46 protein-coding genes and 4 tRNA genes (2 of these 50 only partly in view) are annotated in these 56,681 nt (G+C 74.0%); 23 read left to right on the forward strand and 27 right to left on the reverse strand.

Features of this window, described 5'->3' with window-relative positions; all coding sequences use genetic code 11:
- Together ACFYT9_RS00555 and ACFYT9_RS00560 are read left to right on the forward strand one after the other, a co-directional pair.
- Window positions 1–420: the 3' portion of a class F sortase gene (locus ACFYT9_RS00555; protein ID WP_387273666.1), read on the forward strand. It extends 228 nt beyond the left edge of the window; the window shows 420 of its 648 coding nt (coding positions 229–648); its start codon lies beyond the left edge, outside the window; the stop codon is at window positions 418–420.
- Window positions 421–660: 240 nt separating this feature from the next.
- Window positions 661–1,737: a glycoside hydrolase family 6 protein gene (locus tag ACFYT9_RS00560; RefSeq protein ID WP_389160021.1), complete on the forward strand. Its 1,077-nt coding sequence runs from the start codon at window positions 661–663 to the stop codon at window positions 1,735–1,737.
- Between the two features lie 56 nt (window positions 1,738–1,793).
- Here ACFYT9_RS00560 and ACFYT9_RS00565 read toward each other — a convergent pair.
- A tRNA-Lys gene (locus ACFYT9_RS00565) sits at window positions 1,794–1,867 on the reverse strand.
- Window positions 1,868–2,050: 183 nt separating this feature from the next.
- Between ACFYT9_RS00565 and ACFYT9_RS00570 the strand changes: the two genes are divergently transcribed.
- The 6 genes from ACFYT9_RS00570 (at window position 2,051) to ACFYT9_RS00595 (ending at window position 10,154) form a co-directional block, all read left to right on the forward strand.
- Complete coding sequence (locus ACFYT9_RS00570; RefSeq protein WP_389160023.1) at window positions 2,051–3,442, forward strand: peptidoglycan-binding protein; 1,392 nt, start codon at window positions 2,051–2,053, stop codon at window positions 3,440–3,442.
- A gap of 25 nt (window positions 3,443–3,467) precedes the next feature.
- Window positions 3,468–5,684: an SPFH domain-containing protein gene (locus tag ACFYT9_RS00575; protein WP_389160025.1), complete on the forward strand. Its 2,217-nt coding sequence runs from the start codon at window positions 3,468–3,470 to the stop codon at window positions 5,682–5,684.
- Window positions 5,685–5,882: 198 nt separating this feature from the next.
- Window positions 5,883–6,473, forward strand: coding sequence for a lytic polysaccharide monooxygenase (locus ACFYT9_RS00580; protein WP_387271772.1), 591 nt, complete (start codon window positions 5,883–5,885; stop codon window positions 6,471–6,473).
- 26 nt (window positions 6,474–6,499) lie between these two features.
- Complete coding sequence (locus ACFYT9_RS00585) at window positions 6,500–8,179, forward strand: AMP-binding protein (RefSeq protein WP_389160028.1); 1,680 nt, start codon at window positions 6,500–6,502, stop codon at window positions 8,177–8,179.
- Between the two features lie 86 nt (window positions 8,180–8,265).
- Window positions 8,266–9,561 (forward strand): sensor domain-containing protein, encoded by a 1,296-nt coding sequence (locus ACFYT9_RS00590; protein WP_389160030.1) that lies wholly within the window; start codon window positions 8,266–8,268, stop codon window positions 9,559–9,561.
- On the forward strand, window positions 9,501–10,154 hold the full coding sequence (locus ACFYT9_RS00595) for a response regulator (protein ID WP_387271766.1): 654 nt from the start codon (window positions 9,501–9,503) through the stop codon (window positions 10,152–10,154). The genes ACFYT9_RS00590 and ACFYT9_RS00595 overlap by 61 nt, the downstream gene beginning before the upstream one ends.
- A gap of 85 nt (window positions 10,155–10,239) precedes the next feature.
- Here the strand turns inward: ACFYT9_RS00595 and ACFYT9_RS00600 are convergent.
- Window positions 10,240–10,313 (reverse strand) — tRNA-Lys (locus ACFYT9_RS00600).
- A gap of 96 nt (window positions 10,314–10,409) precedes the next feature.
- Window positions 10,410–11,168 carry an IclR family transcriptional regulator gene (locus ACFYT9_RS00605; RefSeq protein WP_376601594.1) on the reverse strand — a complete coding sequence of 253 codons (759 nt, stop codon included), beginning with the start codon at window positions 11,166–11,168 and terminating at the stop codon, window positions 10,410–10,412.
- 375 nt (window positions 11,169–11,543) lie between these two features.
- On the opposite strand from ACFYT9_RS00605, the gene ACFYT9_RS00610 reads away from it, so the two are divergent.
- Window positions 11,544–12,659, forward strand: coding sequence for an LLM class flavin-dependent oxidoreductase (locus tag ACFYT9_RS00610; protein WP_387271764.1), 1,116 nt, complete (start codon window positions 11,544–11,546; stop codon window positions 12,657–12,659).
- A 254-nt stretch (window positions 12,660–12,913) separates the two neighbouring features.
- The gene (locus ACFYT9_RS00615; RefSeq protein ID WP_376601598.1) at window positions 12,914–14,608 is read left to right on the forward strand and encodes a glycosyl hydrolase family 18 protein; all 1,695 of its coding nucleotides are present in this window, start codon (window positions 12,914–12,916) and stop codon (window positions 14,606–14,608) included.
- Window positions 14,609–14,704: 96 nt separating this feature from the next.
- Here ACFYT9_RS00615 and ACFYT9_RS00620 read toward each other — a convergent pair whose 3' ends face one another.
- The gene (locus ACFYT9_RS00620; RefSeq protein ID WP_389160034.1) at window positions 14,705–16,600 is read right to left on the reverse strand and encodes a putative bifunctional diguanylate cyclase/phosphodiesterase; all 1,896 of its coding nucleotides are present in this window, start codon (window positions 16,598–16,600) and stop codon (window positions 14,705–14,707) included.
- A gap of 291 nt (window positions 16,601–16,891) precedes the next feature.
- On the opposite strand from ACFYT9_RS00620, the gene ACFYT9_RS00625 reads away from it, so the two are divergent.
- Window positions 16,892–18,208: a M6 family metalloprotease domain-containing protein gene (locus tag ACFYT9_RS00625; RefSeq protein WP_376601600.1), complete on the forward strand. Its 1,317-nt coding sequence runs from the start codon at window positions 16,892–16,894 to the stop codon at window positions 18,206–18,208.
- Between the two features lie 154 nt (window positions 18,209–18,362).
- Here the strand turns inward: ACFYT9_RS00625 and ACFYT9_RS00630 are convergent.
- From ACFYT9_RS00630 to ACFYT9_RS00645, 4 genes are all read right to left on the reverse strand, one after another.
- Window positions 18,363–18,436, reverse strand: a tRNA-Lys gene (locus ACFYT9_RS00630).
- A complete protein-coding gene (locus tag ACFYT9_RS00635) occupies window positions 18,427–19,071 on the reverse strand; it encodes a hypothetical protein (RefSeq protein WP_376605671.1) in 645 nt (214 codons plus the stop codon). Before ACFYT9_RS00635 ends, ACFYT9_RS00630 begins: the two co-directional genes overlap by 10 nt.
- Before the next feature lie 140 nt (window positions 19,072–19,211).
- Window positions 19,212–19,568, reverse strand: coding sequence for a hypothetical protein (locus tag ACFYT9_RS00640; protein WP_389160036.1), 357 nt, complete (start codon window positions 19,566–19,568; stop codon window positions 19,212–19,214).
- 86 nt (window positions 19,569–19,654) lie between these two features.
- Complete coding sequence (locus ACFYT9_RS00645) at window positions 19,655–20,269, reverse strand: TetR/AcrR family transcriptional regulator (protein WP_389160038.1); 615 nt, start codon at window positions 20,267–20,269, stop codon at window positions 19,655–19,657.
- An 81-nt stretch (window positions 20,270–20,350) separates the two neighbouring features.
- Here ACFYT9_RS00645 and ACFYT9_RS00650 point away from each other — a divergent pair, with 81 nt between their 5' ends.
- On the forward strand, window positions 20,351–20,980 hold the full coding sequence (locus ACFYT9_RS00650; protein WP_389160040.1) for a peroxiredoxin-like family protein: 630 nt from the start codon (window positions 20,351–20,353) through the stop codon (window positions 20,978–20,980).
- A 102-nt stretch (window positions 20,981–21,082) separates the two neighbouring features.
- Here the strand turns inward: ACFYT9_RS00650 and ACFYT9_RS00655 are convergent, their stop codons facing one another.
- The gene (locus tag ACFYT9_RS00655) at window positions 21,083–21,496 is read right to left on the reverse strand and encodes an SH3 domain-containing protein (RefSeq protein ID WP_389160042.1); all 414 of its coding nucleotides are present in this window, start codon (window positions 21,494–21,496) and stop codon (window positions 21,083–21,085) included.
- A 144-nt stretch (window positions 21,497–21,640) separates the two neighbouring features.
- Here ACFYT9_RS00655 and ACFYT9_RS00660 point away from each other — a divergent pair, with 144 nt between their 5' ends.
- On the forward strand, window positions 21,641–22,642 hold the full coding sequence (locus ACFYT9_RS00660) for an ArsR family transcriptional regulator (protein WP_387271782.1): 1,002 nt from the start codon (window positions 21,641–21,643) through the stop codon (window positions 22,640–22,642).
- A 14-nt stretch (window positions 22,643–22,656) separates the two neighbouring features.
- Here ACFYT9_RS00660 and ACFYT9_RS00665 read toward each other — a convergent pair whose 3' ends face one another.
- Genes ACFYT9_RS00665 through ACFYT9_RS00675 form a run of 3 tightly spaced genes read right to left on the reverse strand, consistent with a single transcriptional unit; the run spans window position 22,657 to window position 26,734 of the window.
- Window positions 22,657–24,003: an AAA domain-containing protein gene (locus tag ACFYT9_RS00665; RefSeq protein ID WP_389160044.1), complete on the reverse strand. Its 1,347-nt coding sequence runs from the start codon at window positions 24,001–24,003 to the stop codon at window positions 22,657–22,659.
- On the reverse strand, window positions 24,000–25,580 hold the full coding sequence (locus ACFYT9_RS00670; protein ID WP_389160046.1) for a hypothetical protein: 1,581 nt from the start codon (window positions 25,578–25,580) through the stop codon (window positions 24,000–24,002). The genes ACFYT9_RS00665 and ACFYT9_RS00670 overlap by 4 nt, the downstream gene beginning before the upstream one ends.
- Window positions 25,571–26,734, reverse strand: a complete 1,164-nt coding sequence (locus ACFYT9_RS00675) for a hypothetical protein (protein WP_387271748.1) — start codon at window positions 26,732–26,734, stop codon at window positions 25,571–25,573. Before ACFYT9_RS00675 ends, ACFYT9_RS00670 begins: the two co-directional genes overlap by 10 nt.
- Window positions 26,735–26,902: 168 nt before the next feature.
- On the opposite strand from ACFYT9_RS00675, the gene ACFYT9_RS00680 reads away from it, so the two are divergent.
- Window positions 26,903–27,499: a histidine phosphatase family protein gene (locus ACFYT9_RS00680; RefSeq protein ID WP_387271746.1), complete on the forward strand. Its 597-nt coding sequence runs from the start codon at window positions 26,903–26,905 to the stop codon at window positions 27,497–27,499.
- Between the two features lie 200 nt (window positions 27,500–27,699).
- On the opposite strand, the gene ACFYT9_RS00685 is transcribed toward ACFYT9_RS00680, so the two are convergent.
- Window positions 27,700–28,986 (reverse strand): tetratricopeptide repeat protein, encoded by a 1,287-nt coding sequence (locus ACFYT9_RS00685; RefSeq protein ID WP_376597007.1) that lies wholly within the window; start codon window positions 28,984–28,986, stop codon window positions 27,700–27,702.
- Window positions 28,987–29,211: 225 nt separating this feature from the next.
- Here ACFYT9_RS00685 and ACFYT9_RS00690 point away from each other — a divergent pair, with 225 nt between their 5' ends.
- Both ACFYT9_RS00690 and ACFYT9_RS00695 read left to right on the forward strand, forming a co-directional pair.
- Window positions 29,212–29,739 carry a hypothetical protein gene (locus ACFYT9_RS00690; protein WP_389160048.1) on the forward strand — a complete coding sequence of 176 codons (528 nt, stop codon included), beginning with the start codon at window positions 29,212–29,214 and terminating at the stop codon, window positions 29,737–29,739.
- Between the two features lie 36 nt (window positions 29,740–29,775).
- Complete coding sequence (locus ACFYT9_RS00695) at window positions 29,776–30,639, forward strand: spermidine synthase (protein ID WP_389160050.1); 864 nt, start codon at window positions 29,776–29,778, stop codon at window positions 30,637–30,639.
- Window positions 30,640–30,669: 30 nt separating this feature from the next.
- Here ACFYT9_RS00695 and ACFYT9_RS00700 read toward each other — a convergent pair whose 3' ends face one another.
- Window positions 30,670–31,284: a hypothetical protein gene (locus ACFYT9_RS00700; RefSeq protein ID WP_389160052.1), complete on the reverse strand. Its 615-nt coding sequence runs from the start codon at window positions 31,282–31,284 to the stop codon at window positions 30,670–30,672.
- 79 nt (window positions 31,285–31,363) lie between these two features.
- Between ACFYT9_RS00700 and ACFYT9_RS00705 the strand changes: the two genes are divergently transcribed.
- The 3 genes from ACFYT9_RS00705 (at window position 31,364) to ACFYT9_RS00715 (ending at window position 35,165) form a co-directional block, all read left to right on the forward strand.
- Entirely contained in the window at window positions 31,364–32,065 is a 702-nt protein-coding gene (locus ACFYT9_RS00705) for a response regulator transcription factor (protein WP_376597014.1), read from the forward strand.
- Window positions 32,066–32,081: 16 nt separating this feature from the next.
- The gene (locus ACFYT9_RS00710) at window positions 32,082–33,473 is read left to right on the forward strand and encodes a sensor histidine kinase (RefSeq protein WP_389160053.1); all 1,392 of its coding nucleotides are present in this window, start codon (window positions 32,082–32,084) and stop codon (window positions 33,471–33,473) included.
- 135 nt (window positions 33,474–33,608) lie between these two features.
- Window positions 33,609–35,165, forward strand: coding sequence for a cellulose binding domain-containing protein (locus ACFYT9_RS00715; protein WP_389160598.1), 1,557 nt, complete (start codon window positions 33,609–33,611; stop codon window positions 35,163–35,165).
- 79 nt (window positions 35,166–35,244) lie between these two features.
- Here the strand turns inward: ACFYT9_RS00715 and ACFYT9_RS00720 are convergent, their stop codons facing one another.
- The 6 genes from ACFYT9_RS00720 to ACFYT9_RS00745 all read right to left on the reverse strand — a co-directional run bounded on the left by ACFYT9_RS00720 (window position 35,245) and on the right by ACFYT9_RS00745 (window position 43,765).
- Window positions 35,245–36,897, reverse strand: a complete 1,653-nt coding sequence (locus tag ACFYT9_RS00720) for a bifunctional aspartate transaminase/aspartate 4-decarboxylase (RefSeq protein WP_389160054.1) — start codon at window positions 36,895–36,897, stop codon at window positions 35,245–35,247.
- A 22-nt stretch (window positions 36,898–36,919) separates the two neighbouring features.
- Window positions 36,920–38,623, reverse strand: coding sequence for an aspartate-alanine antiporter (gene aspT / locus ACFYT9_RS00725; RefSeq protein ID WP_389160056.1), 1,704 nt, complete (start codon window positions 38,621–38,623; stop codon window positions 36,920–36,922).
- A 17-nt stretch (window positions 38,624–38,640) separates the two neighbouring features.
- On the reverse strand, window positions 38,641–40,323 hold the full coding sequence (aspT, locus tag ACFYT9_RS00730) for an aspartate-alanine antiporter (RefSeq protein WP_389160058.1): 1,683 nt from the start codon (window positions 40,321–40,323) through the stop codon (window positions 38,641–38,643).
- A gap of 172 nt (window positions 40,324–40,495) precedes the next feature.
- Window positions 40,496–41,341: a carbohydrate ABC transporter permease gene (locus ACFYT9_RS00735; RefSeq protein WP_389160059.1), complete on the reverse strand. Its 846-nt coding sequence runs from the start codon at window positions 41,339–41,341 to the stop codon at window positions 40,496–40,498.
- Window positions 41,338–42,414 (reverse strand): carbohydrate ABC transporter permease, encoded by a 1,077-nt coding sequence (locus ACFYT9_RS00740; RefSeq protein WP_389160061.1) that lies wholly within the window; start codon window positions 42,412–42,414, stop codon window positions 41,338–41,340. Before ACFYT9_RS00740 ends, ACFYT9_RS00735 begins: the two co-directional genes overlap by 4 nt.
- 10 nt (window positions 42,415–42,424) lie before the next feature.
- Window positions 42,425–43,765, reverse strand: coding sequence for an ABC transporter substrate-binding protein (locus ACFYT9_RS00745; protein ID WP_389160062.1), 1,341 nt, complete (start codon window positions 43,763–43,765; stop codon window positions 42,425–42,427).
- Between the two features lie 205 nt (window positions 43,766–43,970).
- Between ACFYT9_RS00745 and ACFYT9_RS00750 the strand changes: the two genes are divergently transcribed.
- Window positions 43,971–46,673 carry a cellulose binding domain-containing protein gene (locus tag ACFYT9_RS00750; RefSeq protein ID WP_389160064.1) on the forward strand — a complete coding sequence of 901 codons (2,703 nt, stop codon included), beginning with the start codon at window positions 43,971–43,973 and terminating at the stop codon, window positions 46,671–46,673.
- A gap of 84 nt (window positions 46,674–46,757) precedes the next feature.
- On the opposite strand, the gene ACFYT9_RS00755 is transcribed toward ACFYT9_RS00750, so the two are convergent.
- The 4 genes from ACFYT9_RS00755 to ACFYT9_RS00770 all read right to left on the reverse strand — a co-directional run bounded on the left by ACFYT9_RS00755 (window position 46,758) and on the right by ACFYT9_RS00770 (window position 49,854).
- Window positions 46,758–46,830: transfer RNA gene (locus tag ACFYT9_RS00755), tRNA-His, on the reverse strand.
- 119 nt (window positions 46,831–46,949) lie between these two features.
- Window positions 46,950–47,552 carry an oligoribonuclease gene (gene orn, locus ACFYT9_RS00760; protein WP_376597028.1) on the reverse strand — a complete coding sequence of 201 codons (603 nt, stop codon included), beginning with the start codon at window positions 47,550–47,552 and terminating at the stop codon, window positions 46,950–46,952.
- Window positions 47,553–47,872: 320 nt separating this feature from the next.
- A complete protein-coding gene (locus tag ACFYT9_RS00765) occupies window positions 47,873–49,042 on the reverse strand; it encodes a helix-turn-helix domain-containing protein (RefSeq protein WP_387271726.1) in 1,170 nt (389 codons plus the stop codon).
- A gap of 407 nt (window positions 49,043–49,449) precedes the next feature.
- Window positions 49,450–49,854, reverse strand: a complete 405-nt coding sequence (locus ACFYT9_RS00770; RefSeq protein WP_389160066.1) for a hypothetical protein — start codon at window positions 49,852–49,854, stop codon at window positions 49,450–49,452.
- Window positions 49,855–50,220: 366 nt separating this feature from the next.
- Here ACFYT9_RS00770 and ACFYT9_RS00775 point away from each other — a divergent pair, with 366 nt between their 5' ends.
- On the forward strand, window positions 50,221–50,742 hold the full coding sequence (locus ACFYT9_RS00775) for a universal stress protein (RefSeq protein WP_030493924.1): 522 nt from the start codon (window positions 50,221–50,223) through the stop codon (window positions 50,740–50,742).
- 165 nt (window positions 50,743–50,907) lie between these two features.
- Window positions 50,908–51,471, forward strand: coding sequence for a GPR1/FUN34/YaaH family transporter (locus ACFYT9_RS00780; RefSeq protein WP_376599357.1), 564 nt, complete (start codon window positions 50,908–50,910; stop codon window positions 51,469–51,471).
- 216 nt (window positions 51,472–51,687) lie between these two features.
- Here ACFYT9_RS00780 and glmS read toward each other — a convergent pair whose 3' ends face one another.
- Both glmS and ACFYT9_RS00790 read right to left on the reverse strand, forming a co-directional pair.
- Window positions 51,688–53,505, reverse strand: a complete 1,818-nt coding sequence (glmS, locus tag ACFYT9_RS00785) for a glutamine--fructose-6-phosphate transaminase (isomerizing) (RefSeq protein ID WP_376599358.1) — start codon at window positions 53,503–53,505, stop codon at window positions 51,688–51,690.
- A 61-nt stretch (window positions 53,506–53,566) separates the two neighbouring features.
- Entirely contained in the window at window positions 53,567–53,842 is a 276-nt protein-coding gene (locus ACFYT9_RS00790) for a hypothetical protein (RefSeq protein ID WP_376599359.1), read from the reverse strand.
- A 168-nt stretch (window positions 53,843–54,010) separates the two neighbouring features.
- Here ACFYT9_RS00790 and ACFYT9_RS00795 point away from each other — a divergent pair, with 168 nt between their 5' ends.
- Window positions 54,011–55,624 carry a beta-N-acetylhexosaminidase gene (locus ACFYT9_RS00795; protein ID WP_389160069.1) on the forward strand — a complete coding sequence of 538 codons (1,614 nt, stop codon included), beginning with the start codon at window positions 54,011–54,013 and terminating at the stop codon, window positions 55,622–55,624.
- Here ACFYT9_RS00795 and ACFYT9_RS00800 read toward each other — a convergent pair whose 3' ends face one another.
- Window positions 55,625–56,681, reverse strand: partial view of a hypothetical protein gene (locus ACFYT9_RS00800; RefSeq protein ID WP_389160071.1) — the 3' portion only. 434 nt of this gene lie beyond the right edge of the window; the window shows 1,057 of its 1,491 coding nt (coding positions 435–1,491); its start codon lies off the right edge, out of view — the gene reads right to left on this strand; its stop codon occupies window positions 55,625–55,627.

Below are 56,681 nucleotides of genomic sequence, written 5' to 3' on the forward strand. Positions count from 1 at the left end.
GACGCCCCCGTCGTCCCCCGGGGCCTCGACTCCACCGGGGCGGTCGACCCGCCGCCGTACGAGCAGCCGCACACCGTCGGCTGGTACGCCCCCGGCACCGCGCCCGGCGCCCGCGGCCCCGCCCTCCTGGTCGGCCACGTCGACACCGAGACCCGCCCCGCCGTCTTCTACGCCCTCAGCGCCGCCCGCCCCGGCGAGACCGTCCGCGTCACCCGGACGGACGGATCCGTCGCCGTCTTCACGATCGACGACGTCCGCGTGGTCGAGCGCGACGCCTTCGACCCCCGGGCGGTCTACGGCCCCCGCGACCCCGGCCGCGCCGAGCTCCGCCTCATCACCTGCGGCGGCACCTTCGACCGCGCCACCGGCGCCTACACGGCGAACGTCGTCGTCTCGGCGTATCTGACGGGAGCGGAGTAGCCCCTGGTGGAGGGGCCGGGGACCGGGGAGGACCTGGCTCCGGCCGGCGGGCCGCGTCCCACGGGCCGCCGGCCGGGCCGGTCCTCGACCGCGGGCTCACGGGCCGCGGGAGGAGCCCGGAACCGCCGCGGGAGGCGGGAGTTCCGCACACTGTAGAGCGCCGTGCCTCGCACGGCCCAGAGTGCTGCCGTGTCACGATGGTCACGACTCCGACACCCCGCACGCGCCCGAGGGGCCCGCATGCCCGCACGCCCGCACGCCGCCGGAACACCGCGCCCCCCGAAGCCCGGTCCCCACCCCCGCGCGTACGGCCCCGGCGGCGCCGTCCGCACGCCTCCCCGCCCCCTCGCCGCGGTCCTCGCGCTCCTCGCCGCCACGGCCTGCGGGGCGCCCGGCCCGGCGGAACGGGGCGCGCCGGGACCCGCCCCCTCGGCACCGGCCGAGGCGCCCTACTGGGTGAATCCGGACGGCAAGGCCGCCCGTGCCGTCGCCGCCCACCGCGCGGCGGGCCGGGACGCCGAGGCCGCGCTGCTCGGCCTGATCTCCGGCCGGCCTGCCGCGGAGTGGATCGGCCCCGACCGCCCCGAGGCGGAGGCGCGGGAGCTCACCGGGGCGGCGACGCGGGCCGGCCTGCCCGCGCTCCTCGTCCTGTACGACATCCCGCACCGCGACTGCGGGCAGTACTCGGCCGGCGGCGCGCCCGACGGGACGGCGTACCGGGCCTGGGTGGACGCCGTGGCCCGGGGGATCGGCGACCGGCGGGCCACGGTGGTCCTGGAGCCGGACGCGGTGATGCAGATGGTCGACGGCTGCGTCGCCGAGCAGCTCCACGCCGAGCGGTACGCCCTGCTGGAGGAGGCCGTCCGGCGCCTGAAGCGGCAGCCGGGGGTCACCGTCTATGTGGACGCCGGCAATCCGGGATGGGCCGCGCCGGAGAAGGTGGCCGCACCGCTCCGGCAGGCCGGCATCGCCGCCGCCGACGGCTTCGCGGTGAACGTCTCGAACTTCCGCACGACCGAGGAGAGCGTCGCGTACGGGCGCCGGCTCTCCGCCCTCGTCGACGGCAAGCCCTTCGTCGTCGACACCAGCCGCAACGGGAACGGCCCGTACACGGAGGGCGATCCGGCGGAGAACTGGTGCAACCCGCCGGGCCGCGCGCTCGGCGTGCCCCCGACCACGCTCACCGGCGACCCGCTGGTGAGCGCCTACGTGTGGATCAAGCGCCCCGGCGAGTCGGACGGGGAGTGCCGGGGCGGCCCGAGGGCGGGCGAGTGGTTCGACGCGTACGCCCTGGAACTGGCCCGCAACGCACAGTAGTTGACCGGTGGCAGCAAGAAGGCCCCTCGCTCTCGCGAGGGGCCTTCTTGTGTCCGTGCGCCGCCAGGGACTCGAACCCCGGACCCGCTGATTAAGAGTCAGCTGCTCTAACCAACTGAGCTAGCGGCGCCTGCTGACAGAGATAACTCTACCCGACGCCCGGGGGTGCTTCTGACCTGCGACGCCCGCTCCCGGCCTGTCGGATGGTCTTATCAGGCCGTTGATCCGTCAAAATGCGATTTGTCCAGACAGTTGAGAAACTGGCGCCCGAAACGAGGCTCAGAAGATCTTGACGAGTGTGGAGGGGAAGCGCATGAGCGTGCCGGTCTTCGAGGAAGTCGAACCCGCGCCCGACTGCGGCTGCCCGGGCTGCGCCCGGCACCGCCGGGACCTCGCGCTGGGCCTGCCGGTCCGCGCGGGCGGCCACCCGGCGGCGCACGGCGCCCGCCGGGCCCTGGTGCTGGTGACGGCGGCGGGTGCGGTGCTCGGCGGGGGAGGGGTGAGCGGCGCCGTGACGGCGCAGGCGCCCGCGCTCCCGGCCGATCCGGGCGTCGCGGCCGATCCGGGTGTCGCGGTGGCCGGCGTGGACACCGCGGGTGCCGTCCGGGACGCCGACACCCCGCAGGGCGGCCCCGCCCCGCTGCACGGCCCGGCCGGGCGGGGTGACGGCGGGCCCACCCCGGGGGCCGTCCCGACGACCAGTCAGATCTCGGCCGGGGCGCTGCGGAGGACCACCCGCACGGAGATCGTCAACCGGGCCAGGAAGTGGGTCTCGGCGCAGGTGCCGTACTCGATGGAGAAGTACTGGTCGGACGGGTACCGCCAGGACTGCTCCGGCTTCATCTCCATGGCCTGGAACCTGAGCAGCAACGAGTGGACGGGGAGCCTCGACCGCTTCGCCGTCCGCATCGACCGGACCCGGCTCCAGCCCGGCGACATCCTGCTCTTCCACAACCCGGCCAATCCGACCCGGGGCTCGCACGTGACGATCTTCGGCGGCTGGACGGACCACACCCACAGCTCGTACCTCGCCTACGAGCAGACCAAGCCGCGCACCCGGAGGCAGGCCACGCCGCTGGCGTACTGGGAGAACTCCGACCGGTACGTGGCCTACCGCTACAAGGGGCTGGCCGGCGGCGGCACCGGCGCGGGCGGCGGCGCGACGGCGCCCGGCGGCTCGGCGTACCCGGGCGGGGCGCGGTTCGGACCCGGCGCGGACAACGCGTACGTCACCGAGCTCGGGCGGATGCTGATCGAGCGCGGCGGCAAGCGCTACTACGCGCGGGGAGCCGGTCCGAAGTGGGGCGAGGCCGACCGCAGGGCCACCCAGGCGTTCCAGCGCGCGCAGGGCTGGAAGGGCAAGGAGGCCGACGGTCTGCCGGGCCCGCACACCTGGCGGCTCCTCGTGTCGGGCGGGGGCCGGGACATCGGCGGTTCGAGTGGTTCGAGCGGTCCGAGCACAGATGCGAAGGGGTTCCCCGGGCGTGGCTCCTTCCGTCCGGGCCAATCCAACGCATATGTGGAGAAGCTGGGCAAACAACTGGTGAAGCGGGGCTTCGGCAAGCACTACCTGTCGGGACCCGGTCCGCGCTGGACGGAGGCGGACCGCCGCAACGTCGAGGCGTTCCAGCGGGCACAGGGCTGGCGCGGCGCGGCGGCCGACGGCTACCCGGGCCCGGAGACCTGGCGGCGATTGTTCCGATGACCCCGAGACAAGAGGTGGACCCCGAATGACGGCAGCGACCCCGAACGACTCCGGCGCGGCAGCCTCGCGCGACGCGGCCAGAACCGCCCGCCGCCTCACCGACGGCACCCTCCCGCGCCGCGCGGCGCCGGGCGCGGCACCCCCGCCCGCCCCGCCGCTCAGGGCCTCGGCCGTCTCCGTACGCCCCGGCACCCACCCGGTCCCGACCCCCGCCGAGCCCCAGGCCACCGCCCCCGCCGCCCCCGCCGGGGCCCCGGGCACCGCCCCTGCCCGGACCCCGGGCGAGCCTGTCGCCGGCACTCCGGCGCCCCCGGTCGGGGAGCCGCGCCCGGCAACGGCGGCGGCCGTCACCTCCCCCCTCGCCGGGACGCGGCCCGCGCCCACCCCGGCATCGCCGACCCGGACGCCGGGCGAGCCCGTCGCCGGCACCCCGGCGCCCCCGGCCGGGGAGCCGCGCCCGGCACCCGCGGGCATGACCGGCACCCCCGCCCAGGCCGGCCGTCCGGCCCCGGCCCCTGCCTCGGAGGGGTCACCGGGGGAGCACCGCCCGGCGACGTCGACGGCGGCCGCGGCGATGGCTGCGGAGGCCGGTACGGCCCCGGCGTCGTCGGTCCGGACTCCCGACCGGCCCCACCCGGCACCCACGGCGGCCGCCGCTTCGGCCCCGGCCTCCGCCGGACCGGACACGGGCACCCGGACCGTCCGTCCCGCCGTGACCCCGACTCCGACCCCGGCCGCGACCCCGGCAGGGCCGCCGGGCGGGCCCCGACCGGCGACGGCCGTGTCCGGCGCCCCCGCCTCGTCCACCGGCGGTCCGGCCCGGACCGCCGGGGAGCCGCGTCCGGCGGCGGCCGGCGCGCAGGGAGAGACGCGTACGTCCGGCGCCCCGGCCACGCCCTCCGGCGCACCGGCCGCCGCAACCGCCGCCACGGCCACGTCGGCCGCCACGGCCACCGGCAGCTCCGATCTGCCGGTCACCGCCGCCAGGACGGGGGTGTTCAAGGAGGAGCGGGACGTGCTCGACTTCGGGCGGATCACCGGGGGGCGGGTGACGTCCCTCGCGGTGCCGGTCGCGGCCGTGGGGCGGTTGCCGCGCCGGAAGAACGTGATCGGGGCGGAGACCACCGGGTCCATCCCCGTACACCTGCTCTTCCGCGACGGCGGCACGGCCGACGCGGCGACGGCGGCCGCCCTCTCCACCGACGACGACGGCGGCCCCGACACCGTCGCGATGCCGGCGCCCGCCGGGCGGGGCGGCGCGAAGGCCGTCATCCCGAGGCCCGCCACCAAGCAGACGCCGGCGCCGGCCCTGTCCGCGCGGCCCGCGCCGACGGCCGACCCCGCGCTCGTGGAGCGCCCCGCGGCGGTACTGCCGGGCTGGGTCGGCGTGGTCGGCGGGCTGCTCGCCCTCGCGGGGTGCGCGGCGGTCGTGTGGTGGGCGGGCGCCGTGCCCGCCGACCTCGAACGGATGCTGCGGCTGCCCCCGCGCCCGTACCACGGCGTCCATCTCGCCCAGTGGGGGCTGCTGACGCTCGGCGTGCTGGCGCTGCTGTTCGCGGTGGGCGGTCTGGGCCGCGGCCGGGTCGGGTACGCCTGGGTGCTGACGCTGTTCGGCGAGTACCGCGGCACCGTCCGCCGTACCGGCCTGGTCTGGGCGAGCCCGCTGCTGCTGCGCCGCCGGGTGGACGTCCGGCTGCGGCACTGGCGCAGCGAGCCGCTGCCGGCGGTGGACGCGAAGGGGACGGCGCTGGACGTGACGGTCCTCGTGGTGTGGCGGGTCCGTGACACCGTGCGCGCGGCGCTCGGGGTCGACGGCCACGAGGACTACCTGCGCGAGCAGGTGGAGGCGGCGATGGCCCGGGTGCTGTCGCAGCTGCCGGCGGACGCGTTCCACGAGGACGCGCCGACGCTGCGGGACGCGGAGGCGGTCGGCGAGGCGTTGACGAGGATGCTGTCGGCGGAGTGCGCGCCGGTCGGTCTGGACGTGTTCTCGGCGCAGCCGACGCGGATCGAGTACGCCCCGGAGGTCGCGGAGGCGATGCGCAGGCGCCGGATCGCGGCGATCGACGCGAAGCACCGGGACAGCGTGCTGACGTCGGTGGTGGACGCGGTGGACGACGTGGTTCACCGGCTGACCAGTCGTGGTCTCGTGGAGCTGGACGACTACGAGCGCAAGGCGCTGGTGAAGGACCTGACGGTGGCGTTCTACACGGGCCGCGGCGGCCCGGGCGAGGGGGCCTGACGGCCGGCAGGGGTCTTCGGCGCGAGGGCGGTCGGGTCTTCCCGGCCGCCCTCGCCGTTGGTATGGACATGCTCAACTTTCCTCCCTACCTTGGTACTTGGTCTAGACCTAGAACGGTTCCTTCCGCACCACCCGCACGCGTGCAGCACGGCCCACGGGCATCACAGAACTCCCCCACGTTCTCCCTGGAGCGACAGCATGCGCAAAAAGACAGGGCTGGCCGCCGTGGCCCTCGGCGTCACGGCCGCCTCCCTCTTCGCCACCAGCACCGCGAACAGCCACGGCTACACCGACTCACCGATCAGCCGCCAGAAGCTCTGTGCCAACGGCACCGTGACGAACTGCGGCAACATCCAGTGGGAGCCGCAGTCCGTCGAGGGACTCAAGGGCTTCCCGGGCGCCGGGCCCGCCGACGGCAAGATCTGCGCCGGCGGCAACTCCCAGTTCGCCCAGCTGGACGACCCGCGCGGCGGCGCCTGGCCGGCGACCAAGGTCACGGCCGGTCAGAGCTACACCTTCCGCTGGCAGTTCACGGCCCGCCACCGCACCACGGACTTCCGCTACTACATCACCAAGAACGGCTGGAACCCGAGCAGCAAGCTCACCCGGGCCCAGCTCGACCCCCAGCCGTTCCTCACCGTCCCGTACAACAGCCAGCAGCCGCCGGCGACCCTCTCGCACTCCGGGACCATCCCGGCGGGCAAGACGGGCAAGCACCTGATCCTGGCGGTGTGGACGGTCGCGGACACCGCGAACGCCTTCTACGCCTGCTCGGACGTTCAGTTCTGACGTAGCGTCAGTTAAGGTCCGTGGCCATGACGGCCACGACACGGGCAGGCGCGGACACCGTCGCGGAGCTGATACGGCGCCGCTGGGGCGACCACCGGACGGGGCTGAGGGACGAGCACCACACCCTCAGCCACCACCGGGCCGCCGCGGGCGCCGCCGCCCGGGCCGCCCTGCTCGTGGACCTGATGCCACCCCGGCCGGGGGGCGAGCCGCACCTCGGCCTGCTGCTCGACAACACGCCGGAGTACCCGCTCTGGCTCGGCGCGGCGGCCCTCGCGGGGGCCGCCGTCGCCGGCGTCAACCCCACCCGGCGCGGCGCCGAACTCGCCCGGGACATCACCCACACCGCCTGCCGCGTCCTCGTCACCCAGCGCGCCCACCTGCCGCTCCTCGACGGCCTGGCGCTGCCCGGCGTCCGCATCCTCGTCACCGACACGGAGGCGTACGAGGAACTGCTCGCGCCCTACGCGGACGCCCGCCCCGGCGACGCCGTCCTCGGCCCCGTCGGCCCCGGCACCCGCTACCTCCTCACCTTCACCTCCGGCTCCACCGGCGCGCCCAAGGCCGCGCTCCGCAGCCAGGGCGCGGTCGCCTCGGCCGGCGCCTCCCTGGCCCGCGCCTTCTCCGTCGGCCCGGACGACACCCACTACATCTGCATGCCGATGTTCCACGGCAACGCCGTCATCGCCGACTGGGCTCCTGCCCTCGCCGCCGGCGCCGGGATCGCCCTGCGCGCCCGCTTCTCCGCCTCCCGCTTCCTCGCCGACGTCCGCCGCTTCGACGCCACCTACTTCACCTACGTCGGCCGGGCCGTCCAGTACCTCCTCGCCACCCCGCCCGGCCCCCACGACCGCGACCACCGCCTCCGCCTCGGCTTCGGCACCGAGGCCGGCGCCGTCGACGCGGCCCGCTTCCGCGAGCGCTTCGGCGTGCCGCTGGTCGAGGGGTACGGATCCTCAGAGGGCGGCGCGTCGGTCCAGCGCACCCCCGACACGCCTCCCGGCGCCATCGGCCGCGCCGCCCCGGACGACGACCTGGCCGTCATCGACCCCGACACCCTCCGCGTCTGCCCGCCGGCCCGCTTCTCGCCCGCCGGCCTGCTCCTCAACGCCGACGACGCCGTCGGCGAACTCGTCAACCGGGGCGGCACCGGCACCTTCGAGGGCTACTGGCGCAACCCGGACGCCGAGGCCGCCCGCCGGCGCGGCGGCTGGTACTGGACCGGCGACCTCTTCTACCGGGACGAGGCCGGCTTCCTCTACTTCGCCGGCCGCACCGACGACCGCCTCCGCGTCGACAGCGAGAACCTCGCCGCCGCGATGATCGAGGCGATCCTGTCCCGCTGGGACCGGGCCGCCGGCGTCGCCGTCTACGCGGTCCCCGACCCGGTCGCCGGCGACCAGGTCATGGCCGCCCTGGCCCTCCACCCCGGCACGGCCTTCGACCCGGACGCCTTCGCCGCCTTCCTGGCCGCCCAGCCCGACCTGGGCACGAAGATGCCGCCGCGCTTCGTCCGGGTCACCCCCGCGCTCCCCCTCACCGCCACCAACAAGATCCACCGCGTGGGCCTCCGCCGCGCCTCCTTCCTCTGCGACGACCCCGTCTGGTGGCGCCCCACCCCCGTCTCCCCGTACGAACCCCTCACCGCCCCCGCCCTCGCCGCCCTCCGCGCCGAGTACGCCCGCCACGGCCGCGCACCGGCCTGACCCCCACGGGGGTAGGGCCGGCCCCACCCCCGTCCACCCTCCCGCCCCATGGTCCGGGCGCACGCCGCCGCCTACGGTGGGCGGTCATGGAAGATCGTGACGTCCTGGGGGCGCTCCTCCGGCGGCCCCCGCGGTACCCCTTCGGGGCCTGGCCGTGGCGGAGCGCCGCGTACCTGGCGACCGGGGTCGCCGGCGGGGTGCTCGCCTGCGCCGCGCTGCTCGTGCTGCTGCTCGCCTCGCTGCTCCTCGTCGGGATCCCGCTGCTGCTCCTCGGCGGGGTCGCGCTCGGCGGGGTCGAACGGCTGCGGCTGCGGCTCGTCGACCGGGTGCCCGCCCCGGACCCGCACCGGGTGCCGGCCGCCCCGGGACTCGGCGCCTGGGCACGGACGCGGGCGGGGGAGCGGGCGACCTGGCGGGAGCTCGCGTACGGGCTCCTCCTCGCCACCGTCCTGTGGATCCTCGACGCGCTGGTGCTCGCCGTCGCCGTCGGCGCGCCGGCCACGCTGCTCGCCGGCCCGGTGCTGCTGGCGGTCGACGGGGAGGAGACCAAGCTCCTCAAGACCGTGCTGGTGACCTCGTACCCGGCGGCCTTCGCGGGCGCCGCCGCCGGGGTGCTCGCCCTGCTCGTCCTCAGCTACCCGCTCGGTCTGTACGCGGCCGGGCGCGGCGCGCTCGCGCGGGCGCTGCTCGCGCCCGGGGAGCGGGACGGGCTCGGGGAGGTCATCGCCTCCCGGGCCCGGCTGGTGGACGCCTTCGAGGCCGAGCGCCGCCGCATCGAGCGCGACCTGCACGACGGCGCCCAGCACCGGCTGGTCGCGCTCACCATGACCCTGGGTCTCGCCCGTCTCGACGCCCCGCCGGACGGCCCGCTGGCCGGGCGGCTCGCGCAGGCGCAGGAGGAGGCCGGGCAGGTCCTCGCGGAGCTGCGCGAACTCATCCACGGGATCCACCCGCAGGTCCTCGCCGACTACGGCCTCGGCCCCGCCCTCGCCGACGCCGCCGACCGGACCGCCGTCCCCGTCGACACCGACCTCGACGGCCTGCCCCGGCTGCCTGCCGCCGTCGAGAGCGCCGCGTACTTCACCGGCCGCGAGGCGCTCGCCAACGTCGACCGGCACAGCGGCGCCGCCCGCGCCCGGCTGACCGGCCGGCACGACGGCCGCGTCCTCGTCCTCACCGTCGAGGACGACGGCCGGGGCGGCGCCGGTCCGGCCGGGGGCTCCGGGCTCACCGGACTGGCCGACCGGCTCGCCGTCCTCGATGGCACACTGACGATCACCAGCCCGCCGGGCGGGCCGACGGTCCTACGAGTGGAGATCCCGTGCCGCGTCAGCTCCGCGTCGTCCTCGCCGAGGACGGCGTCCTCCTCCGCGAAGGGCTGATCGGACTCCTGGCCCGCTTCGGCCACGAGGTGGTGGCCGCCGTCGGCGACGCGGAGGCGCTGCGCGCTGCGGTCGCCGCGCACGACCCGGACGTGGTCCTCACCGACGTGCGGATGCCGCCCGGCTTCCAGGACGAGGGGCTGCGGGCCGCCGTCGCCCTGCGCGCCGAGCGCCCCGGCCTGCCGGTCCTCGTCCTCAGCCAGTACGTGCAGCGGGACTACGCCTCCGACCTCCTCGACTCGGGCGACGGCACCGGCGTCGGGTACCTCCTCAAGGACCGGGTCGGGCAGGTGGAGGAGTTCGTGGACGCCCTGGACCGGGTCGCCGCCGGCGGCACGGTCGTCGACCCGGAGGTCGTACGGCAGCTGCTCCGCCGCCGCCGCGACCCGCTGGCCGCGCTGACCCCGCGCGAGCGGGAGGTCCTGGCGCTGGTCGCGGAGGGGCACTCCAACGGCGAGGTGGCCCGCAGGCTCGTCGTCACCGAGGCCGCCGTCGGCAAGCACATCGGCAACATCCTGGCCAAGCTGGACCTGCCGCCGGCCGAGGACACCCACCGCCGGGTCCTCGCCGTCCTCGCCTACCTCCAGGCGTGAGGGGCGTGGCGGGTGCGGCGGCGTGGGGGCGCGGCGGGCGCACGAAGAAGGCCCCCCGCTTCCGCGAGGGGCCTTCTTCCGTCGGTGCGCCGCCAGGGACTCGAACCCCGGACCCGCTGATTAAGAGTCAGCTGCTCTAACCAACTGAGCTAGCGGCGCCTGCTGACAGAGAAAATACTACCTGGTCCCGGCGGGTGCTCGTGACCACCCCGCCGGTGCCCCGCCGCGCCGGGCCCCCGCAGCCCTTCGTACGCCTCAGATCGCCAGCGACAGGACCACCGGCGCCGCCCGCCGGTTCAGCGTGTCGGCGGCCGAGCGCAGCCGGTGGGCGTGCTCGATCGGGAGCGAGAGGGCCAGGCAGCCCACGGCGGAGCCGGCCGTCAGCGGGACGGCCGCGCAGACCGTGCCGACGGCGTACTCCTGGAGGTCGAGGACCGGGACGGTCGGCGGCTGGCTGTCCAGCTTGGAGAAGAGCACCTTCTCGTTGGTGATCGTCCGGGAGGTGAGCCGGGCGATCTTGTGCCGGGAGAGGTGGTCGCGCCGTCCGTCGAGGTCGAGCTGGGTGAGGAGGCACTTGCCGACCGCGCTGGCGTGGGCCGCGGAGCGGAAGTCGACCCACTCGTGGACCTTGGGGGTGCGCGGGCCGTCCGCGAACTGGGTGATCTTCACCTCGCCGTCGATGTACCGGCTGATGTAGACCGCGGCGCCGACGGAGTCGCGCAGCTCGGTGAGGGTCTCCTGGAGCTTGGCCTCCAGCGCCTCCCGGCGGGTGGAGCCGGAGCCGAGGAGGACGAGTGAGTCCCCGATGACGTACGCGCCGTCGGAGACCTGCTCGACGTACCCCTCGCGGCGGAGCATGAGGAGCAGGGGCGACAGGTGGGCGACGGGCAGTCCGGCCTCGCGCGCGATCTGCGTGTCCGACACCCCGCCGCCGTGGCGCGAGACGGTCTCCAGGACGCGCAGCGCGTATTGCACCGAGTGGAACGGCGCGGTGGGCTCGGGCTTCAGCGCCACGGTTTCCCCCTACCAGGTTGTGACCGCAAGCTTCCGTACCACGATAGCCGCCAAGGGCCGCTTACGGGGCGGCTGTTGGCGAGAAACATACGGAGGATGCGGGCCCTGCGCCGGAGCGGGCCACTCTGGCATATGACATGGGCATGAATGGGCGGAAGAGTCTCAGGTCAGGGGAGTGCGGGCCCGTGCTCGCGCGCGCGTTCGGCTCCCGGGGAATTCCGGATTCTCCGGGCGGGGGCGGGCCCGGATCCCGCCGTTCCGGTGGCCGGAATGTGACTCCGGTCACCCGACCCGCCCCGTTCGCCCCGGAATAAGCGCCACCGCACCCCGGTTGCCGCTCCGGTGGAGATACCCGAGCGGAGAGAGGACCGGACGGTGAGCGAGACCGGCACCCAGGAAGACGCAGGCACGGCGGACGGCACCGGCGCCGACGCCGTACGAGGAGTGGCCCTGGGCAGCGCCCCCGTGCCGCTCTCCGTACTGGACCTGGTGACCGTCGGCAGCGGCTCCACCGCGAGCCGGTCGCTCGCCACCAGCGTGGAGCTCAGCCGGCTCGCCGAGCGGCGCGGCTACCACCGGCACTGGGTGGCCGAGCACCACTCCATGCCCGGGGTCGCCTCCTCCTCGCCGGCCGTGATCCTCGCCCACCTCGCCGCCCACACCCGCCGTATCCGGCTCGGCTCCGGCGGCGTGATGCTGCCCAACCACGCCCCGCTGGTGATCGCCGAGCAGTTCGGCACCCTGGAGGCGCTCGCCCCGGGCCGGATCGACCTCGGCCTCGGCCGCGCCCCCGGAACCGACGGCGCCACCGCCGCCGCCCTGCGCCGCACGAACACCCTGAACGAGGGCGCCGACGATTTCCCCGAGCAGCTGTCCGAGCTGACCCGCTTCCTCGACGACGACTTCCCCGACGCGCACCCCTACTCCCGGATCCACGCCGTGCCCGGCCCGGTGCAGGGCCCGAAGGGCCGGCCGCCGATCTGGCTGCTCGGCTCCTCCGGCTTCAGCGCCCGGCTCGCCGGACTGCTCGGGCTGCCCTTCGCCTTCGCCCACCACTTCTCGGCCCGCAACACCGTCCCCGCCCTCGACCTCTACCGCGAGTCCTTCCGCCCCTCCGCCGTGCTCGACGCCCCCTACGCCCTGATCGGCGTCGGCGCGCTCGCCGCCGAGGACGAGAAGGAGGCGTACCGCCAGGTGCTCACCGGCGCGCTGTCGATGCTGCGGCTGCGCACCGGCCGGCCCGGGCTCATCCCGACGCCGGAGGAGGCGGAGGCGTACGGCTTCTCCCCGGCGGAGCGCGAGTTCGCCGACGGCTGGCTGGCGAACGTCGTGTACGGCACCCCGGACGCGGTCCGGTCGGGTCTGGACGACCTCCGGAAGCGGACCGGCGCCGACGAGCTGATGCTGACCGCCAACGCGCACGGCGGAGAGGCGCGGCTGCGGAGCTACGAACTGATCGCGGACGCCTACGGGTTGCCCGAGCTCGACTGAATCCGGGATTCCGGTGGAGCACTGGTTCACCGTGAAACCACCCCGCCGGCTCCCCTAAAGGAACCTTAAACCGCTCGTCACTGATGGTGGCGGGCGGTCCTTTTTTGTGCTGCACGCCTCTGACGAGGGCTTTCCCTCTCCGATTGGTCTAGTCCTCAATCTGGTTCAGACCATTGACGCGCCGTTCACACGGGGGCTATCACTTCTCCAACTCCTTGTACGGCACCACCAGTACCCCCCATCGGAGGACGCTCGTGCACCCCCGTAAGTCATTGATCGCCGCGCTGCTCAGCTCGGCCCTCGCGGCCGGCGCCCTCGCCGCCACCGCGGGTCTCGGCTCCGCCCAGGCCGCCGACGCCTCGACCACCGCCTCCCCGGGCGGCGTGCGCATCGCGTACTACGACCAGTGGAGCGTGTACGGCAACGCGTTCTACCCGAAGCACCTCGACACGCGGGGCATCGCGAGCCAGCTGGACATCATCAACTACTCGTTCGGCAACATCCACCCGACGAACCTCACGTGTTTCATGGCCAACAAGGCCGCGGGTGACGACAACAACCCGAACGCGGGCGACGGCGCGGGCGACTCCTACGCCGACTACCAGAAGTCCTTCTCCGCGGCCGACTCCGTCGACGGCGTCGCCGACAAGTGGGACCAGCCGATCGTGGGCGTCTTCAACCAGTTCAAGGAACTGAAGGCGAAGTACCCCCACCTGAAGATCAACATCTCGCTGGGCGGCTGGACGTACTCCAAGTACTTCCACGACGCCGCGAAGACGGACGCGAGCCGCAAGAAGCTCGTCTCCTCCTGCATCGACCAGTACCTCAAGGGCAACCTGCCCGTCGAGGGCGGCTTCGGCGGCGCGGGCACGGCGGCCGGCATCTTCGACGGCATCGACATCGACTGGGAGTACCCGGGCTCCTCCGGCGGCCACCTGGGCAACCACTACGGCCCCGAGGACAAGCAGAACTTCACGCTGCTCCTCGCCGAGTTCCGCAAGCAGCTCGACGAGTACGGCGCGGCCAACGGCGGCAAGAAGTACATGCTGACCGCCGCCATGCCGGCCGGCCAGGACAAGATCAAGTACATCGAGACCGACAAGATCGGCCAGTACTTGGACTACGCCAACATCATGACGTACGACATGCACGGCGCCTGGGACGGCGACGGGCCGACGTACCACCAGTCGCCGCTCTACTCCGGCGCGAACGACCCGACCGACCCGATCGCCCCGGGCACCGAGAAGTACTCGATCGACAACGCGATCGACTCCTGGATCGACGGCAAGCCCGCCTACGGCATCGCCGGCGGCTTCCCCGCCGAGAAGCTGACGCTGGGCTACGAGTTCTACTACCGCGGCTGGAAGGGCGTGCCCGCCGGCTCCGCCAACGGCCTCGCGCAGTCCGCCACCGGCGGTTCCGGTGCCCGCCCGCTCTCCCAGCAGGCCGGCATCGCGCACTACAAGGAGCTCGGCGGCATCGTCGACAACGCGGCGACCACCTTCTGGGACGACCAGGCCAAGTCCGCGTACTTCTACAAGGACGGCGAGTTCTTCACCGGCCTGAACCAGAAGGCCATCCAGGAGCGCGTGAACTACGGCAAGCAGCGCGGTCTCGGCGGCGCGATGATGTACTCGCTCCTCGGCCTGGACAACAACGCCACCCTGCTGACCCAGATCAACGCGGCGCTCGGCGGCACCACCACCCCGCCCACGACCCCGCCCACCACGCCGCCGACCACCCCGCCCACGACCCCGCCGACCACGCCGCCGACCACCCCGCCGGCCGGCTGCGGCTCGCTCCCGGCCTACGTCGCCGGCACGGTCTACAACTCGGGCAACGAGGTCTCCCACAACGGCCGCAAGTACAAGGCCAAGTGGTGGACGCAGAACGAGACCCCCGGCTCGACCGGTGAGTGGGGCGTCTGGCAGGACCTCGGCGCCTGCTGAGCCTGACCCCGCACCACCCCTCATGAACCGCTGCCCCCGCCCGGAATGTCCCTCCGGCCGGGGGCAGTTCCATGCCCGCGCACGCCCCCGGGGGACTCAGACCCGGAGCGGCGTCGTGCCCTCCAGCATCGCGGCGATGCGGTCCGCGGCCACCGCCCGCGAGTACAGCCAGCCCTGCCCGGTGTCGCAGCCGATCCGCCGCAGCCTCGCCGCCTGCCCGGCCGTCTCCACGCACTCGGCGGTGACGGTGAGGCCCAGCCGGTGGGCGAGCTGCACCAGCGCCTCCACGATCAGCTCGTCCGCCGGATTGGCGTGCTCCTCGTCCTGGAAGCCGCGCACGAAGGAGCCGTCCAGCTTGAGGACGGAGACCGGGAGCCGGCTCAGATAGGCCAGGTTCGAGTAGCCGGTGCCGAAGTCGTCGATGGCGATCCGCACGCCCATGTCGCTCAGCGCCTGGAGGGCCTGGAGCGGCCGGCCCGCCGAGCCCATCACCGCGGACTCGGTCAGCTCCAGCTGGAGCAGGTGCGGGGTGAGCCCCGTCTCGGCGAGGATCCCCGCCACGTCCGCCACCAGATCGGAGTCCCAGACCTGGCGGACCGCCACGTTCACGCTGACGAAGAGCGGCCGCTCGCGCGGATGGTCCTTCTGCCACTGCCGGGCCTGCTCGCACGCGGTCCGCAGCACCCACCGCCCGAGCTCGACGATCGAGCCGTCCTCCTCGGCGATCGCGACGAACCGATTCGGCGGAAGCACGCCGAACTGCGGGTGGTTCCAGCGCACCAGCGCCTCCACCCCGCGCACCGCCCCGCCGGCGAGATCGACCAGCGGCTGGTACTCCAGCGCGAACTCACCGCGCTCCACCGCCGGCCGCAGCGTGGAGGAGAGCGCCTGCCGCGTCATCCGGTGCGCGTTGCGCTCCGGGTCGAAGAGCGTCCACCGCGCCTTGCCGTCGGCCTTCGCCCAGTACAGCGTGGTGTCGGCGGCCTGCATCAGCCCGGTGGCGGTGGTGCCGAGGGCCGTGCGCTCCACGACGCCGATCGAGGCGGAGACCGAGAGCCGCTGGCCGCCGAGGTCGAAGGGCCGCTCCAGCGCGTTGAGCACCGAGCGGGCCAGATCGGCGAGTTGCTCCGTCCCGCTGGAGTCCTCCACGAGGACGGCGAACTCGTCGCCGCCGAGCCGCGCCACAAGATGGCCCCCGCTGCGGGTGTAACCGGCGCTGTCCGCGCACTCGGTGAGCCGCCCGGCGACGGCGGCGAGCAGCCGGTCGCCGACCCGGTGCCCCAGCGTGTCGTTGACCGCCTTGAAGCCGTCGAGATCCAGGTAGCAGAGGCCGATCCGCCCTGTTCTGCCATACCCGTGCGACTGATACGACAGATACGGATCATGTGACCGGTACGGCTCCGGGGCAGCGGCCGGTTCGAGCGGCCCGCCCGCTCCCGCCGCCGTCTCGGCGCTCTCCGCCGCCGCCGTCTCCAGAGCGGCCGACAGGCGCTCGAAGAAGAGCGTCCGGTTGGGCAGCCGGGTCACCGGGTCGTGCATCTGGAGGTGGCGCAGCCGGGCCTGGAGCTCGCGCCGGTCGCTGATGTCCGCGACCGAGAGCAGCACCCGGCCGGCGTCGGGGACGGGGGCGACGGTGACCTCGGCCCACAGCTTGCGCCCGTCCGGATGCTTGAGCCGGCGGGTGCAGCGGAAGCGGGAGCGCCGGCCGCGCAGCACCTCGCGGTAGGCGTGCCAGGTGCGCCCGTCGGAGGCGAGGTCCACGAGGTCGGCGGCGGCCTGTTCGCGCAGCGCGGCGCTGTCGGTGCCGAGGAGGGTGCCGAGGGAGTCGTTGGCGGCGACGACCAGGCCGTCCCGGTCCACGAGGGCCATGGCGAGCTGGGAGGTGCGGAAGGCGGCCCGGTAGTCGCGGAGTTCACGCTCCGTGAGGGCCGGGCGGGCCGGCGGGAAGCCGGGCGGCTCTGGGTGTACCGGTCCTTCGGGGGTTCCGCTCACCGCTCGCTCCCGTGGTGAAGGGGGGCCGTTCACATGTGGTCGGGATGGTCGGCCTGGGACAAGTCTGCCGATCATAGAGCCAGCCCGGGGGGCCGTTCCAGCTCCGGGGCGGGTGCCCGGGGCCCGGTACGGGGTGAGGCCGTCCGTCGGACGCCACCCTCCCGACCGATTCCGTCCGGACCTGACCTGCGACGGCGACGGGATGACCGAATGTGACTTTCCGTGAGCTGAAGTGTGCCCGTCTCGCGTCCACTCCACGCCGCACCCTCACCCGACCGGGGCAGCGGAAACATGCGAAACGCCGCGAACCATCACAAGGTGGTGGAGGAGTCCCGCACTCGCGAACCGGAGGTCCACGTGGAGGGTCAGCAGCCACCCGAGGGAGTGGAGCGCTCCCGGCTGCGCGCCGGAGCCGCCTCGTTCACCGCGCTCGTCGCGCTCGCGGCGACCGGCCTGGTCGCCGGGCCCGCCGTCGCCGCTCCGTCGGCCGGCCCCTGCGCCCTGCCCCGTACGGCCGCCCATCACTCGCTCGGCCTCTCCAGCTGGAACGGCTCCTATCCGCGCCCCGAGCGCTCCCTCGACGCGGTGATGATCTTCCTGTCCTTCCCGGACGCCACTCCGCTGACCACCCCGGAGGAGCTGACCGCCGACCACTTCCCGGCGACCACCGAGTTCTTCCGGCGGGCCTCCTACGGGCGGTTCGACCTGCGCCCGCACGCCCGGGCCGACTGGACGCGGATGCCCCGCCCGTCCACCGCCTACGACATACGGCGTGACTGGGGGGCCGCGGACCGGGCCGCCTATCTGCGGGACGCGCTCGCCGCCGCCGACGACTCCGTCGACTTCTCCCGGTACGACATCGTCTATCTGGTGGCCGACCCGGACGCGCCCGGCGTGGACTCGGACGCCACGAAGGTCGTCAACCTGGAGCGTCCGCTGGAGGCCGACGGCACGAAGATCCGGCGGGTCGTCACGGTCTTCGAGCGGCACCCGCCGGACCGCAACGTCCTCGCCCACGAGACGGGTCACGTCTTCGACCTGCCCGACCTCTACCGCCGGCCCGCCGACGGCAAGGGCGACTGGGACACCCATGTGGGCGACTGGGACGTCATGGGCAGCCAGTTCGGGCTCTCCCCCGACCCCTTCGGCTGGCACAAGTGGAAGCTGGGCTGGCTCGACCCCTCCCAGGTGACCTGCGTCCAGGGCGCCGAGCCGCGGATGGTCGGCCTGGAGGCGGTCTCCGCCGCGCCGGTGGTCCCCGGCGCGCGCGGCACCCGGCTCGCGGTCGTCCGCACCGGCCCGGACAGCGTCCTCGCGATCGAGGCCCGGGAGGCGAGCGGCAACGACGCCGACACCTGCACCGAGGGCGTCCTCGTCTACCGAGTGCGGGCCGGCGCCGCCTCGGGCGACGGCCCGGTCGAGGTCGTCGACGCCCACCCGGCCACCGAGGCGTGCTGGGAGCGGTCGGTGTACCCGCCGCTCGCCGACGCGCCGATGGAGGTGGGGGAGACGCTGACCGTGCCCGGCACGGACGTCCGCGTCGAGGTCGCCGACCGCAGCGCCTCCGGCGTCTGGACGGTGAAGATCACCCCGCCCGCTCCGGAGTGACGGCCCGGCCCGGAGTGACCGCCCGGCCGGACGAGCGGAGGGCCCGGACGGACCTGCGGATGGCCGCCGGACCTGTGGAAGGCCGCCGGACCTGCGGAAGCGGCTGGACATGCGGAAAGGCCCCTCGCTCTCGCGAGGGGCCTTTCCGTGTCTGTGCGCCGCCAGGGACTCGAACCCCGGACCCGCTGATTAAGAGTCAGCTGCTCTAACCAACTGAGCTAGCGGCGCCTGCTGACGTCGTAGACATTAGCACCCTGAGCGGCGGGAGCGAAAATCGATACCCGCACGTCGGGCGCGGAAACCGTCCGGGCCGCCCGGACACAGGCCCAGAGCATCACCTCGGGCCCCGGCAGCCACGGGCTCCGCGTGTCGGGGGCCACCAGCCAGCGCGGCTCGGCGGCGCTCTTCCCGGCCGGGGTCAGCGGCGGCACGGTCACCGCGTCGCCCGTGCCGTGACAGAGCGGCCGGGGCACCGCGTCGCCCCACTCCTCCCAGTCGAGCAGCGCGGGCAGCCGCTGGGCCGTCCCCGGCGCGGCGAAGAGCAGCATCCGGCCCCGGTGCACGGCCACCGGGCCCGAGCCCGGGCCCTCCTCCCACAGCCGGTCGAGCATCCGCCGCCCGAAGACCGGGTCCACACCGACCACGTCGAAGGCCGTCCCGCACGGCAGCACCGCCGGCGCGTCCGGCCGCGCCTCCCAGCGTCCGAGCGCCGCCCCGGGCTCCCCGCCCGCCGCCGAGGCCAGCCAGGCGGCGCCGTCCGCGGTCACCCGGGCGGTCTGGTGCCGGTCCTCGTCCCCCGCCCGCAGGAAGCGGAAGACGTCGTACGGGGTGGTCTCGTCGCGCAGCCAGGTCGTCGTCGTCATGCCGACAGGTCTACCGTCGGTGACGGAGCGCACGCCGAGAGTTCCGGAAACGCGGACAGGGCGGGTACCGGGGGAGTATCGTGCGCACCGCATATGCCGAACGCCTGTTCCGCCCGGGACGGTCGGTCCTCCGCGGGCGGTCAGTCCTCCGCGGGTCGCCCGCCCGTACGGATCAGGTCCCGGCCGAACTCGATCATCTTCCGCGCGTAGTCCTCGGTCCAGGCCGCCCGCTCGGCCACGTCCGCCGCCGTCAGCCGGTCGAACCGCTTCGGGTCGGCGAGCTGCGCCGCCGCCATGGCCTGGAACTCGATCGCCCGGTCCGTCGCCGCCCGGAACGCCAGGGTCAGCTCGGTCGCCCGGGACAGCAGCTCCTTCGGGTCCTCGATCGACTCCAGATCGAAGAAGTGCTCCGGGTCGGCGGTCGCCTCGGCAGGCTCGAAGATCAGCGGCGCCGGCCGCAGCCGTCGCTGTCCGCTCCGCTCCGCGGATTCCGCCATGCTCTGCTCCTTCTCCCGCACCCACGCGCCCCGGAAACCCGGACCACCCCCCATTGTCCCGGTTCCCGCAAGACCGCCCGCGGGCGTCAACGCCCCAGGCCGCGCAGCAGCATGCGGAGCCCGCCCAGGAACTCCTCGTCGGCGGCGACCCGGCCGGAGTCCCGGGCGGTCGCCGTCAGGAGCGGGTACAGGTCGCCGGGCAGTGCCGCGATCGCCAGGGTGCCCGGGCCGGCGAGCGGCCCGCGGTGCTCCAGCTGGATCGCCCCGCTCACGTACGCGTGCAGGGCCCGCAGGGCGACCACCCGCCGGGATCCTTCGATCCCGGCCTCGGTGAGGATCCCGAGCACGGTCTCCGACCAGCGCAGTCCGCCGGTGGCGCGGTGCCGGTGGGCGAGGGTGAGCGGGACGGCCTCCGGGTGGCGGGCGACCGCGTCGCGCAGCCGGACGGCCATGGTCTCGACCCGTTCGGGCCAGGGCGCGCCGCCGGGTGGAGGGGCGGTGTCCAGGTCGTCGAGGATCCGGTCGACCACCAGCCGCTCCAGCTCGTCGCGGTCGCTCACGTACCGGTAGAGCGCCATCGGGCTCATGCCGAGCTCCTTGGCGGCGGTGCGCATGGAGAGCGCGGACAGTCCGTCGCGGTCGACGACGGCGAGCGCGGCGGCGGCGAGCCGGTCGGGGGTGAGGGAGCGGGGTCGTGGCATGGCGCTTGACAGCGTACGCCCTACGCCTACGCTCGTAGGAGTACGCCGTACACCTACGGGCTCTCCCGCGGAAGGTGATCCATGCGCACGCCCTCGAACCCCACCCGTACCCCGCTCCGTCCCCGCCTCCGGCTCCGGCCGGGCGACTCCGTCCCCGTCCGCACGCTCACGCCCGTCACCGGCCCGCCGCTGGCCGTGCCGGACCCCGGGAGCGCCGTCCACGTGCAGTTCCGGCGTTTCGCGGGCTGCCCCGTCTGCAACCTCCACCTCCGCTCGGTCGCCCGGCGACACGCCGAGATCGAACGGGCGGGGATCCGGGAGGTGGTCCTCTTCCACTCGCCCGCCGACGAACTGCGCGAGCACGTGGCCCACCTGCCCTTCGCCGTCGTCGCGGACCCCGGCAAGGAGCTGTACGCGGAGTTCGGCGTCGAGGCCCACCGCCGGGCCCTGCTCGACCCGCGGGGCTGGCCGGGGATCGTCCGCGGTGTCCTGGCGGGCGCCGCCGACCTGCTCCGGGGTCGGGGCCGGCTCCCCGCCGCCTCCCAGCCCGGAGGCCGGATCGGCCTCCCCGCGGACTTCCTCATCTCCCCGGAGGGCCGGATCACCGCCGTGAAGTACGGCGAGCACGTCGACGACCAGTGGTCGGTCGACGAACTCCTCACCCACGCGCCCCAAGCCGGACCCCCCGCCCCGGGGCCGCCCACCGGGTGAACCCGGAGCCGCGCGGAGGATGGATCCGGAACCGCGCGGCGGGCGGCCGGTCGGGCGCGGAGGGCTACGCCGACTCCTCCGGTCCGGGCCGGGTGGGCGGTTCTAGCACCTCGCGGAGGCGGGCAGGTCGGCGTACTTGTTGCCGGAGAAGTAGATGGCGCTGGAGTAGCCCCAGCGGCCGCTGTCGTTCCTGGCGAGGATCCACACGTTGTTGGTGGTGCCCTCGGCGGTCACCGACTCGCCGACACGCCAGCAGCGGACCGTGTAGTAGCGGTTGGCGTACAGCTTGCCGATGGCCTCGTAGTCGCCGGACGGCCCGGTCCTGTGGTTCACCGTCTTCCACACCTTGCGGCTGTAGTCGGCGGCGGCCTGGACCTGGCCCGCCCCGGCGGCCTCCGCCGACGCCCCGGAGCCGGCCGGGGCGGCCCCCGCCGTGCCCGCCGTGCCCAGGACCCCGGCGAGTGCCATGGCGCCCGTGACGGCGGCAACTGCCGCTGTGGACTTGAGAGTTCGCATGATTCTTCCTCCCGTTCGGATGGATTCCGGCGGCGCGGACACGCCCGTCGTCCTGCGCCGTCGGCCAACCATGACGGATTCCGGCGGGGCCCCGCGATGCTGTTGCGGCTGACCGGAAAAGCCGAGCTCATCGGGGGGAACGAGATGCTCCGCATCCACTTCGGGGACGCCGACCTGGGGGCCTTACGGGTCGCCGCCGCGCCGAACCCGTTCTGGGAGATCGCCACCAGCCTGCACCGCTTCCAGACCCGCGACGGCCGCTGGGCCTACGCCGACTGGCTCCGGGCCGTACGGGCCGGTCTGCGGGAGAAGGGCCTCGAACGGGCCTTCCGTACGGTCCTCCTGCCGCTCTTCCCCCGGGCCGCCTACTTCCCGGACTTCCTCACCCCGGCGCACGGCGTCGACGGACTCGACGCGGGTCTCGACGCGATCCTGGCGACCCCGCCGCGGCGGGTGACCCAGGAGGTGCTCCGGCTGGACCGTGTCGTCGGGGCGCCCCGGTGGGCGGCGCGGCTCAGCACCCTGGAGGAGCGCGGGGAGCTCGTCCGGGTGCTGCGCGCCTATCACGACGTCGCCATCGCCCCGTACGCCGAGGCCATCCGCGCCCGCTTCGACGCCGAGCGGGCCGCGTTCGGCCGGGGCTTCCTCGACGGCGGCGTCGACGGACTGCTCGGCGGGGCGGGGCCGGCGATCCGCTGGCGGCCCCCGTCGCTGGAGGTCGACGTCCGGCCCGCCGACCGGGAACTGCGCCTCGACGGGCGCGGACTGACGCTGCTCCCCACGTACTTCTGCTGGCGCACCCCGACCAGCCTCGCCGACCCGGCCCTCCCGCCGGTCCTGTGCCACCCGGTGCGCCGGCCCGCCGCCGCGCTGCCCCCGGACCACCGCTTCGCCGCCGAACCGTCCGTCCCCCTCGCCGCCCTTCTCGGCCGGACCCGGGCGGCGGCCCTGTGCGCGGCCGCCACCGGGGCGACCACAGGGGAGATCGCCCGCGCGGCCGGCGTCTCCGCGGCCTCCGCCAGCCGCCACGCCACGGCCCTCCGCGACGCCGGCCTCATCACCAGCAACCGCCACGCCACGACCGTCCTGCACACCCTGACCCCCACCGGCGCCTCCGTCCTCCGCGCGGCCGCGACCCGCTCCTGACCTCGGCCCGGGGGTCAGGGCGTCCAGGTGACGCGGTGTTCGGAGAGGTGGGAGAGGACCGCGTGGTTCGCCTCCCAGCCGTCGGGGAACTTCACGGTGACGCCGAGCTGGACCGGCTCCGTCGACGGGTGCTCGTCGAGGAGGTCGGTGACGCCGGCACGGCAGACGACGACGCAGGCGTGGCGGTGGCGGGAGGCCAGCACGCACAGGCGGCCGGTCTCCAGGTGGAAGGCGGTGGCGTCGGGGCGGCCCGACAGGGGGTGGAGGACGACGGTGACGTCGTACTCGCGGCCCTGGAGCCGGTTGGCGGTGTCGACCGTCACCCCCGACACGCCCAGCGCCGCCAGGGCCGCGCGGACCGCCCCCGCCTGGTCCCGGTGGGCGGTGCCCACCGCGATCCGCTCCGCGGTCAGCGGCACCGGCGTGTCGGAGCGCTCGCTGACCGCCGCGCCGCCCCGGTCGAGGAGCCGGCGCACCACGAGCGCGACCGCGTGCACGGCCTCCGGGTCGGTGCGCGGGGTGTGCCGGGCGGGCAGTTCGAGCAGGCCCCAGCCCGACTCGGCGGCCTCGTCCAGGACCCGGTCCGGGGCGGAGCCGTCCGAGGGCACGCCGAAGGCGAGCCGCCGGTCGCCGGGACCGGTCCCCGAGCGGAACGGCGTGTACGGGTAGAACGCGTCCGACACCAGCGGCGCCGCCGACGCGGGCAACCGCCAGGAGACCGGCAGCCGGTGCTGCGGCAGCTCCGGGTTGTGGGCGAGCAGCGTCGACACGGCCGACGCCGAAGGGTCGTACGACAGCCCCGCCCACTGGTCGGCGCCCACCACCGAGAACGGGTCCAGCTGCCCCGGATCGCCCACGAACAGGGCCCGCTCGAAGAGCCCCGCCACGGCGAGCAGCGCGTCCGAGCGCATCTGGTACGCCTCGTCCACGATCGCGTGCGCCCACGGCTCCACGTTCTTCACGTGCGCCCACTTGGCGGCCGTCGAGACGACCACCGGCAGCCCGGCGAGGTCCCCGGCCTTCGCCGACTTCCGTACGCTGTCGAGCGCGTCGAGCGCCTTGTCGTACGGGTCCCCGTCGCTGGAGTGCAGCCGGCCCACCTCCAGCTCGGGCTCCTTCTCCGCGAGCCGCAGCACCAGGTCGTCCACCTGCGCGTTGGTCTGCGCCACCACCATCAGCGGGCGCCCCGCGGCGGCCAGTTCGAGCGCGGCCCGCACCACGAGCGTCGACTTGCCCGCGCCCGGCGGGGAGTCGACGACGACGCCCCGCGCACGCCCGTGCAGGGTGCTCTCCAGGATCTCCGCCGTCGCCTTCGCGGCGGCCGCGGCGGGGTCGAGCACGGCGGGGTCGTACACGGTCACAGCAGGTCCTCGGGGGTCACGGCGTCGGGCAGCTCGGCGGTGTCGGCGTGGCGCGGCGGGCCGCCATGGGTCCAAGGCGTCTCCTCCGGGTCGGGCAGCTTCGGCCCCACCCGCGTGTCGTGCTCGAAGAGCGTCCAGGCGATCCGCTCGCACTTCTCCGGCACCGTGCCCTCCGCGGGCTCCTTCGACCGCCCCATCTTGTCCAGCAGCCGCAGCACCAGCGAACCGTCCTCCTCACGGGCGACGAACTGGGCCGACTGCGGCTTCCCGCCGAGCGAGCGGTACACCTTCACGCCCTCGTCCAGATGCGGCCGGTCCTCCGTCCGGACCGTCAGCAGCGGGCGCGGCGCGGGCCGCTTCGACTCCGTCCATGCCATGACGACCTCGGTGACCTCTCCGGTGAACGCCTCGCCCGCCAGCCGCCGCCCGGCCAGCACCAGCGGATCGTCCAGGGCCTCCTGGGCGTCCAGCTGCCCCTGCGCCTGCTCGCGCGCGGCGAGCTTCGCGGCGGCGGTCACGGCGTCGTCGCGGCGCGGCTGCGGCGGCTCCCCGGCCGCGATCCGGTCCCGGTGCGCGGTGAAGGACCAGCGGTCCCGGGTCCACCGGTCCGCGACCCGCGCCCCCTCGGGCAGCTCCCGGAGCAGGCCGAGCGCCCGCCAGGTCGCCTCCCAGGTCGGCTTCAGCTGCGACGCGACCAGCCGGCGGACCTCCCGCTCGGCCCGGTGCAGCGCGGCGAGGGCCACGTCCGCCGCCTCGCCGTCCTCGGCGGCGCCGACCGCCTGCCGGGCCCGGTCGTACGCCTCGATCGCGGGCGCCAGCAGCTGGTTGTCGAAGGCCGGATCGGTCGCGGGCCCGGCCGGCGGGCACAGCAGCTGCCCCCGCGCGTCCCGCCCCAGCTCGGCCCGGTACGCGGCCTCGGCGCCCGGCTCCCCGTCGTACGGGTCGATCCAGGCGAGCAGCGCCCCCAGGTGCTGGTCCTCCAGGGAGGACTGCCCGGTCGCCCAGTGCCGGTTGAGCAGGTCCGTCGCCGCGAGCAGCAGCGAGGAGCCCGGCACCCGGGCCCGCTCGCCGTAGTGGGTCAGCCAGCGCCCGAGCAGCGGCACGCGCGCGGGTGCCGGATACGGCGTGTCGGGGTCCTGCTCGGCGGTCCGCCGGAACCTCGTCGACCGCCCCAGGAGCCGTACGTACTCGATCCCGGCCCGGCTCGGCACGATCAGCTGCGGCGCGTCCAGGCAGAGCTCGACCTGGACCTTCTCGCCGGTGGCGGAGTCCTTCCGCTCCACCGGCTCGACGGCGTCCGCGTACCCGTCGACGTACGGCAGCACCTCCTCGGCCAGTTCGGCGAGGAACGCGAACCGCAGCTCCCGGTCCCGGGGCTGCGGCACCACGAGGAGCCGCGGCTCCTCCGGATCGGTGCCGACCAGGGCCCCGAGTGGGGCGCCCGCCTCGCCGGCGGTGGTCAGCGGCACCAGCACGAGCGGCCGCCCGGAGAGGTGCCGGTGCCGGACGGTCGCCAGCGGCTGGGCCCGGCCCGCCTGCACGGCCTCCATCCGGGCCAGGTGCGCGATCAGCGACATGCGGCGGCCTCCGCCTCGTCCAGGGCCTCCTGCCGCAGCGCGCGCGCCCGGCGCAGCGCCGCCACCGCCGGGTCCTCCGGATCGCCGAGCTCGCCCCGCGCGGCGCCCAGGACCGCGCCGACCGTGGTCAGCCCGCCCAGCTCGCCCCGCACCGAACGCCCCAGGGTCTGCACCGCGTCCGCCGCCCGTGCCCGCGACCGGCAGTGGAAGCCCATCTCGCAGGCGGCCAGGCACTCCGGCGCGTACGCGTGCGGGACCGCCTCCACGGCCGCCGCCAGCTCCTCCGCCGAGCAGCCCTGCACGTCGAAGCTCAGCCCCTCCGGCAGGGCTCCGGCGATCTCCTCGATCCGGGTCAGCCGCTCCAGCTGCCGCCGGGTGACCGCCCGCTGCTTGCGGACGTCCACCACGGAGCCCGTCGGCAGGTTCGAGAAGTCCTTGGGGCAGACCAGCAGCACCGAACGGCCGACCTCGGCCCCCTCGGTGAGCGCCGCCACCCGCTCCAGCGCCAGCACGTACACCGCCGCCTGCCGGGCCGCCGCCCCCACCTTCGCCGCGTCCGCGGCCCCGTCCACCATCGGGAAGGACTTGATCTCCACGACCGTCCACCGCCCGGCCGGGTCCACCACGACGGCGTCGGGCTCCAGGTGCACCGGCGAGCCCGCCACCTCCAGCGTCAGCAGCGGATGGTCGAGCAGCGTCCACCCGCCGGCCGCGGTCGCCTCGCGCAGCGCGAGCGCCGTGCGCGCGGTCCGCCCCTCGGGCCCGGACGCCGACAGGTCCGGTACGGCGACGGTGCCCGGGTCCTCCACACCGAAGAGGCGCAGCAGCTCCCGCCCGCCGTCGGCCTTCACCTTCGCCTCGAAGCTGTTGCCCCGCACGATCGCGAACTGCGACTGGCCGAACGGCGCCGGTGATCCGAGCCGCGACGCGAGCGCCCCCTTGTCCACCCCGGCGCCGTCGAGCAGAGCGCGGCGCCTGCATCCCGGATTCGCGGCCAGCGCGGCCAGTGCCCGCGCGTCCAGCGGGCGCGGCGGAACCGCCGGCCCGCGCAGCTCGGCCAGTCTCTCCCGCGTCCTGCGCCGGCTCGCCGGGGTCGGCACGGGGTCCGTCGTCTGCGGCGGCCGTGACCCGCCGTCGTCCAGGGATGCGCTCACCCGCGGAAGTCTCGCATCCGCCACTGACAACGCGGGCGCGTTCCGGCCCGGGGACACCGGGAGTTCGCCCCGGAGCCACCTGCGCGATGATGGAGGCGACCCTCCGGAGGGCCCCCGACGGAAGGCACCCGTTCCCCGTTTCCGCGCACCTTCTGGAGAGCCCCGCCCATGGCACCGCGCATCCTGCTCGCCCGACACGGCCAGACCGAGTGGTCGCTCCTCGGACGCCACACCGGCAGGACCGACATCCCGCTGCTCGACGAGGGCCGGCGCGGCGCCGAGCTCCTCGGCGAGCGTCTCCACCGGGGCCGCTGGCAGGGCCTGCCCGGCGTCGAGGTGCGCACCAGCCCCCTGGTCCGCGCGAGCGAGACCTGCGACCTCGCCGGCTTCGGCGACCGGGCCGAACGCTGGGACGCCCTCATGGAGTGGGACTACGGCGCTTACGAGGGCCTGACCCCGGCCCAGATCCAGGAGCTGCGCCCGGGCTGGCTGATCTGGCGCGACGCCGTCCCGGAGGGCGAGTCGCTGGCCCAGCTCTCCGCCCGCGCCGACGAGGTCGTCGAGTGGGCCCGCTCGGCCGACCGGGACGTCCTGGTCTTCGCCCACGGCCACATCCTCCGCTCCATCGGCGCCCGCTGGCTCGGCGAGGACGTCTCCTTCGCCTCCCGCATCCGCCTCGACCCGACGAGCCTGTCGGTCCTCGGCTGGGCGTACGGCGCCCCGGCGATCGAGCGCTGGAACGACACGGGCCACCTGGAGGGCTGATCCGGGGAACGGGGTTTCGGGGACTGGTTCCCGGGACCCCGGGCACTGGGCCGGAAGCATCGGATCCAAAACATCGGATCCAAAACATCGGATCCAAAACATCGGATCCAGGACATCGGATCCAGGATGGTGGATCCAATATCCAGGCCTATGGATATTGGATCCGATATCCGCGTCCCCGCGCGGCGCGACGCGCCCCCTCACGCCCCCGTGAGGATCAGCCGCGTCTCCGTCAGCAGCCCCCTGATCCGCGCCGAAGCGATCCCGTCCATCGAGTCCGCCACCCGTCGCGCCTCGGCCTCGGCCTCGTCGCGGCGGCCGGCGCGGGCGAGGTTGCCGGCGAGCTGGGCGCGGTAGAGGGCGAGGTTGCGGGCGAAGCGGGGGTGCTGGAGGACGGTGGCCCGGTAGGAGTGGCGGGCGGCGCGGCTCCAGTCCCCGAGCGCGGACCAGCAGTGGGCCTCCAGGGCCTCCAGTTCGGGCTCGCCGAAGAAGGACATCCACTCGGGGTCCTGGTCGGCGTGGCCGCGGCCGAAGTGCTCGTGGGCGCGGCCGAGGCACGCCTCGGCGGAGGAGCGGTCGCCGAGCCCGGCCCAGGCGGCGGCCTCGCGCAGCGAGAGCAGGGCGAGCAGCCTGGGGGAGTCGAGCGGGTGCGCGGCCCGCAGTCCGGCCTGCGCGGCGCGGACGGCCTCGCGGTAGCGGCCGGTGTCGCGGGCGAGGAAGGAGGTGTTGCAGAAGGCGTGCGCCTCCAGGGCCGCGTTGCCGGAGACCCGGGCGGTGGCGAGGGCCTCGGCGTAGTGGGAGCGGGCGTCCTCGTGGCGGCCCGAGTCGTGGGCGAGCCAGCCGACGGAGAGCGACAGCTCGCCGGCGCCGGCGAGCAGCCGGTCCTCGGTGGAGCGGCGGGCCGAGGTGCCCTGGTCGAGCAGGGCGTAGGCCGTGCGGAGCGGCTGGGCCGCGCACTTGTAGAGCCCGTCGGCGCCGTGCCGGTCGTCGAGCAGGCGGATGCGCCGTACGGCGTCCTCGACGGCGAGGACCTCGGCCTCGCCGATGCGGTGGGGGCCGCGGGGGCTGGGGATCGCGGCCGCGGTGGAGCCGAGTCCCCAGGAGGCGGCCGCCAGGGTGGCGGTGCCGCTCGTCATGAATGCGCGACGCAGCACGTCGCTCTCCTCATCGTTCCGGGTCGGGAGGGCGGGGGGCCCCGAGGCCCCGGCCGGGGCGGCCTGCCGTCGGCCGCGTACCGCCTCCCGCGCAGAGAATCCCAGGTCGGCGAGGGTCAGCCCGGGGAACATGTGCAGGAAGACCCGCTCGTACGCGTAGTTCGGGCAGCGGATCTCGCCCGCCTCCACGCGACCGATGTAGCGGGCGTCGCACGCGACCTGTTCACCGATCTCGCGTGCCGACCGGCGGACCATGGCGGCGAACTCCGCCGGGGAGTGCGGTCCGCGGAGCCGCCGGAAGGCGAGATTGGGAACTGCCCGTGACATGGCCATGGCCGAGCCCTCTCCTGGTGCTGCCGGGTGTTCCGGCGGCAAGAACGTACCTGCTGTGACCGGATGCCTACGCAGAGTTTGGCTACAAATCGGATATCTCGCCTGCGATCTGCCATGAACTGCCATCCTTTGCGGCGGCGTGCCGCCGTAGCCGTTGACGCGCACGGGCGTTGAACCGTATGGGAGAGACGGAACGTGTCTCCTCTGGGAAGCGAGGAGGGGTCCATGTCCGAGAACGCCGCGCCTTTCGAGACGACCGTGACACCCAGGGCGACCGTGCCGACCACCACGACCGCGACCACCGTGCCGACCCCGTCGGTGCAGGCCGCGACGGTCGTGGCGACCGTGACGAGCGCGCCGGTCGTCACCGTCGCCGGGGCCGACGAGCCCTGCGACCTGGTGACCGTGCCCGCCCGGCAGGGGCTGGAGGCCGTCGACATCCTCCGCCGCCGCGGTGTCCCCGCCGTCGGCCCCGTGCTCCACGACGGCGCCTGCGACACCCTCGGCTTCCTCGTCCCGCCCGGCACCGCCGCCGCCTGGGACCTCCCCGGCAGCGCCTGCACCCGCACCTCCGGCCGCGGGCTGCGCCTCCCCGAACTCCCCGCGCTGCCCGAGCCCTCGGGGGACGCCCCCCGCCCGGCCGGCTGGCTGCTGCCCCCCGGCGACACCGACCCCGTCACCGACCCCGCCGACCTGCGCCGCGCCCTCGGCGAGGCGGCCCGCCTCATCGAGGCGGCCGACGGCTGTCACTGAGCAGGACCTCCCGGCCGACCGGCCGATAATGGACGGATGGCCAGGAACAAGCAGCGCGAGCGGGCGGCGGCCGACGCCGTCTCCGAGACCGTCGACGGCGGGCTCGCCGAACTGATACCCGACCGCGACCGCCCCCGCGCCTGGACGCTGCTCGTCGACGGCGCCCCGCAGTCCCACGTGGACCTCGACGACCCCGCCGCCCTCACCTTCGAGTACCAGCGGCGCCTCGGCCACGTCGCCGACCTCGCCGCCCCGCCCGGCCGCCCCCTCCAGGCCGTGCACCTGGGCGGCGGCGCCTTCACCCTCGCCCGGTACGTCGCCGCGACCCGGCCCCGCTCCACCCAGCAGGTCGTCGAGATCGACGAACCCCTCGTCCGCCTCGTCCGCCGCGCCCTGCCGCTCGACCCCGGCGCCCGGATCCGGGTCCGCGCCACCGACGCCCGCGCCGGACTCGCCAAGGTCCCGGACGGCTGGGCCGACCTGATCATCGCCGACGTCTTCCGGGGCGCCCGCACCCCCGCCCACCTCACCAGCACCGAGTTCCTGGACGAGGTGCGCCGCGCGCTGCGACCCGGAGGGACGTACGCCGCCAACCTCGCCGACGGGCCGCCGCTCGCCCACCTCCGCGGCCAGATCGCCACCGCCGAGGCCGTCTTCCCCGAGCTGGCCCTCATCGCCGACCCGACCGTGCTCCGCGGCCGCCGCTTCGGCAACGCGGTCCTGGTCGCCTCCGACCGGCCGCTCCCCGTCGCCGAGCTGACCCGCAGGGTCGCCACCGATCCGCACCCCGGCCGCGTCGAACACGGCCGCCCCCTCGCCGACTTCACCGGCGGCGCCGTCCCCGTCACCGACGCGACGGCGAAGAGCTCCCCCGCGCCCCCGCCGTCCGTCTTCCGCTGACACGGAGGGCCGGACGGGCGCGGCGACCGGTCAGACCGCGCGCTCCTCGATCTGCACACGGGGCGCCGAGTCGTGCCAGAGGCAGAACACCGACAGCTCCCGGTCGCCCCGCGTGAAGGTCACCCGGATCCAGGTCGTCTGCTTCCACACCTGCATCTGCCAGCCCGATGCCGGGGTCGCCGAGACCAGCTCGGCGGAGCTCTCGCCCAGGTCGAAGGTGACCCGCCCGCCGTCCACCGGATAGCTCTTCACCCCCGAGGAGGACCCGGCCGGAGGCGGCGGCACCGTGGTCGGCGCGGGCGTGGTCCGCGGCTCGGTGCGCGGCGGGCTCGCCGGCGGGGTGGTGGGCGTCGGATCCGGGCCGGTCGGCGTGGGCGCGGACGGCGTGGACGCGGTGGCCGGGGGAGTGGTGGCGGGAGGAGTGGTCCCGGGGCGGCGGGTCGAGGACGTCACCGGGTCGCCGATCGCGGTCTCGGCCGGGACCAGGTCGACCGGGGTGCCGACGGGCAGCGGCAGGGCGCGCGGCGGGTCGTAGACCGTGCCGGACAGCACCGTGTGCACCCCCCACCAGGAGAACGTGACCGCCGCGCCGGTGGCGAGCGACCAGGCCAGGGCGTGAACGAGTCCTCTTCGCATCCGGGTCATACTGCACCACCCCGGGCCGGCGCGTCGCAGGAGGTACGGGGTGACCGACGTGTCGCCCGAATGGCGTACGGTGCGGCCCATGGCAAGTGTGCTCGTGGTCGAGGACGACCAGTTCGTGCGCTCCGCCCTCATCCGGCAGCTGACGGAAGCCTCCTACACCGTACGGAGCGTCGGCACGGCCCTGGAGGCGCTGCGCGAGGTCGCCCATTTCCGCTTCGACGTGGTCGTCCTCGACCTCGGTCTGCCCGACCTGGACGGGTCCGAGGCGCTGAAGATGCTGCGCGGCATCACCGACGTACCGGTGATCATCGCGACGGCCCGGGACGACGAGGCGGAGATCGTCCGGCTGCTGCACGCCGGCGCCGACGACTACCTCGTCAAGCCGTTCTCCGTCGAGCACCTCACCGCCCGGATGGCCGCCGTGCTCCGCCGCGCCCGGGCCGTCTCCGGCGAGCCCGCGCCGACGACCGAGATCAGGGTCGGCGGGCTCGCCATCGACCCGCTGCGCCGCCAGGCCGAACTGGACGGCGTCCCGCTCGACCTGACCCGGCGCGAGTTCGACCTGCTCGCCTTCCTCGCCGGCCGCCCCGGCGTGGTCGTCCCGCGCAAGGAGCTGCTCGCCGAGGTGTGGCAGCAGTCCTACGGCGACGACCAGACCATCGACGTGCACCTGTCGTGGCTGCGGCGGAAGCTGGGCGAGACGGCCGCCCGTCCCCGCTACCTCCACACCCTGCGCGGTGTCGGCGTGAAGCTGGAACCGCCGCGGGAGCAGCAGCCGTGAGACGGGAGCGCCGGCCGTGAGATGGGCCCTCGTCAAGGTGTCGCTCGCCGTCACCGCCATGGTCGTCATCGCCTTCGCCGTACCGCTCGGCCTCGTCGTCAAGGAGATGGCCCGCGACCGGGCGTTCTCCAACGCCGAGCGGCGCGCCGCCGGGCTCGCCCCGGTCCTCGCCATCACCACCGACCGGGTGGAGCTGGAGAAGGCCGTCGCCACCACCGAGGACGGCGCCACCGGCCGGCTCGCCGTGCACGTCCCGCCCGTCGGCCCGGACGGCCAGGCCCTGGAGATCGGGACCCGCAGGGCCCGCGCCGACGAACTGGCCGCCACCCGCACCCTCGGCCGCGCCTCCATCGCCGAGGTCCCCGGCGGCTACGCCCTGCTCCAGCCCACCGCGCTCAGCTCCGGCCGGGTCGCGGTCGTCGAACTCTTCGTCCCCGAGGGGGAGGTCACCAACGGCGTCGCCACCGCCTGGCTCGTCCTCGCCGGCGTCGGCGTCGCCCTGATCGTCGGCTCCCTCGCCGTCGCCGACCGGCTCGGCGTCCGCATGGTCCGCCCCGCCCAGCGCCTCGCGGGCGCCGCCCACGAGCTCGGCGAGGGCCGGCTCGGCGTCCGGGTCGCCGAGGAGGGCCCGCCCGAACTCAAGTCGGCCGCCGTCGCCTTCAACTCGATGGCCGATCAGGTCGTGCAACTCCTCGCCAACGAGCGCGAGCTCGCCGCCGACCTCTCCCACCGGCTCCGCACCCCGCTCACCGTGCTCCGCCTCAACGCCGCCTCCCTCGGCTCCGGGCCCGCCGCCGACCAGACCCGGGCCGCCGTCGAGCAGCTGGAGCGGGAGGTGGACACCATCATCCGCACCGCCCGCGAGGCCAAGCCGCAGACCACCCCGCCGACCGGCCCCGGAGCGGGCTGCGACGCCGCCGAAGTGGTGCGCGAACGCATGGAGTTCTGGTCCGCGCTGGCCGAGGACGAGGGGCGGCTCGTCCGGCTGGCCGGGGTGGAGCGCCCGGTACGGATCCCGGTGGCGCGCCCCGAACTCGTCGCCGCCCTCGACGCCCTGCTCGGCAACGTCTTCCGGCACACCCCGGAGGGCACCGCCTTCTCCGTCGACGTCCACAACGGCGAGGACGCGGTCATCGTCCTCGTCTCGGACGCCGGCCCCGGCATCGCCGACCCGGACGCGGCGCTCACCCGCGGCAACAGCGGCACCCGGGCCGGCTCCACGGGTCTCGGCCTCGACATCGTGCGCCGCATGGCCGAGTCCACCGGCGGCGACGTCCGGATCGGGCACTCGGTCCTCGGCGGCACGGAGGTCCGCATCTGGATCGGGCTCGGCGCGCACCGCCCCGGCGGCTCCGAGGGCCGCCGCGCGCACCGCCCGGCCCGCCGCCGCAAGGCCGGACGGCGCTGAACCTTTCGTGGTTCCGATGCCTCCCTTAAGCGGACCCTAAGAATCCCAACCCTGGCTCCTCGCAAGGCATTTGTCTCCTTCCGGAGAGCTAGCGTGCTTCCCACCCCCACCCCGGTCACCACGGAGGCAGCACGCATGGGCAGCAACGGCAGCAACGCGCACCGGCGCCGGACGAGCGGCCGCACCAAGGCCCTCGGCGCGGTCGTGGCCGCCGCGGTCGCCGGGGGCACGGTCTTCGCCCTCACCGGCACCGCCCAGGCCGCCGCCGTCGGCGCCGCCTACATCAGGACGTCCTCCTGGACCGGCGGTTACACCGGTCAGTACGTGATCACCAACGAGACCTCCACGGTCCAGTCCGACTGGACGCTGGAGTTCGATCTGCCCGCCGGGACCGTGATCGGCTCCCTGTGGAACGGTGACCACACCGTCTCGGGCCGCCACGTCACCGTGAAGCCCGCGAGCTGGAACCGGCAGCTCGCCCCCGGCACGTCCGTCACCGTCGGTTTCGTGACCTCGGCGGCCGGACAGGCCGGGGACCCCGCCGGCTGCCTGATCAACCGGTCCGCCTGCTCGGCCGGCGGCCCCGCCCCCACCCCCAGCGGCCGCCCCACGGACCGGCCCACCACCCCCACGCCGACCGCCACCGCGAGCCCGAAGCCCACCGCCACGGCCAAGCCGACCCCCACGGCCACGGCGACGCCCACCACCGCACCCCCGAAGCCCACCCCGACCCCGACCCGGACGCCCACCCCCACGCCGACCCCCACTCAGGCGCCGACCTCCACCGGCACCCCCGTCACCGCCGCCAAGTACGCCCCCTACGTCGACACCTCCCTCCACCCGGCGTACGACCTCCTCGCCACCGCCGACGCGACCGGCGTGAAGGAGTTCAACCTCGCCTTCATCACCTCCGGCGGCTCCTGCGCCCCGCTCTGGGGCGGGGTCACCGAGCTCGCGAACGACCGGGTGGCCGCCCAGATCGGCGCCCTCCGCGCCAGGGGCGGTGATGTGCGGGTCTCCTTCGGCGGCGCCGCGGGGCACGAGCTGGCGCTGAACTGCGCGAGCTCCGCCGACCTGGCGAAGGCGTACGGGAAGGTCGTCGACCACTACAAGCTCACCAAGGTCGACTTCGACGTCGAGGGCGCCGCCCTGCCGGACACGGCGGCCAACACCCGCCGCGCGCAGGCGATCGCCCAGCTCCAGAGGAGCCACCCCGGCCTGAACGTCTCCTTCACCCTGCCGGTGATGCCCGAGGGCCTGACCCAGCCCGGGGTGAGCCTGCTCGCCGACGCGAAGCGGAACGGCGTACGGATCGACGCGGTCAACATCATGGCGATGGACTACGGTCCGGCCTACAGCGCCGACATGGGCACCTACGCCGTCCAGGCCGCGACCGCGACCCAGGCCCAGCTCAAGGGCGTCCTCGGGCTCTCCGACGCGGCCGCCTGGAAGGCCGTCGCGGTCACCCCGATGATCGGCGTCAACGACGTCGTCAGCGAGGTCTTCACGGTCGCCGACGCCACCCAGCTGGTCGACTTCGCGCAGTCCAAGGGGATCGGCTGGCTCTCGATGTGGTCCTCGACCCGGGACAAGCAGTGCGCGGCCGGCGCCGTGAACCACGCCGACGCCACCTGCTCCTCGATCCTCCAGCAGCCGCTGGCGTTCACGAAGGCGTTCGCCGCCTACCGGTAGAGCCACCCCTCTCCCCCCACACCGCGTGCCCCGGCCCGGAGACACCCCACCCCCGGCCGGGGCACGCTTCCGTGTGCGGTCAGGCGCCCCGGGAGGTCTTCCACTCCTCCGCGTAGTCGTCGAAGATCGCCCGCAGGTGGTGGCCGATCTTCAGGTAGTCGAGGTCGTCCAGGTTGGCGAGGGAGACCCGGACGGACCACTCGGGGCCGTCGAAGCCGCCGCCGTTGAGGAGGACGACTCCGGTGTGCTCGGCGAGCCGGAACAGCGGGTCGACGGGCTCGTAGTTCTTCTCCAGGAAGTCGGCGAAGTCCTCGCCGTGGACGCGTTCGGCCTCCGCGAGGAGGTCCAGCTCGATGTAGTAGCCGGCCCGCTTGTCGTCGTCGGCGATCTTCATCTGGGCGCCTTCGAGGAGCAGGTCCAGCCGCTGGTTCACGATCGCCCGCAGCCGCTCCTTGTACGCCTGCCCCTCGGGGAGCATGTCGAAGAGCGAGAAGAGCGTCATCATGACCTGCTGCGGCAGCGACAGGCCCGCGGTGTGGTTGAGGGCGACCTGCCGGGAGTCCGCGACCAGCCGGTCGATGAACCGGATCTTCTGCGGCTCCAGGGACAGCGTCCCGTACCGCTTGTCCAGCCGCTCCTTCCCGTCGGCCGGCAGGTCGGCGAGCATCCGGTCGATGACGTTGTCGTCGTTGAGGCCGATGACGCCGAGCCGCCAGCCCGTGGCGCCGTAGTGCTTCGAGTAGGAGTAGACGAGCAGGGTGTTGTGCGGGAGGTCGGCGGCGATCGAGCGGAAGCCGGGGACGAAGGTGCCGTAGACGTCGTCGGTGACGATCACCAGGTTCGGGTTCTTCTCGGCGACGATCTCCTTGAGCTGGTTCGCGACCCTCTGACTGAGCGCCAGGGAGGGCGGGTTGGAGGGGTTGACCAGGCACAGCAGCTTGATCGAGGGGTCCTCCAGCTTGGCGACCTCCTCCGTCGGGTAGCGCCACTCGCGGACGCCGGTCTCGGTGAAGAGGGAGGCGTTGACGTGGACGACGTCGAACTCGTACGTGTCGAGCTCGGGGATCTCGATGTACGGGGTGAAGACCGGCACCATCAGGGCGATCCGGTCGCCCTTCTTCAGGATCCCGTTCTTCATCAGGGAGTCGAAGATGTAGCACATGGCGGCGGTGCCGCCCTCGGTGGCGAAGTAGGAGACGTTCCCGGCGGGCGGCCGGCCGTCGAACATCTCGTCGTCGACGTAGCCGCGGACGACCTGTTCGGTGTGGGTGAGGATCCGGTCCGGCACCGGGTAGTTGTCGCCGATCGAGCTGTCGGTGAGCTCGTGGACGAAGGCGTCCTTGTCGAAGCCGAAGCGCTCGACGGCGTACTCGACCGACTTCTGGAGCAGTTCGATGCCGGGCAGGTCGGGGTGCTGCCGTACGAAGGTGTCGAAGCGGGCGCCGGAGCCCATGAGTTCGGGCATGCCGCCGAGGTCGTCGGCGGTCCACACCCGGCGGGACTCGGAGAGCGCGAAGTAGCCGAGGGCGTGGAAGGCCTCGCGGGGGCTGGTGGCGGTCCAGTTCGGGTTGCCGCGGCCCGCGTTGAGCATCTGGACCGAGGACTTGCCCTTCTGGCCCGGCTGGTCGGCCTGGGCGTGCTGGGCGATGGTGATGAACTTGTCCTTCAGCTCGAACGGCGAGAGCTGGGCGAAGGACTTGATCTCCTCGCGGGTGAAGCTGGTCCTGGGCATGGCGTGTCCTTAGGTGCGGCGGTCAGTGGTTGAGGATGACGATCACGGCGCCCCAGATGGTCAGCAGCACGTTGCCCACCGCGTAGGGGATCGTGTAACCGAGCGTGGGGATCTGCGACCTGGACTGTTCGTTGATCGCGCCGATCGCCGCGGTCGTGGTCTGGCCGCCGGCCAGGACGCCCATCAGGATCGGGAAGCGGATCTTCTGGACGTAGTGGCCGACGAGGAAGCCGACGACGAGCGGGATCAGGGTGGCGACCGCGCCCCACAGGAGCAGCCCCCAGCCGGCCGTGGACAGGCCGCTGGTGAAGCTGGGGCCCGCGTTGATGCCGACCACGGCGACGAAGGCGCACAGCCCGAAGGTGTCCATGAACCACTGGGCGCCCGGCGGCACGTTGCCGTACGTCGGGTACTTGCCGCGGATCCAGCCGAAGACCAGGCCCATGATCAGCGCGCCGCCGGAGGTCGACAGCGAGATCGGCACGCCGGAGACGGTGAGCGCCGGGATGCCGACGCAGCCGCCGAGGAAGACGCCGAGGCCGACCCAGAGCATGTCGGTGGCGAAGGAGGTCGGCACGGGCTTGCCGATCGCCCCGCCCGCCGGGTCCACGAGCCGCTTAGGGCCGGTGAGGACCACGGTGTCGCCGCGCTCCAGCTTCGTGGAGAGGCGATAGGGGAACTCGGCGCCGGAGCGGTAGATCCTGTCGATGTAGACGCCGACCATGAAGGGCTCGCGGCGCAGCTCGGCGACGGTCTTGCCGAGCTGGGCCTTGTCGGAGGCGACGACGTGCAGCGTCTCCGTCTCGTAGCCGAGGAGTTCGACGTCGTCGGTCTCGGGGCCGATGTGGGTGCGGGCGTCGAAGTCGACGAGGGAGCCGCGCAGGGCGGAGACGGCGACGGTGTCGCCCTCGTGGAGCACGGTGGCCTGGTCGTGGGGGAGGACCGTGCCGTCGCGCCGCACCCGGGTGAGGTAGATGCGGTGGCCGAGGGCCTTCTGCTGGTTCTCGAAGTCGTCGATCGTGCGGCCCACGAGGTCGGGCCGCACGATCGTGTACGCGCGGAGGACGACCTCGTAGTAGCCCTCGGCGAGGTCCGGGTTGTCGCCGGGGGCGTCCAGCTCCTTGGCGAGCTGCGCGGACTCGGCGGCGAGGTCCCGCTTGTAGAGGCGGGGGAGGATGTTGGCGAGGAGGATGGCGCAGAGGATCGTGCCGAGCGGGTAGGTGACCGCGTACCCGATGGCGACGAGGTTCTCCTCGGTCTTCATCTGGTCGGCGCTCAGGCCCGGGAGGTTGCCGATGGCGTCCTGGGCGACGCCGATGACGGCGGACTGGGTGAGGGCGCCGCCGAGCAGGCCGGCGGAGAGCCCGGGGCCGTACCCGAGCATGACGGCGAAGCCCCAGGAGACCAGCAGGCCGGTGACGCAGACGATGACCGCGTTGACGACCTGCGGCAGCCCGTCCTTCTTGAGGCCGCGGAAGAACTGGGGGCCGACCTTGTAGCCGAGGGCGAAGAGGAAGAGGGTGAAGAAGAGGTTCTTCACCGTCGCGTCGATGGTGATCTTGAACTGGGCGCCGAGCAGCAGGCCCGCGACGAGGCAGCCGGTGACGGCGCCGAGCGCGATCGCCCGGTAGCGGAGCTTCCCGATGAGGAAGCCGAGGGCGACGGTGATGAAGATCAGCAGCTCGGGGTGGGGCTGGAAGATGTTCCGGTTCAGGAAGTCGATCATGGGTGGGGCGCCGCCTCTCAGGCTCCGAGGATGCCGACCAGGAGGGGACCGGTCAGGGGGAGCAGGAAGTTGGAGAGGGTGTACGTGACCGTGTAGCCGAGCATCGGGACGGAGCTCTGCGCGACCTGGGTGATCGAGGTGATCGCCGGGGTCGAGCACTGCTGGCCCGCGATGGCGCCGATCAGCAGCGGACTCTCGATCTTCAGCAGCTTGCGGCCGACGATCAGCGAGATCGTCGCCGGGACGAGGACCATGGCGATGCCCGCGAACGGCAGCAGCACCCCGTACTCCTTGAGCAGGGGTCCCGCCTGCGGGCCGGAGACCAGGCCGGTGCAGGCGATGAAGATGGCCAGGCCCATGTCCTTGAGGGTGGTGGCGGCCTGCGGCGGGAAGGCGCCGAAGGTCTGGGTGCGGGAGCGGAACCAGCCGAAGAGCAGACCGGAGATGAGGCAGCCGCCGCCGGTGCCCAGGGACATGGGGACGTCGCCGAACTTCACCACGACCTGGCCGAGGAGCGAGCCGCAGGCGATGCCGAGGCCCAGGTAGATGAAGTCGGTGGAGTCGTTCTTGACGATCGCGCCGACCTTGGAGGCCAGCCTGCCGAGCGAGGAGCGGGCGCCCACCAGAGTGAGCACGTCACCGCGGTGGACGACGGTCTCCGGCGTGGCGGGCAGATGCGCCTCGCCCCGCAGCACGTCCGTGACGTAGACGCCGCCGGAGGCGATCTCCGGGTGCTCGGTGGTCAGCCGGTCCAGGGACTTGCCGTCCGCCGTCCTGTCGGTGAGGGAGACCTGCTGGGTGGCGAGCGGGGTGTCGAGGCCGGGCACGGCCGGGGTCTCGGGACCGATCTGCCGCCCCGCCTCGATGATGTTGGCGCGCCTGCCGACGGCGAGGACGAGGTCGGAGAGGGTCAGCTCGAAGTCGGGCGGGGGAGGGGTGAGGATCCGGCTGCCCCGCTTCAACGCCTCGACGGTGACCCGGTTGCCGAACCGCCGCTCCAGGTCGGACACCTTGGCGCCGTCGGCGAGGGTGACGAGGAAGGTGCGGCCGACCATGCCGGGCAGCGCCTCGCGCTCGTCGGACTCCAGACCGCCGCCGGAGCCGCGCAGCTTCTCCCACAGCTCGCGGGAGGCGTCGCGGAGGTTGATCCGCAGCAGCATCGGCATGATCTGGCTGGTGTAGATCACGATGGTGATGAGGCCGAAGAGATAGCAGACCGTGTACGCGGTGGCCACGTGGCCCTGGTACTGGGTGATCTGCTCCTGCGTCAGGTCGGAGAGCTTGCCGATGGCCTCGGTGGCGGTGCCGACGACCGCGGACTCGGTGGCGGCGCCGGCCAGGATGCCGGCGGCGGTGCCGACGTCCAGGTCGAACGCCTTGGCGAGGCCGAGCGCGATGCCGACGACGCAGACGACCTCGATCAGGCAGAGGGTGAAGAAGCGCAGGCTCTTCCGGTTGAGGTTGGCGAAGAACTGGGGGCCGGCCAGATAGCCGAGCGAGAAGATGAAGAGCGCGAAGAAGATCGTCTTGACGTCGTCGGAGACGGTCACCTTCGCCCAGGCGCCCATGAGCAGCGAGACGATCAGCGTCCCGCAGATGCCGCCGAGCGTGATGGGGCCGACCCGGAGCTTGCCGACGAGGTACCCCGCGGCGAGGCAGAGGAAGAGGGCGAGTTCGGGATGGTCGCGCAGGACTCCCATCCGGCCTCACCCCGCCCACATAAAGAGCAAACCGTTCATAGCGGACATAAGGTGACGCTAACAGCGGAAGATCACCGGAGCGGGACCGCCACACCCGTCCGGGTGAACGCCCTCGGCCCCGGGCCCCCGCCGCCCGGGCCCTCGCCCCAGCCCCCCACCCCCGGTCACCCCTTCACCCCTTCACCGCACCCCGCATCACCCCGCCCACGATCTGCCGCCCGAACAGCGCGAGCACGACGAGCAGCGGGAGCGTCCCGAGCAGTGCCCCCGCCATCACCACCGAGGTGTCCGGCACGTAACCCCGCCCCAGACCGGTCAGCGCCACCTGCACCGTCGGACTGCCCGTCTGGGTCAGCGCGAGGACCGGCCAGAAGAAGTCGTTCCACGCCGCCACGAACGACAGCATCCCCAGCACCGCCATCGCCGGCCGCGCCGCCGGCAGCACCAGGTGCCACACCACCCGCAGCGTCCCCGCCCCGTCCATCCGCGCCGCCTCCAGGAGCTCCGGTGGCAGCGCGCCCAGCAGGTGCTGGCGCATGTAGAAGACGCCGAAGGCGGAGACCAGCGAGGGCAGCACCACCGCCTGGAGCTGGTCCGTCCAGCCCAGCCGGGCGATCAGCAGATAGAGCGGGACGACCCCGAGCTGCGGCGGCACCAGCAGCGTCGCCCCCACCAGGAGCAGCAGCGGCCCCCGGAAGCGGAACCGCAGCCGGGCGAAGGCGAAACCGGCCAGCGTCGAGAAGAGCACCGTCCCGGTCGCCACCGCCCCCGCCACGATCGCGGTGTTGGCCAGCGCCTCGCCCATCCCGCCCTCGCCCCAGGCCACCGACAGGTTCCGCCCCAGGTTCCGCCCGAACCAGAACGGCGGCGGGCTCTCCGCCAGCCGCCCGCTCGTCCGCGAGGCGGCCACCGCCGTCCACAGCAGCGGGAAGACGGACACCGCCGTGAACAGGACGAGGAGCAGATACGTACCCCACCCGCCCCGCTCGTACGACTCCGGACCCGTCCGCCCCGTCACCGCCGCCCGCCCTTCCCGCCGGCCAGCCGCACCAGCCCGAGGACCACCACCAGGATCAGCAGCATCGCCCAGGCGATCGCCGCCGCCCGCCCCAGATGCAGGTTCACCCAGCCCTGCTCGTACAGATAGAGACCCAGCGTCTGGTACTGGTGGTCGGCGCCGCCCGACGCGCCCGCCCCGCTGCTGAAGAGCAGCGGCTCGCCGAAGAGCTGCACGGCCCCGATCGTCGACACCAGACCCGTGAAGGCCAGCGCCGGCCGCAGCCCCGGCAGCGTCACGTGCCAGAACCGCCGCCACCGCGAGGCCCCGTCCAGCGCCGCCGCCTCGTACAGCTCGTGCGGGATCGTCTGCATCGCCGCCAGATAGATCAGCGCGTTGTAGCCGGTCCAGCGCCAGACCACGATCGACGCCACCGCGAACTTCGAGGCCCACGGCCCGTTCTGCCAGTCCACCGGATCCAGCCCGACCAGCCCGGCCGCCCAGTTCACCATCCCCTGGTCGCGCCCGTAGAAGAGCGCGAAGACCAGCGTCGCCGCCGCCACCGAGGTCGCGTACGGGGCCAGCGCCGCCACCCGGAAGAAGAGCCGCCCGCGCAGCCGCGCGTCCAGCAGGTGCGCCGCGCCCAGCGCGAGCAGCAGCTGAGGCACCGTCGCCAGCACCCCGATCACCACCGTGTTCGCCAGCGCGTTCCAGAAGAAGTCGTCGGAGAGCAGCCGCGCGTAGTTGTGCAGGCCCACCCACTCCCGGGCCTCCGGCGCCGTCAGCTCCACCCGGAAGAGCGAGGTCCACGCCGTCGCCGCCAGCGGGAACAGCCCGAACGCCCCGAACAGCAGGAAGAAGGGGGCGACCAGCACGTACGGCGCCGCCCGCGACCGCAGCCGGCCCAGCCGCTCCCGCCGCGCCGCCCCCGGGCGTCCGGGGGAGCCAGGCACGATCAGGGGCAGCGCCCGTGCCACGAGCTCCCCGGTGCCGCTCGCACCCGCCCGCCCCTCCGGCCCGCCGCCCGGGCCCTCCACCCCGGCCCGCGCCACCCCGGCCGCCCCGCCGGTCCGGCCCGTCACGTCCTCCGCCATCCCCTCCACCTCACCGGTCCAGCGCGTTGTCGATGGCCTTCATCGCCGCCCGCCACGCCGACTCCGGCGACCGGCCCGTCTGGTCGACCTGGAGCATCCCGGTGTCGGACAGGATCTGGTTCACCAGCCCGTCCTTCGGCCCGACCGGCGCCACCGGCACCCCCATGGCCGCCGCCGAGTAGATCCGGCCCACCGGCGCGTCGCCGAAGTACGGATGCCGGGCATCCCGCACCTGCGGCAGACCGAACGCGGCCTCGGCGCTCGGGAAGCTGCCGCGCCGCTCGAAGAGCACCGCCTGCTGCTCCGGCGCGGTCAGCCAGGCCGCCAGCCGCGCCGCCTCCTCGACATGCCTCCCGGCCGCCGGGACGACCAGGAAGGAGCCGCCCCAGTTCCCCGGCCGGGGCGCCTTCGCGATGTCCCACTTCCCCTCGCCGCCCGGGCCGCCCTTGTCCTGGATGTAGCCGAGCATCCACGCCGGGCAGGCGATCGAGGCGAACCGCCCGTGCGCGAAGCCCTGGTCCCAGTCGGGGGTGAACTGCTGGAGCCTGGCCGTCAGTCCGTGCTCCGCGAACTCCGCGCCGAGGTCCCAGGCGGCCCGTACGGCCGGGTTGACCGCCACCACGAGCCGTCCCTCGGCGTCGTAGTAGCGCAGCCTCGCCCCCGAGATCACGGCCGCCATCACCCCCGACGCGGAGTCGGTGAACGCCACCCCCTCCGGGGCCCGTTCGGCGAACCGGCGGCCCGCCTCCAGGTACTTCCGCCAGTCCCCGGCCCACAGCCGGCCCAGCTCCTCCCGGTCGGTGGGCAGCCCGGCGGCGGCGAAGTGGTCCTTGCGGTAGCAGACGGCGAGCGGCCCGATGTCGGTGCCGAGCCCCAGCACCCGCCCGTCCTCCGTCCGCGCCTGCGCCCACTTCCACGGCAGGAAGGCGCTCTCCTCCACGCCGGGCGCGTGCGCCAGGTCGACGAGCCGCCCGGCCTGGGTGTCGACGACCTCCGCGATGTTGCCGACCTCGACCGCCTGGACGTCGGCGAGGCCGGCGCCGGCCGTGAGGTGGGTGAGCAGCTGCGGGTAGTAGACGTCGGCGCGGGCGAGGGAGGTCTGCCGGATCGCGATGTCCGGGTGGAGCCGCATGTACGTGTCGTAGAGCCCGGCCTCCTTGAGGCCGAAGGTGCCGTAGACGCCGACGGTCAGCGTCACCGGGCGCCCGGAGCCGTCCACGGCCTCTGCGGAGCCGGCCGCCGGCGGCACCGGCGGGTCGGTGGCGCAGCCGCCGAGGAGAGCGGCGGCGAGCAGCAGGGCGAGGGCCCGCCGGCGGCGCCCCCGTGGTCGTGTCGCGGTCCTCCACCCCATGGACCCCGACCGTAGGCGGCGGGGGCGGGGCGGCCCGCGGGGCGGCACCGGGGGCGGGGCGGTCCTCACCCGTTCGGCGGACAGGGCGGACGGGATCGTCGAACGTCTTCGACGGGTTCCGTGTCTTGACCGTGTTCTGACGGCGACCAGATAGTGGGAGCGCTCCCATGCATCCTCTCCCACCTCACCTCCCGACGGGATACCCATGCGCAGACCACGACTCCTCGCCGGGCTCGCGGGGCTGGCCCTCACGGCCGGGCTCCTCGCGGGGGCCCTGCCGGCCGGCGCCGCCGAGCCCGCCCCGGCCGACGCCGCCCCGGCCCGGACCGCCGCGGCGCCCTCGTACACCTGGAAGAACGTTCGGATCGACGGCGGCGGCTTCGTCCCCGGCCTGGTCTTCAACCGGACCGAGAAGAACCTCCTCTACGCCCGCACCGACATCGGCGGCGCCTACCGCTGGGACCAGGCAGGCTCCGCCTGGGTCCCGCTCCTCGACCACATCGGCTGGGACGACTGGGGCCACACCGGTGTCGTCTCCCTCGCCTCCGACTCGGCCGACCCGGACCGGGTGTACGCCGCCGTCGGCACGTACACCAACGACTGGGACCCCGGCTCGGGCGCCGTCCTGCGCTCCGCCGACCGGGGCGCCACCTGGCAGCGCGCCGACCTCCCCTTCAAGCTCGGCGGCAACATGCCCGGCCGGGGCATGGGCGAACGCCTCGCCGTCGACCCGCACAGGAACAGCGTCCTCTACCTCGGCGCCCCCAGCGGCAACGGCCTGTGGCGCTCCACCGACTCCGGCGCCACCTGGTCGAAGGTCACCTCCTTCACCAACCCCGGGGGATACCAGCAGGACCCGAGCGACACCAGCGGCTACAACTCCGACGAGCAGGGCATCGTCTGGGTCACCTTCGACGAGTCCACCGGCAGCGGGACCGGCGCCGGAGCCACCACCACGAAGACGATCTACGTCGGCGTCGGCGACAAGCAGAACGCCGTCTACCGCTCCACCGACGCCGGCGCCACCTGGACCCGCCTGGCCGGCCAGCCCACCGGCTACCTCGCCCACAAGGGCGTCCTCGACGCCGGGAACGGATACCTCTACCTCGCCTACAGCGACACCGCGGGCCCGTACGACGGCGGCAAGGGCCAGGTCTGGCGGTACGCGACGGCCACCGGCGAGTGGAAGAACATCAGCCCCGTCGCCGAGGCCGACACCTACCACGGCTTCAGCGGCCTCACCCTCGACCGGCAGCGCCCCGGCACGGTCATGGTCTCCGCCTACAGCTCCTGGTGGCCCGACACCCAGATCTTCCGCTCCACCGACTCCGGCTCCACCTGGACCCGGGCCTGGGACTACTCCTCGTACCCGGACCGGACCGACCGCTACACGATGGACGTCTCCTCCGTGCCCTGGCTGACCTGGGGCGCCACCCCCACCCCGCCCGAGCGGACGCCCAAACTCGGCTGGATGACCGAGGCCCTGGAGATCGACCCCTTCGACTCGGACCGCATGCTGTACGGCACCGGTGCCACGGTCTACGGCACCACCGAGCTCACCCGGTGGGACAGGGACGCGGAGTTCACCATCCGGCCGATGGTGAAGGGCCTGGAGGAGACCGCCGTCCTCGACCTCGTCTCGCCGCCCTCCGGCGCCCCGCTGATCAGCGCGCTCGGCGACATCGGCGGCTTCCGCCACACCGACCTCGGCGCCGTCCCGCCGATGATGTTCACCTCCCCGAACTTCACCTCCACCACCAGCCTCGACTACGCCGAGACCGCCCCGGACACGCTCGTCCGCTCCGGCCAACTCGACGGCGGACCCCGGATCGCCTTCTCCACCGACAACGGCGCGAACTGGTTCGCCGGGCAGGAACCCGCCGGCGTCACCGGCGGCGGCACGGTCGCCGCGGCAGCCGACGGCGGCCGCTTCGTCTGGAGCCCCGACGGCACCGCCGGCGTCCACGCCACCACCGGCCACGGCACCTCGTGGACCGCCGCCACCGGCATCCCGGCCGGCGCGACCGTCGAGTCCGACCGGGTCGACCCGAAGACCTTCTACGGCTTCGAGGGCGGCACCTTCTACGCCTCCACCGACGGCGGCCTCACCTTCACCGCCAGGGCCACCGGACTGCCCGCCGAGGGCGACGTCCGCTTCAAGGCCGTCCCCGGGAGGAAGGGCGACATCTGGCTCGCCGGCGGCGCCCCCGGCACCGCGTACGGCCTGTGGCACTCCACCGACGGCGGCGCCACCTTCACCCGCCTCCCCGGCGTCGACCAGGCCGACGCGATCGGCTTCGGCAAGGCCGCCCCGAACGCGGCCTACCCCGCGCTCTACTCCAGCGCGAAGATCGGCGGCGTCCGCGGCATCTTCCGCTCCACCGACGCCGGCGCCACCTGGGTCCGGGTCAACGACGACGCCCACCAGTGGGGCTGGACCGGCGCCACCATCACCGGCGACCCGCGCGTCTACGGCCGGGTGTACGTCGCCACCAACGGGCGCGGCATCCTCTACGGCGACACGAGCGAGACCGGCGGCGGCGACGGGGGAGGCGACGGCGGCACCGACCCGGGCACCCCGCCCGCGGGCGCCTGCGAGGTCACGTACGAGGTCGTGAACCAGTGGCAGGGCGGCTTCCAGGCCGACGTCACCGTGACCAACACCTCCACCACCGCCTGGAACGGCTGGAACCTGGGCTGGACCTTCGCCGCCGGGCAGACCGTCGGCCAGATGTGGAACGCCACCGCCGGCCAGACCGGCACCGGCGTCACCGCGAGGAACGCCGCCTGGAACGGCACCGTCGCCCCCGGCGGTTCCGCCTCCTTCGGCTTCACCGGCGGCTGGACCGGCACCAACCCCGTGCCCGCGGCCTTCACTCTCGGAGGTGCCCGGTGCTCCGCCGGCTGACCACGGCCGCGCCCCTCCGTCCCTAGCGGGCACGCGAAAACGACCGAGGCCCCGGTTCTTCCGAACCGGGGCCTCGACCATCAGGGTGAGTAACGGGACTCGAACCCGCGACATCCTGGACCACAACCAGGTGCTCTACCAGCTGAGCTATACCCACCATGACCGGCGGTTTTCCCGAAGGTTTCCCCGACCGGCCGAGAAGAAGTCTACAGGGTTCCGAGGGGTGCTCGCGCACACGTTTTCCCCGGGTGCGCGAGCGGGCCTTCCGGACGGTGGCTACTCCGCCGGGACGACGTGCCGGGCCGCGATCTCCTTCGCGGTCTCCGAGTCGGGACCGGGCTGCGGGACGAAGACCGCCTCCCGGTAGTAGCGGAGCTCGGCGATGGACTCGCGGATGTCGGCGAGCGCCCGGTGGTTGCCGTTCTTCTCCGGACTGTTGAAGTACGCCCTCGGGTACCAGCGGCGCGCCAGTTCCTTGACCGAGGAGACATCGACGATCCGGTAGTGCAGGTGCTTCTCCAGGGCGGGCATGTCCCGGGCGAGGAAGCCGCGGTCGGTGGAGACCGAGTTCCCGCACAGAGGAGCCTTGCCGGGCTCCTTCACGTGCTCCCGGATGTACGCCAGGACCTGCGCCTCCGCGTCGGCCAGCGTGGTGCCCCCGGCCAGCGCGTCGAGCAGCCCGGAGGCCGTGTGCATCTGGCGCACGATCTCCGGCATGGTCTCCAGGGCGCGGTCCGGAGGGCGGATCACGATGTCCACGCCTTCGCCGAGCACGTTCAGTTCCGAGTCGGTGACCAGCGCGGCCACCTCGATGAGTGCGTCGTCCGTCAGCGAGAGCCCGGTCATCTCGCAGTCGATCCACACCATGCGATCGTTCATGCGTCCTACCTTAGGGCGTGTTTCGAAAGTCCCGCCTGCCCCGCGACGCCTGGCACGCACGCTCGCCGCGTTGTCGGGATCGTCCGAGTACGCCCGGTACGAGGACGACCCTCCGCCTTGCGATCGCACGCACCAGACGCCGCGGGGCCCGCCCTTCGGGCGGACGGCGCTACTTGCGAAACACGCCCTGGGCGCGAAGTGCGGGGGCGCGATCCCGGTGGGCGCCAGCAGGACAGGCCCGCGGGCGCCCGGGGGAGGTGCCCCCGGACGCCCGCCGGTACCGCGTCACGCCGCTTGTGGCGGCGCAGTCCTCGTCGCCGCTACGGCGCGCTCCGCTGGCCCGGGAGCGCGGCCCGGCCCGGCGAGTAGGCGTCGCCGTGCGGCTTGCCCGGCTCCAGGTGACCGCCGGGACGGCGGATTCCCGCCGCCACCTGCGCGGGCACCGCCGGCTCCAGAACCGCCGTCACCGGCTCGCTCTGCGGCCGCCGGGCCCGGTACGCCGCCCGGTAGGCGGCCGGCGAGGAGCCCAGCTGCCGCCGGAAGTGGCCGCGCAGCGCCACCGGCGAGCGGAAGCCGCAGCGCCCCGCGACCTCGTCCACCGAGTAGTCCGAGGTCTCCAGGAGCCGCTGCGCCTGGAGCACCCGCTGGGTGATCAGCCACTGGAGCGGCGCGGAGCCGGTCAGCGAGCGGAAGCGGCGGTCGAAGGTCCGCCGCGACATGTACGCACGGGCCGCCAGGGTCTCCACGTCGAACTGCTCGTGGAGGTGCTCCAGCGCCCAGGCCACGACCTCGGCGAGCGGGTCGGAGCCGATCTCCTCGGGTAAAGACCTGTCGAGGTAGCGCTCCTGACCGCCGCTGCGCCGCGGCGGGACGACCAGCCGGCGCGCCAGCGCGCCGGCGGCCTCGGTGCCGTGGTCGGTCCGCACGATGTGCAGACAGAGATCGATTCCGGCCGCGGTGCCGGCGGAGGTGAGCACGTCCCCGTCGTCGACGAAGAGCTCCCGCGGGTCCACGTGGACCGACGGGTAGCGCTTGGCGAGCGTCGGCGCGTACATCCAGTGCGTGGTCGCCGGGCGGCCGTCGAGCAGGCCGGCAGCGGCGAGGACGAAGGCCCCGGTGCACAGGCCGACGATCCTGGCCCCTTCCTCGTGCGCCCTGCGGAGGGCCTCCAGGGCCTCCGGCGGCGGCGGCGAGGTGATCGAGCGCCAGGCGGGGACGACGACCGTCCCGGCGCGGCCGATCGCCTCCAGGCCGTACGGCGCGGTGAGTTCGAGCCCGCCCGTGGTCCGCAGGGGACCCTCCTCGCCCGCGCAGACGAGCAGCCGGTAGCGGGGCACCCCGGCGTCCTGCCGGTCGATGCCGAACACGGAGAGCGGGATGGAACTCTCGAAGATGGGGCCGCCGCTGAACAGCAGCACCGCGACGACTTCGCGACGGCGGCGCCCGGACAGCTTCCGTGCGACCTCCGGTGCGGTGGAGTCCTGGCTCATGGTGCTAAGCCCCCCTCGGTGTTGGCGTCTCCCTGGTCGTGTCGCTGTGCCACGTTTCCCCTTGGTTTTGCACGAGACCCCAGTCTTCGGTACCCATGATCGAATCTACTGGGTCCCGTGGCGCCGGCGTGACAACTTCTCCATCCGGCAGATTGTCGACAAGGCCACTTGGCGTGAAGCGATCGATCGCCGGGTGATCGACCGGAGGGATCCCCGGAAGGGCCTCAGGTCGGCGAAGTGGCCGCAAGCGGGGGGTGCGACCCGCTGGGGCAGGGCTTTCCCGGGTGAGCGGCGAGGGGTTGGCGTACCGTTTCGGCAAGGACGCGCCGGGGACTTCAACTTGGCTGAAAACATATGGGATCGGCTGTGCGAACCTGTCAACTCGAAGGGGGTCGGGCCCCGTCCGTTCAGCCCCGGAGGCGTCCCTGGGTCCCACCCGTCCCGCTCGTGACGCCCTCGGCGCGCAGCCCCCGCTCCGCGCGGCGCAGCAGCAGCCGGCACGCGGCCGTCACGGAGGCGAGCCCGAGCGCGGCCCCGCCCGCGCCGCCCAGCGAGGTCCCGAAGGCGACGAGGACCAGCGGGACGAGGGCGCAGCAGAAGACCGCCCAGCGGACCGTGTCCCCGGCCGGGTCCCCGAACCCGCCGCCGGCCGCCCCCGGCCCCGCCGCCGTGTCCCCCCAGAGCTCCGCCGGCCCGCCCGCCCCCGGGGCTGCGGGCGCCGCGGGGCCCGGTACGCGGGTGCGCCGGCGGGAGCGGACGGAGGGGACGGAGGGGACGGGCACGGTCGGGGCGGGGGTGGAGGGTGCGGGCACGGGCGGTCTCCCTGCGGCGGTGATCCGGACCTGTGGGGAACGAGGAACGGAAGGTTCCGGTCACTCTGAGCGACGCCCGTTCGGCCCTCGGGGCGGCGGCCGGCGGACGCCTGTAGGGCACATCCGGCATTGCCAGATGGTGAATCCTTCGTGCATCCTCCGGAGGACACCGAGCGCGCCGAGTCGCGCACGAGCGGTCAGCACGCCGGGTGTGGCACGGCGGGCCCTGGGCAGGAGAGGAGTGTCGCCGTACCCTTGGGGGTATGGGCTTGGGAAGATGATTCCCGGACACAGCTCCGCCGCCACCCGTTGTTCCGCTCCCCTCCACCGCCCCTTCCCACGAGGACTGCCACAGCCGAGACACCGATGGCCGGTCACGAATTCCCCGAACCCGCGGACCGCAAGCGCGTCGCCGACTCCACGGTCGACCCCCTCGCGGTCGAACAGCCACGCCACGCCTGCGACCCGGCCTTCCGGCACGGTGTCGTCGTGGGCTTCGACGGCTCCATGTCCAGTGAGCGCGCCCTCGCGTACGCCATCGGCATGGCCCGGCGCTCCGGCTCCGGCCTGATCATCGTGCACGTCGCGAACCGGCTCCCCACCACCGTCTGGGCGGGGTGCGAGCCGCCGGTCTTCGTCGACGTCCCCGACCACCGCACCGAGGTGCTCGGTCTTGAGCTGGCCTGTGCGGACCACCTCTCCGAGGTGCCGTGGATCCTGGTCGAGCGCGGTGGCGACATCTGTCACGAGCTGGAGGAGGTCGGCCGGGAGTACTCGGCCGACGCGATCGTGGTCGGATCGACGCACGGGATCGTCGGGCGGATCTTCGGCTCGGTGGCCGGCCGGCTCGCGCGGCGCGCGCAGCGGCCCGTGATCGTCATCCCGTAACGGCGCCCGGATCTCCTCCGTACCGCCTGACCCTCCCTCAACTTCCTTGCCCGGGCGATAATTTCTGCCCGCCTCAGGTGATTTGTGCGCTTGTGAAGGGTAGTTAAAGGGGACCGGATCACAGCAGCTCAAGCGGCATCACCGCTCGTTCGAAGGGAGCCCGTCGTGAACAAGGACGTCGCGTCGGGGAACGGCACCAGCACCCTCGGAAACCTCGCACTCGGACTGACCCTCCTGGCCTTCGGCCTGGGCGGCACCGGTCTGATCGACAACGTCGCGGCAGCCGATGCCGCGGGCCTCGCCACCTGGGTCGGCGGCGTGGCGCTCTTCCTGGTCGGTCTGCTCGCCCTGCGCGCGGGCAGCACCGGCGACGGCACGGCCTTCACCGCGCTCGGCGCCTTCTGGTTCACCTGGGGGACCGGAGCGGGCGGCGGGACCTCGGCGGACGCGGCCGGGCTCTTCCTGCTCCTGTGGGCGCTCCTGGCGCTCACGCTGACGCTGGCCGCCTCCGGCGGCGGGGTCTTCGGGCAGGGCGTGTACGGGCTCCTCTTCGTCGCGCTGGTGCTCTCGGGCATCGCCGCGCTGGCGGGCAACGAGGGCCTCGGCAAGGCGGGCGGCTGGGTGGCCGCACTGGCCGGCCTCGCGGCCTGGTACGGCGCCACGGCGGCGGTGGCCGGCTGGCCGACCGCCCTGGGACGCGCGGGCCGGGGCAGCACGGCCGCGGCGTGACCCCGCGGGGCCCGGCGAGTCAGCCCGGCTGAAGTACCCGGGGACGGACCGGGCCCCGCGACAGCACAGCAGAACGGCCCCTCGCGCTCCTGGGAAGCGTGAGGGGCCGTTCCTCGTGTCCGGTCGGCTCCGCCGGGGGACAGGCCCGGCGTACGGCTCCGGGGGACAGGCCCGGGGCCGTGGCGCGCTCGGCGGGTGACAGGTCCCGCCGTGCGACTACTCGACCGTGACGGACTTGGCCAGGTTGCGCGGCTTGTCGATGTCGCGGCCCATGGCGAGTGCGGTGTGGTACGCGAAGAGCTGGAGCGGGATGCCCATGAGGATCGGGTCGAGCTCGTCCTCGTTCTTCGGGACCACGATGGTGTGGTCGGCCTTGGCCTGCGGCTGGTGCGCGACCGCGAGGATGCGGCCGGAGCGGGCCTTGATCTCCTCCAGGGCGGCGCGGTTCTTCTCCAGCAGGTCGTCGTCCGGGACGATCGCGACCGTCGGCAGGGCGGGCTCGATGAGGGCGAGCGGGCCGTGCTTCAGCTCGGAGGCCGGGTACGCCTCGGCGTGGATGTAGGAGATCTCCTTCAGCTTGAGGGAGGCCTCCAGAGCGACCGGGTAGCCCCGGACGCGGCCGATGAACATCATCGACTGGGCGCCGGCGTACTCGGCGGCGATCCGCTTGATCTCGTCCTCGGTCTTGAGGATCTCCTCGATCTGCGCGGGGAGCCTGCGCAGACCCTCGATGATCCGCTTGCCGTCGGTGACGGACAGGTCGCGGATGCGGCCGAGGTGGAGGGCGAGGAGCGCGAAGGCGGTGACCGTGTTGGTGAAGCACTTGGTCGAGACGACGCAGACCTCGGGGCCCGCGTGGACGTAGACGCCGCCGTCGGCCTCGCGGGCGATGGCGGAGCCGACCACGTTGACCACGCCGAGGACGCGGGCGCCCTTGCGCTTGAGCTCCTGGACGGCGGCGAGCACGTCGTAGGTCTCGCCGGACTGGGAGACGGCGATGTACAGCGTGTCGGGGTCCACGACCGGGTTGCGGTAGCGGAACTCGGAGGCCGGCTCGGCGTCCGCCGGGATGCGGGCCATGCCCTCGATGAGGGAGGCGCCGATCATGCCGGCGTGGTACGAGGTGCCGCAGCCGAGGATCTTGATGCGGCGGATGGTGCGGGCCTCGCGCGGGTCGAGGTTGAGGCCGCCGAGGTGCACGGTGGAGAAGCGGTCGTCGATCCGGCCGCGCAGCACGCGGTCGACCGCGTCGGGCTGCTCGGAGATCTCCTTGTGCATGTAGGTGTCGTGGCCGCCCATGTCGTAGGAGGCGGCCTCCCACTCGACGGTCTCCGGGGTCGCCGTGGTGGAGGCGCCCGCGACCGTGTAGGTGCGGAAGTCGTCGGCCTTCAGGGTGGCCATCTCGCCGTCGTCGAGGGTGACGACCTGGCGGGTGTGGGCGATGAGCGCGGCCACGTCGGAGGCGACCAGCATCTCCTTCTCGCCGATGCCGAGGATGACCGGGGAGCCGTTGCGGGCGACGACGATGCGGTCGTTGAAGTCGGCGTGCATCACGGCGATGCCGTAGGTGCCCTCGATGACCTTGAGCGCGTCGCGGACCTTGTCCTCCAGGGACTCGGCCTGGGAGCGGGCGATGAGGTGGGTGATGACCTCGGTGTCCGTCTCGGAGGCGAAGACGACGCCGTCGGCCTCCAGCTTGGCGCGGAGCTCCTGGGCGTTGTCGACGATGCCGTTGTGGACGACCGCGACCTTGTTCTCGGGGTCCAGGTGGGGGTGCGAGTTGTGGTCGCTCGGGGCGCCGTGGGTGGCCCAGCGGGTGTGCGCGATGCCGGTGGTGCCGGAGAAGCGCTTGGGGACGCGGGCTTCCAGGTCACGGACCCGGCCCTTGGCCTTGACCATCTTCAGCGCCGCGCTCTTCGGGCTGTTGATGACGAGGCCGGCGGAGTCGTAACCGCGGTACTCCAGGCGGGCCAGGCCCTCCAGCAGCAGCGGCGCCACGTCGCGCTTACCGATGTAACCGACAATTCCGCACATAAAGGAAACCCCTCCGGTTGGTGAAAGACGGTGCTGTCCCGTCGTGGAGACGGCGGCCGGACTAGCCGTAGACGATCCGGCGCAGCTGCCGGAGCGAGAGCTCCGGCGGTGCGACGGCCCGGTGCGGCAGTTCGCCGGCGATCCGCTCGAAGATGTCCGCGTTCACCGCACCGCCGGACTGCAGTTCGCGGTGGCGGCGGCGGACGAACTCCTCGGTCGTCTCGTCGAAGTACGCCAGCACGTCGAGCACCACCCGGGCGGCCTCACCACGCTGGAGCGCGGTGCTCCGGACCAGATGGTCGATGAGGTCGTCATGGGACGGGCGGCGTTCGAGCACCCATGAATATTGAGGGGTACTCCGCGATTCCCGCAATAATCCTGCCCGAAATCGGGCAGGGAGCGCATGATCATCGGTCTTGACACGGGTATTGGTCCAGACCTTGACCCTGTGTGCGGGCGACGGTACCCATGGTCACCCACCCGCTCACCCGGAAGGGGACCGCCCGTGCGACGGCGTCTGATCGCCCCCGCGCTCCTGCTGCTCGCCACCGCGCTCGGCTGTACGGAGGGGACCACGGCCGCCCCCGCGCCGGGCCCGGCCGCGCTCCCCGCCGCCGAGCCCGACGTCCGCCCGCTCGGCCGGATCATCCCGCTCCCCGCCTCCGCCGAGCCCGGCGGCGCCCCGTACACCCTCACCGCCGCCACCCGGATCGGCGTCCCGGACCATCCGGGCGCCCGCGCCGTCGCCGAACAGCTGGCCGCCCGGCTCCGCCCCGCCACCGGCTTCCGCCTCCCGGTCGTCACCGACCCGGCCGCGGACCTCGTCCTCCGGCTCGACCCGACGGCCGGCGCCCTCGGCGACGAGGGGTACGAGCTCCGCTCCGCCCCCGGCCGGCTCGCCCTCACCGCCCGCACCCCCGCCGGCCTCTTCCGCGGCGTCCAGACCGTCCGCCAGCAGCTCCCGGCCGCCATCGAGCGCACCACCGTCCAGCGCCGCGTCTGGCGGATCGCCGGCGGCACCGTCACCGACACCCCGCGCTTCCCCTACCGGGGAGCCATGCTCGACGTCGCCCGCCACTTCTTCACGGTCGACGAGGTGAAGGCGTACGTCGACCGCATCGCCCTCTACAAGTACAACGCCCTCCACCTCCACCTCACCGACGACCAGGGGTGGCGCATCGCGATCCGCTCCCGCCCGAAGCTCACCGAGGCCGGCGCCGCCACCGAGGTCGGTGGCGGGCCCGGCGGCTTCTACACCCAGGAGCAGTACAAGGAGATCGTGCGGTACGCCGCCGCGGCGCACATCGAGGTGATCCCCGAGATCGACATGCCGGGGCACACCCACGCGGCCCTCGTCTCCTACCCCGAGCTGAACTGCGACGGGAAGCGGCCGGAGCCGTACACCGGCATCGAGGTCGGCTTCTCCACCCTCTGCGCGGAGAAGGAGGTCACGTACGCGTTCGCCGACGACGTCCTGCGCGAGATCGCCGCCCTCACCCCCGGCCGGTACGTCCACATCGGCGGCGACGAGGCGACGTCCACCAGCCCCGCCGACTACCGCACCCTCATGGACCGCATCCAGCCGCTGGTCACCCGGCACGGCAAGCAGGTCATGGCCTGGCACCAGCTCACCGGCGACGCCACCCCCGTGCCCGGCGCCCTGATCCAGTACTGGGGCCTCGACCGCACCACGGCCGAGGAGAAGGAGAAGGTCGCCCGGGCGGCGAGGGCCGGCGCCGGCATCGTCGTCTCGCCCGCCGACCGCGCCTACCTCGACATGAAGTACGACGCAGACACCCCGCTCGGCCTCACGTGGGCCGGCACCGTCTCCGTCCGCAGGGCGTACGACTGGGACCCGGGCACCCATCTCCCCGGCGTCCCGGAGAGCGCCGTCCGCGGCATCGAGGCCCCGCTGTGGACCGATACCCTTTCCACCCCCGAACAGCTCGACACGATGGCCTTCCCCCGCCTCCCGGGCCTCGCCGAACTCGGCTGGTCGCCGGCGGCCGGCCGCGACTGGGACACGTACAGGCTCCGCCTCGGCGAGCAGGCCCACCGCTTCGACGCGCTGGGCATCGCCTTCCACCGCTCGCCGGAAGTGCCCTGGCCCGCCCGGTAGTCATCCCGCGGGCGCCGTCGTCGCCGGTGAGACGTACGCGTCGAGGGGCGCCCAGCCGGGGGTGGTGGGGAGGCGGGTTGCGGGCCAGCCCCGTGCGTAGGCGGGTGGGGTGCGGCCGGCGGGGACGACGACCGCGAGCGGCACGGTGCGGGCCGCGGCGGCCAGGCCGGCCTCGGTGATGCTGCCGTCGTGGCCGTGCGGCTGGCGGGAGGAGCAGCCGGTGAAGTAGCCGATCGGGACGTACTCGCGGCCGGTGACCAGGCAGGGCGGACGGACCCCGAGACCGTGCAGGGCGGTCGCGATGCCGGTGAACTGCGTCCGTACGGAACGGCTGTGGCCGACGGGCCCGATGAGGACGGCGTACTGCACGGCCAGATGGGCGGCCAGGAGGACGGCGAGCAGGCCGGTGGCGAGGCGGCGGCGGGCCGACCGGCGGGCCGCGGTCCACAGGAGGAGCGCGCACTCGGCCGCGGGCAGGGCGAGCAGCGCGTAGGCGGGCAGCAGGAAGCGGGGGGCCGCGTACCCGAGGGTGAAGAGGTACGGCGCCGCCAGCGAGGCCGCCGTCACCGTCGCGAGGAGCACGGGCGCGAGGCGGCCGGCCCGGCGCGCGGCGGCGAGTCCGCCGAGGACGGCGCACGGCAGCAGGAACCACCAGAACGCCGTCCACGGGTGCGCCCACGCGATGTCGCACGGCCGGCACAGGGTCCGTCCGGCGAGCGCCCGCACATGGTCGTCGACCGAGAAGTACCAGCCCATCGAGCCCTGGATCTCGCCGGCCCGGTGCAGCCGGACGGCGAGCCCGCCGTAGGAGGTGTACGCCTCCACCACCCAGGGGACCGCGCCGAGGAACAGCCCGGCGGTGATCACGGCCGGGACCCGGGGGCGGCGCCAGGCGGGCACCGGCAGCGCGGCGGCGAGCAGCGGCAGCGCGAGCCAGAGGCCGTCGGCGGGCCGCAGCAGGGTGACGGCGGCGACGGCCGCGGCGAGTCCGGCCAGGGCCCGCCGGTCGCGGGCGGCGCGCGGCAGCAGGCCCACGGCCACCAGGGCGCCGAAGGCG

This window comes from Streptomyces sp. NPDC004435 (assembly GCF_042873895.1).
Lineage (GTDB): Bacteria > Actinomycetota > Actinomycetes > Streptomycetales > Streptomycetaceae > Streptomyces.

What these genes read in the sequence shown, in the direction of transcription:
- ACFYT9_RS00560 (WP_389160021.1), top strand. Translation starts at nt 661, where the DNA reads ATGCCCGCACGCCCGCACGCCGCCGGAACACCGCGCCCCCCGAAGCCC.
- ACFYT9_RS00570 (WP_389160023.1), top strand. Translation starts at nt 2,051, where the DNA reads ATGAGCGTGCCGGTCTTCGAGGAAGTCGAACCCGCGCCCGACTGCGGC.
- ACFYT9_RS00575 (WP_389160025.1), top strand. Translation starts at nt 3,468, where the DNA reads ATGACGGCAGCGACCCCGAACGACTCCGGCGCGGCAGCCTCGCGCGAC.
- ACFYT9_RS00580 (WP_387271772.1), top strand. Translation starts at nt 5,883, where the DNA reads ATGCGCAAAAAGACAGGGCTGGCCGCCGTGGCCCTCGGCGTCACGGCC.
- ACFYT9_RS00585 (WP_389160028.1), top strand. Translation starts at nt 6,500, where the DNA reads ATGACGGCCACGACACGGGCAGGCGCGGACACCGTCGCGGAGCTGATA.
- ACFYT9_RS00590 (WP_389160030.1), top strand. Translation starts at nt 8,266, where the DNA reads ATGGAAGATCGTGACGTCCTGGGGGCGCTCCTCCGGCGGCCCCCGCGG.
- ACFYT9_RS00625 (WP_376601600.1), top strand. Translation starts at nt 16,892, where the DNA reads ATGCGAAACGCCGCGAACCATCACAAGGTGGTGGAGGAGTCCCGCACT.
- ACFYT9_RS00635 (WP_376605671.1), bottom strand. Translation starts at nt 19,071, where the DNA reads ATGACGACGACGACCTGGCTGCGCGACGAGACCACCCCGTACGACGTC.
- ACFYT9_RS00640 (WP_389160036.1), bottom strand. Translation starts at nt 19,568, where the DNA reads ATGGCGGAATCCGCGGAGCGGAGCGGACAGCGACGGCTGCGGCCGGCG.
- ACFYT9_RS00645 (WP_389160038.1), bottom strand. Translation starts at nt 20,269, where the DNA reads ATGCCACGACCCCGCTCCCTCACCCCCGACCGGCTCGCCGCCGCCGCG.
- ACFYT9_RS00650 (WP_389160040.1), top strand. Translation starts at nt 20,351, where the DNA reads ATGCGCACGCCCTCGAACCCCACCCGTACCCCGCTCCGTCCCCGCCTC.
- ACFYT9_RS00655 (WP_389160042.1), bottom strand. Translation starts at nt 21,496, where the DNA reads ATGCGAACTCTCAAGTCCACAGCGGCAGTTGCCGCCGTCACGGGCGCC.
- ACFYT9_RS00660 (WP_387271782.1), top strand. Translation starts at nt 21,641, where the DNA reads ATGCTCCGCATCCACTTCGGGGACGCCGACCTGGGGGCCTTACGGGTC.
- ACFYT9_RS00670 (WP_389160046.1), bottom strand. Translation starts at nt 25,580, where the DNA reads ATGTCGCTGATCGCGCACCTGGCCCGGATGGAGGCCGTGCAGGCGGGC.
- ACFYT9_RS00680 (WP_387271746.1), top strand. Translation starts at nt 26,903, where the DNA reads ATGGCACCGCGCATCCTGCTCGCCCGACACGGCCAGACCGAGTGGTCG.
- ACFYT9_RS00685 (WP_376597007.1), bottom strand. Translation starts at nt 28,986, where the DNA reads ATGGCCATGTCACGGGCAGTTCCCAATCTCGCCTTCCGGCGGCTCCGC.
- ACFYT9_RS00690 (WP_389160048.1), top strand. Translation starts at nt 29,212, where the DNA reads ATGTCCGAGAACGCCGCGCCTTTCGAGACGACCGTGACACCCAGGGCG.
- ACFYT9_RS00695 (WP_389160050.1), top strand. Translation starts at nt 29,776, where the DNA reads ATGGCCAGGAACAAGCAGCGCGAGCGGGCGGCGGCCGACGCCGTCTCC.
- ACFYT9_RS00700 (WP_389160052.1), bottom strand. Translation starts at nt 31,284, where the DNA reads ATGACCCGGATGCGAAGAGGACTCGTTCACGCCCTGGCCTGGTCGCTC.
- ACFYT9_RS00705 (WP_376597014.1), top strand. Translation starts at nt 31,364, where the DNA reads ATGGCAAGTGTGCTCGTGGTCGAGGACGACCAGTTCGTGCGCTCCGCC.
- ACFYT9_RS00715 (WP_389160598.1), top strand. Translation starts at nt 33,609, where the DNA reads ATGGGCAGCAACGGCAGCAACGCGCACCGGCGCCGGACGAGCGGCCGC.
- ACFYT9_RS00720 (WP_389160054.1), bottom strand. Translation starts at nt 36,897, where the DNA reads ATGCCCAGGACCAGCTTCACCCGCGAGGAGATCAAGTCCTTCGCCCAG.
- aspT (WP_389160056.1), bottom strand. Translation starts at nt 38,623, where the DNA reads ATGATCGACTTCCTGAACCGGAACATCTTCCAGCCCCACCCCGAGCTG.
- aspT (WP_389160058.1), bottom strand. Translation starts at nt 40,323, where the DNA reads ATGGGAGTCCTGCGCGACCATCCCGAACTCGCCCTCTTCCTCTGCCTC.
- ACFYT9_RS00740 (WP_389160061.1), bottom strand. Translation starts at nt 42,414, where the DNA reads ATGGCGGAGGACGTGACGGGCCGGACCGGCGGGGCGGCCGGGGTGGCG.
- ACFYT9_RS00745 (WP_389160062.1), bottom strand. Translation starts at nt 43,765, where the DNA reads ATGGGGTGGAGGACCGCGACACGACCACGGGGGCGCCGCCGGCGGGCC.
- ACFYT9_RS00750 (WP_389160064.1), top strand. Translation starts at nt 43,971, where the DNA reads ATGCGCAGACCACGACTCCTCGCCGGGCTCGCGGGGCTGGCCCTCACG.
- orn (WP_376597028.1), bottom strand. Translation starts at nt 47,552, where the DNA reads ATGAACGATCGCATGGTGTGGATCGACTGCGAGATGACCGGGCTCTCG.
- ACFYT9_RS00765 (WP_387271726.1), bottom strand. Translation starts at nt 49,042, where the DNA reads ATGAGCCAGGACTCCACCGCACCGGAGGTCGCACGGAAGCTGTCCGGG.
- ACFYT9_RS00775 (WP_030493924.1), top strand. Translation starts at nt 50,221, where the DNA reads ATGGCCGGTCACGAATTCCCCGAACCCGCGGACCGCAAGCGCGTCGCC.
- glmS (WP_376599358.1), bottom strand. Translation starts at nt 53,505, where the DNA reads ATGTGCGGAATTGTCGGTTACATCGGTAAGCGCGACGTGGCGCCGCTG.